This window comes from Shewanella marisflavi (genome assembly GCF_023283925.1).
Lineage (GTDB): Bacteria > Pseudomonadota > Gammaproteobacteria > Enterobacterales > Shewanellaceae > Shewanella > Shewanella marisflavi.
Genome location: NZ_JAKIKX010000010.1, coordinates 57672 through 115342, shown reverse-complemented (window position 1 = coordinate 115342; position 57671 = coordinate 57672). Strand labels below are relative to the sequence as shown.

53 protein-coding genes and 1 other RNA gene (2 of these 54 cut by a window edge) are annotated in these 57671 nt (G+C 51.2%); 31 read left to right on the top strand and 23 right to left on the bottom strand.

Translation table 11 applies throughout. From position 1 onward, the window contains the following. Both ppc and argE read right to left on the bottom strand, forming a co-directional pair. Window positions 1-43 carry the 5' portion of a phosphoenolpyruvate carboxylase gene (gene ppc / locus L2712_RS16955; protein WP_033540433.1) on the bottom strand. 2594 nt of this gene lie to the left of the window's left edge, so only the first 43 of its 2637 coding nucleotides appear in the window; its start codon is at window positions 41-43; its stop codon lies off the left edge, out of view. A gap of 128 nt (window positions 44-171) precedes the next feature. After that, window positions 172-1329: an acetylornithine deacetylase gene (gene argE / locus L2712_RS16950; protein WP_248978470.1), complete on the bottom strand. Its 1158-nt coding sequence runs from the start codon at window positions 1327-1329 to the stop codon at window positions 172-174. Between the two features lie 276 nt (window positions 1330-1605). On the opposite strand from argE, the gene argC reads away from it, so the two are divergent. The 5 genes from argC to argH all read left to right on the top strand — a co-directional run bounded on the left by argC (window position 1606) and on the right by argH (window position 7074). Then, window positions 1606-2586 (top strand): N-acetyl-gamma-glutamyl-phosphate reductase, encoded by a 981-nt coding sequence (gene argC / locus L2712_RS16945; protein ID WP_248978469.1) that lies wholly within the window; start codon window positions 1606-1608, stop codon window positions 2584-2586. A gap of 30 nt (window positions 2587-2616) precedes the next feature. Beyond that, a complete protein-coding gene (argB, locus tag L2712_RS16940) occupies window positions 2617-3402 on the top strand; it encodes an acetylglutamate kinase (protein WP_248978468.1) in 786 nt (261 codons plus the stop codon). Window positions 3403-3445: 43 nt separating this feature from the next. Continuing rightward, window positions 3446-4351 (top strand): ornithine carbamoyltransferase, encoded by a 906-nt coding sequence (locus L2712_RS16935; RefSeq protein ID WP_033540430.1) that lies wholly within the window; start codon window positions 3446-3448, stop codon window positions 4349-4351. Between the two features lie 55 nt (window positions 4352-4406). Then, window positions 4407-5630, top strand: a complete 1224-nt coding sequence (locus L2712_RS16930) for an argininosuccinate synthase (protein ID WP_248978467.1) — start codon at window positions 4407-4409, stop codon at window positions 5628-5630. 82 nt (window positions 5631-5712) lie between these two features. After that, a complete protein-coding gene (argH, locus tag L2712_RS16925; protein ID WP_248978466.1) occupies window positions 5713-7074 on the top strand; it encodes an argininosuccinate lyase in 1362 nt (453 codons plus the stop codon). 171 nt (window positions 7075-7245) lie between these two features. Here argH and L2712_RS16920 read toward each other — a convergent pair whose 3' ends face one another. After that, the gene (locus tag L2712_RS16920; protein ID WP_248978465.1) at window positions 7246-9795 is read right to left on the bottom strand and encodes a penicillin-binding protein 1A; all 2550 of its coding nucleotides are present in this window, start codon (window positions 9793-9795) and stop codon (window positions 7246-7248) included. A 184-nt stretch (window positions 9796-9979) separates the two neighbouring features. Here L2712_RS16920 and L2712_RS16915 point away from each other — a divergent pair, with 184 nt between their 5' ends. The 9 genes from L2712_RS16915 (at window position 9980) to L2712_RS16875 (ending at window position 19006) form a co-directional block, all read left to right on the top strand. After that, window positions 9980-11059, top strand: a complete 1080-nt coding sequence (locus tag L2712_RS16915; protein ID WP_033540426.1) for a pilus assembly protein PilM — start codon at window positions 9980-9982, stop codon at window positions 11057-11059. Then, window positions 11047-11634: a PilN domain-containing protein gene (locus L2712_RS16910; RefSeq protein WP_033540425.1), complete on the top strand. Its 588-nt coding sequence runs from the start codon at window positions 11047-11049 to the stop codon at window positions 11632-11634. The genes L2712_RS16915 and L2712_RS16910 overlap by 13 nt, the downstream gene beginning before the upstream one ends. Next, on the top strand, window positions 11631-12254 hold the full coding sequence (locus tag L2712_RS16905; RefSeq protein WP_033540424.1) for a type IV pilus inner membrane component PilO: 624 nt from the start codon (window positions 11631-11633) through the stop codon (window positions 12252-12254). The genes L2712_RS16910 and L2712_RS16905 overlap by 4 nt, the downstream gene beginning before the upstream one ends. Continuing rightward, a complete protein-coding gene (locus tag L2712_RS16900) occupies window positions 12251-12766 on the top strand; it encodes a pilus assembly protein PilP (protein WP_033540423.1) in 516 nt (171 codons plus the stop codon). The genes L2712_RS16905 and L2712_RS16900 overlap by 4 nt, the downstream gene beginning before the upstream one ends. Window positions 12767-12788: 22 nt before the next feature. Then, window positions 12789-14840 carry a type IV pilus secretin PilQ gene (locus L2712_RS16895; protein WP_088903554.1) on the top strand — a complete coding sequence of 684 codons (2052 nt, stop codon included), beginning with the start codon at window positions 12789-12791 and terminating at the stop codon, window positions 14838-14840. 216 nt (window positions 14841-15056) lie between these two features. Beyond that, entirely contained in the window at window positions 15057-15572 is a 516-nt protein-coding gene (gene aroK, locus L2712_RS16890; RefSeq protein WP_033540421.1) for a shikimate kinase AroK, read from the top strand. 15 nt (window positions 15573-15587) lie between these two features. Beyond that, window positions 15588-16664, top strand: coding sequence for a 3-dehydroquinate synthase (gene aroB / locus L2712_RS16885; RefSeq protein ID WP_248978464.1), 1077 nt, complete (start codon window positions 15588-15590; stop codon window positions 16662-16664). A 16-nt stretch (window positions 16665-16680) separates the two neighbouring features. Continuing rightward, the gene (locus L2712_RS16880; RefSeq protein ID WP_248978463.1) at window positions 16681-18114 is read left to right on the top strand and encodes an AAA family ATPase; all 1434 of its coding nucleotides are present in this window, start codon (window positions 16681-16683) and stop codon (window positions 18112-18114) included. A gap of 52 nt (window positions 18115-18166) precedes the next feature. Beyond that, a complete protein-coding gene (locus tag L2712_RS16875) occupies window positions 18167-19006 on the top strand; it encodes a Dam family site-specific DNA-(adenine-N6)-methyltransferase (protein ID WP_033540418.1) in 840 nt (279 codons plus the stop codon). An 81-nt stretch (window positions 19007-19087) separates the two neighbouring features. On the opposite strand, the gene L2712_RS16870 is transcribed toward L2712_RS16875, so the two are convergent. Beyond that, on the bottom strand, window positions 19088-19261 hold the full coding sequence (locus L2712_RS16870) for a DUF2970 domain-containing protein (protein ID WP_033540417.1): 174 nt from the start codon (window positions 19259-19261) through the stop codon (window positions 19088-19090). 8 nt (window positions 19262-19269) lie between these two features. Further along, window positions 19270-19614 carry a hypothetical protein gene (locus L2712_RS16865; RefSeq protein WP_088903557.1) on the bottom strand — a complete coding sequence of 115 codons (345 nt, stop codon included), beginning with the start codon at window positions 19612-19614 and terminating at the stop codon, window positions 19270-19272. Window positions 19615-19825: 211 nt separating this feature from the next. On the opposite strand from L2712_RS16865, the gene rpe reads away from it, so the two are divergent. The 3 genes from rpe to trpS are packed head-to-tail and all read left to right on the top strand — an operon-like array spanning window position 19826 to window position 22203. After that, window positions 19826-20500: a ribulose-phosphate 3-epimerase gene (gene rpe, locus L2712_RS16860; RefSeq protein ID WP_248978462.1), complete on the top strand. Its 675-nt coding sequence runs from the start codon at window positions 19826-19828 to the stop codon at window positions 20498-20500. 2 nt (window positions 20501-20502) lie between these two features. Next, window positions 20503-21198: a phosphoglycolate phosphatase gene (locus L2712_RS16855; protein ID WP_248978461.1), complete on the top strand. Its 696-nt coding sequence runs from the start codon at window positions 20503-20505 to the stop codon at window positions 21196-21198. A gap of 6 nt (window positions 21199-21204) precedes the next feature. Then, window positions 21205-22203 (top strand): tryptophan--tRNA ligase, encoded by a 999-nt coding sequence (gene trpS, locus L2712_RS16850; RefSeq protein ID WP_248978460.1) that lies wholly within the window; start codon window positions 21205-21207, stop codon window positions 22201-22203. A gap of 68 nt (window positions 22204-22271) precedes the next feature. Here trpS and L2712_RS16845 read toward each other — a convergent pair whose 3' ends face one another. Continuing rightward, entirely contained in the window at window positions 22272-23150 is an 879-nt protein-coding gene (locus L2712_RS16845; protein WP_248978459.1) for a LysR substrate-binding domain-containing protein, read from the bottom strand. A 125-nt stretch (window positions 23151-23275) separates the two neighbouring features. Here L2712_RS16845 and L2712_RS16840 point away from each other — a divergent pair, with 125 nt between their 5' ends. Further along, entirely contained in the window at window positions 23276-24157 is an 882-nt protein-coding gene (locus L2712_RS16840; protein WP_248978458.1) for a DMT family transporter, read from the top strand. A 4-nt stretch (window positions 24158-24161) separates the two neighbouring features. Here L2712_RS16840 and L2712_RS16835 read toward each other — a convergent pair whose 3' ends face one another. The 4 genes from L2712_RS16835 to L2712_RS16820 all read right to left on the bottom strand — a co-directional run bounded on the left by L2712_RS16835 (window position 24162) and on the right by L2712_RS16820 (window position 27594). Further along, a complete protein-coding gene (locus L2712_RS16835; RefSeq protein ID WP_033540411.1) occupies window positions 24162-24731 on the bottom strand; it encodes a BON domain-containing protein in 570 nt (189 codons plus the stop codon). Then, window positions 24728-25321, bottom strand: a complete 594-nt coding sequence (locus L2712_RS16830; protein ID WP_033540410.1) for a phosphoheptose isomerase — start codon at window positions 25319-25321, stop codon at window positions 24728-24730. The genes L2712_RS16835 and L2712_RS16830 overlap by 4 nt, the downstream gene beginning before the upstream one ends. A 66-nt stretch (window positions 25322-25387) precedes the next feature. Continuing rightward, complete coding sequence (locus L2712_RS16825; RefSeq protein WP_088903561.1) at window positions 25388-25732, bottom strand: YraN family protein; 345 nt, start codon at window positions 25730-25732, stop codon at window positions 25388-25390. Continuing rightward, window positions 25729-27594, bottom strand: a complete 1866-nt coding sequence (locus L2712_RS16820; protein WP_248978457.1) for a penicillin-binding protein activator — start codon at window positions 27592-27594, stop codon at window positions 25729-25731. The genes L2712_RS16825 and L2712_RS16820 overlap by 4 nt, the downstream gene beginning before the upstream one ends. A gap of 88 nt (window positions 27595-27682) precedes the next feature. Here L2712_RS16820 and rsmI point away from each other — a divergent pair, with 88 nt between their 5' ends. Next, a complete protein-coding gene (gene rsmI / locus L2712_RS16815) occupies window positions 27683-28525 on the top strand; it encodes a 16S rRNA (cytidine(1402)-2'-O)-methyltransferase (protein ID WP_088903563.1) in 843 nt (280 codons plus the stop codon). A 79-nt stretch (window positions 28526-28604) separates the two neighbouring features. Next, an RNA gene (gene rnpB, locus L2712_RS16810) (RNase P RNA component class A) lies at window positions 28605-28950 on the top strand. 69 nt (window positions 28951-29019) lie between these two features. On the opposite strand, the gene L2712_RS16805 is transcribed toward rnpB, so the two are convergent. From L2712_RS16805 to L2712_RS16795, 3 genes are all read right to left on the bottom strand, one after another. Then, entirely contained in the window at window positions 29020-29808 is a 789-nt protein-coding gene (locus L2712_RS16805) for a substrate-binding periplasmic protein (protein ID WP_248978456.1), read from the bottom strand. 92 nt (window positions 29809-29900) lie between these two features. Beyond that, window positions 29901-31562, bottom strand: coding sequence for a ShlB/FhaC/HecB family hemolysin secretion/activation protein (locus tag L2712_RS16800; RefSeq protein ID WP_428848627.1), 1662 nt, complete (start codon window positions 31560-31562; stop codon window positions 29901-29903). A 183-nt stretch (window positions 31563-31745) separates the two neighbouring features. Then, window positions 31746-32966 carry a threonine/serine exporter family protein gene (locus L2712_RS16795; protein ID WP_248978455.1) on the bottom strand — a complete coding sequence of 407 codons (1221 nt, stop codon included), beginning with the start codon at window positions 32964-32966 and terminating at the stop codon, window positions 31746-31748. Between the two features lie 260 nt (window positions 32967-33226). Here L2712_RS16795 and L2712_RS16790 point away from each other — a divergent pair, with 260 nt between their 5' ends. The 3 genes from L2712_RS16790 to L2712_RS16780 all read left to right on the top strand — a co-directional run bounded on the left by L2712_RS16790 (window position 33227) and on the right by L2712_RS16780 (window position 36479). Then, window positions 33227-33622 carry an MAPEG family protein gene (locus tag L2712_RS16790; protein WP_248978454.1) on the top strand — a complete coding sequence of 132 codons (396 nt, stop codon included), beginning with the start codon at window positions 33227-33229 and terminating at the stop codon, window positions 33620-33622. 141 nt (window positions 33623-33763) lie between these two features. Continuing rightward, window positions 33764-36058: a YgiQ family radical SAM protein gene (locus tag L2712_RS16785; protein WP_248978453.1), complete on the top strand. Its 2295-nt coding sequence runs from the start codon at window positions 33764-33766 to the stop codon at window positions 36056-36058. 73 nt (window positions 36059-36131) lie between these two features. Continuing rightward, window positions 36132-36479 (top strand): YkvA family protein, encoded by a 348-nt coding sequence (locus L2712_RS16780; protein WP_088903574.1) that lies wholly within the window; start codon window positions 36132-36134, stop codon window positions 36477-36479. Window positions 36480-36725: 246 nt separating this feature from the next. Here the strand turns inward: L2712_RS16780 and L2712_RS16775 are convergent, their stop codons facing one another. The 6 genes from L2712_RS16775 to L2712_RS16750 form a co-directional block, all read right to left on the bottom strand. Further along, window positions 36726-37814, bottom strand: coding sequence for a porin (locus L2712_RS16775; protein ID WP_248978452.1), 1089 nt, complete (start codon window positions 37812-37814; stop codon window positions 36726-36728). A gap of 138 nt (window positions 37815-37952) precedes the next feature. Next, on the bottom strand, window positions 37953-38933 hold the full coding sequence (locus L2712_RS16770; protein ID WP_248978451.1) for a formate dehydrogenase subunit gamma: 981 nt from the start codon (window positions 38931-38933) through the stop codon (window positions 37953-37955). A 64-nt stretch (window positions 38934-38997) separates the two neighbouring features. Next, window positions 38998-39612: a TorD/DmsD family molecular chaperone gene (locus L2712_RS16765; RefSeq protein ID WP_248978450.1), complete on the bottom strand. Its 615-nt coding sequence runs from the start codon at window positions 39610-39612 to the stop codon at window positions 38998-39000. After that, window positions 39612-40157 carry a 4Fe-4S dicluster domain-containing protein gene (locus tag L2712_RS16760; RefSeq protein WP_239853125.1) on the bottom strand — a complete coding sequence of 182 codons (546 nt, stop codon included), beginning with the start codon at window positions 40155-40157 and terminating at the stop codon, window positions 39612-39614. The genes L2712_RS16765 and L2712_RS16760 overlap by 1 nt, the downstream gene beginning before the upstream one ends. A gap of 10 nt (window positions 40158-40167) precedes the next feature. After that, window positions 40168-42381 (bottom strand): molybdopterin-dependent oxidoreductase, encoded by a 2214-nt coding sequence (locus L2712_RS16755; RefSeq protein WP_248978449.1) that lies wholly within the window; start codon window positions 42379-42381, stop codon window positions 40168-40170. A 189-nt stretch (window positions 42382-42570) separates the two neighbouring features. Continuing rightward, the gene (locus tag L2712_RS16750) at window positions 42571-43536 is read right to left on the bottom strand and encodes a LysR family transcriptional regulator (protein ID WP_248978448.1); all 966 of its coding nucleotides are present in this window, start codon (window positions 43534-43536) and stop codon (window positions 42571-42573) included. 549 nt (window positions 43537-44085) lie between these two features. On the opposite strand from L2712_RS16750, the gene L2712_RS16745 reads away from it, so the two are divergent. From L2712_RS16745 to L2712_RS16735, 3 genes are all read left to right on the top strand, one after another. Then, on the top strand, window positions 44086-44781 hold the full coding sequence (locus L2712_RS16745; RefSeq protein WP_248978447.1) for a 4Fe-4S dicluster domain-containing protein: 696 nt from the start codon (window positions 44086-44088) through the stop codon (window positions 44779-44781). A gap of 9 nt (window positions 44782-44790) precedes the next feature. Then, window positions 44791-47829 carry a molybdopterin dinucleotide binding domain-containing protein gene (locus L2712_RS16740; RefSeq protein ID WP_248978446.1) on the top strand — a complete coding sequence of 1013 codons (3039 nt, stop codon included), beginning with the start codon at window positions 44791-44793 and terminating at the stop codon, window positions 47827-47829. Window positions 47830-48051: 222 nt separating this feature from the next. Beyond that, the gene (locus L2712_RS16735; RefSeq protein WP_248978445.1) at window positions 48052-48591 is read left to right on the top strand and encodes a hypothetical protein; all 540 of its coding nucleotides are present in this window, start codon (window positions 48052-48054) and stop codon (window positions 48589-48591) included. A gap of 510 nt (window positions 48592-49101) precedes the next feature. On the opposite strand, the gene L2712_RS16730 is transcribed toward L2712_RS16735, so the two are convergent. The 4 genes from L2712_RS16730 to L2712_RS16715 form a co-directional block, all read right to left on the bottom strand. Continuing rightward, entirely contained in the window at window positions 49102-49680 is a 579-nt protein-coding gene (locus tag L2712_RS16730; protein WP_088903580.1) for a lipid-binding SYLF domain-containing protein, read from the bottom strand. A gap of 122 nt (window positions 49681-49802) precedes the next feature. Next, on the bottom strand, window positions 49803-51881 hold the full coding sequence (locus L2712_RS16725; protein WP_248978444.1) for a S9 family peptidase: 2079 nt from the start codon (window positions 51879-51881) through the stop codon (window positions 49803-49805). Between the two features lie 101 nt (window positions 51882-51982). Next, a complete protein-coding gene (locus tag L2712_RS16720; protein WP_428848626.1) occupies window positions 51983-52870 on the bottom strand; it encodes a hypothetical protein in 888 nt (295 codons plus the stop codon). Between the two features lie 124 nt (window positions 52871-52994). Further along, window positions 52995-53396, bottom strand: coding sequence for a nitrous oxide-stimulated promoter family protein (locus L2712_RS16715; protein WP_033540394.1), 402 nt, complete (start codon window positions 53394-53396; stop codon window positions 52995-52997). Between the two features lie 321 nt (window positions 53397-53717). Between L2712_RS16715 and L2712_RS16710 the strand changes: the two genes are divergently transcribed. From L2712_RS16710 to L2712_RS16690, 5 genes are all read left to right on the top strand, one after another. Further along, on the top strand, window positions 53718-54506 hold the full coding sequence (locus tag L2712_RS16710) for a hypothetical protein (RefSeq protein WP_248978442.1): 789 nt from the start codon (window positions 53718-53720) through the stop codon (window positions 54504-54506). Between the two features lie 301 nt (window positions 54507-54807). Next, on the top strand, window positions 54808-55119 hold the full coding sequence (locus L2712_RS16705) for a hypothetical protein (protein WP_248978441.1): 312 nt from the start codon (window positions 54808-54810) through the stop codon (window positions 55117-55119). Between the two features lie 17 nt (window positions 55120-55136). Then, the gene (locus L2712_RS16700) at window positions 55137-56591 is read left to right on the top strand and encodes a protein adenylyltransferase SelO (protein ID WP_248978440.1); all 1455 of its coding nucleotides are present in this window, start codon (window positions 55137-55139) and stop codon (window positions 56589-56591) included. A gap of 51 nt (window positions 56592-56642) precedes the next feature. Continuing rightward, a complete protein-coding gene (locus L2712_RS16695; RefSeq protein WP_248978439.1) occupies window positions 56643-56948 on the top strand; it encodes a DUF3630 family protein in 306 nt (101 codons plus the stop codon). Further along, window positions 56945-57671, top strand: the 5' portion of a protein-coding gene (locus tag L2712_RS16690; RefSeq protein ID WP_088903587.1) for a serine/threonine protein kinase. 275 nt of this gene lie beyond the right edge of the window; only the first 727 of its 1002 coding nucleotides appear in the window; its start codon is at window positions 56945-56947; its stop codon lies beyond the right edge, outside the window. Before L2712_RS16695 ends, L2712_RS16690 begins: the two co-directional genes overlap by 4 nt.

Here is a 57671-nt window from a genome sequence, read left to right as displayed (position 1 = left end):
AGGTGCCTACATTAGATCGCAGCGACGCGTACATATCTGTCATAAATGCTCCATACCCACTAGTTAATCAATCACCATACCTAGGCTATCAGGTTTAGGTCAATACAGCATATCTTCATATCGTATGCTTATGTGTTCTATATCACCTTGCGTGAATTTTTTATGGTGATCTTAAGACGGCTTTATACAAGCTTGGTAAATCAACTGCTTAAGTAAGTCTACGGTTTTGTTGATGTAGGCGGTGTCCAGATACTCGTCTGGTTGATGGGCCTGCTCTATGCTGCCCGGTCCCCACACCAGGGTTTGACAGCCTAGCTGTTGAATATAGGGGGCCTCGGTGGCGTAGTTAACGACTTCTGGCGCCGTATTAGATAGCTGAGCAACTAGCTGTGACCATTGATTATCGGCTTGTCCGGCAAAGGGCTGAGAGCCGGGATAAAGCTGACTAATGTTGATAGCCCCTGGGTAACGCTGGCTAAGTTCGGCAAGGTATTGGATCAGTAGTTGCTCCAAAACTTCTAGCGGCAGACCGGGAAGGGGGCGGATATCCAGATGGAGATCGCAGCAGCCGCAGATGCGATTGGCGGCGTCGCCTCCATGAATATGGCCGAAGTTCATCGTGGGATAGGGCACGCTGAAGGCTTCTTCGCGATAGTTGTCGGCTAAATGTTGTTTTAGCTTGAGCAGCTGGCCAATGATCTGGTGCATGATCTCAATGGCGTTTAGCCCTTTGTCGGGATCGGAGGAGTGACCGCTGCGCCCCGTGATGCGAATGCCTTGGGCCAGATGTCCCTTATGCATATATACGGGTTTTAATCCGGTGGGCTCGCCTATGAGTGCATATTCAGGGGCAATGGCTTTGGATTGGGCGAAGGCCTTGGCGCCGTTCATCGTGGTCTCTTCATCGGCACTGGCGAGTATATAGAGTGGCCGAACGAAATCCTGTGTCGGCATCTGGCGTACAGCCTCAATAACCAAGGCAAAAAAACCTTTCATGTCGCAGGTGCCGAGCCCGTACCAACGGTTATCTTTCTCCGTCAGGGTAAAGGGATCTTGGCTCCAACGGCCTTGGTCGAAGGGGACTGTATCGGTATGGCCTGCCAGTAGCAGACCGCCACGTCCCTGACCTATCTTGGCAAGTAGATTGTTTTTGCCGCGGGTATCGGCAACCGCTTGTATTTGGCATTCGAAGCCGAGATCACTGAGCCATTGACTGAGCAGCGTCACCACTCCCTGATTACTCATATCCAGCTCTGCTTCTAGGGCGCTGATAGAGGGGGTTGCGATGAGTTCACAGAAGGACTGTTTGATATCAGGAAAATTTTTCATCATTTAATTCAATTCACCAATTTTATTTAAAAATATCTATTCAATATTATTGCATAATTAGTTTGTTGTGGTAGTCTATCAAACAGCTGAAACAAGCGCCATTATTTAAGGCTTAACTTCGAGACAAAAAATGAACAATTCATTCTTACATTCTGCATATAAGGTTAGCAGTATTCACTTCCTGCGACGATAATCTTGTCATATTGGTATCTATACCAGGGCTTAAGTAGTGCCCCTCTCTTTTTTAGCGTTAACTTAATATAGAAGTCACAAAGTATGAAAAGCATAGCGATAATTGGCGCCAGTGGTTACACAGGTGCACAAATTACTTCACTGATCCAAGCGGATGATCAGCTAGAGATTCAAGGTCTTTATGTTTCGGAACATAGCCTGGATAAGGGCAAAACATTGGCCAGCCTGTATCCGGTTTATAGCCATATTGATCTTTGTTTGGCGCCACTGACTGAGCAGGCCAAGCAAGCAATAGTCGATGAGGCCGATGCCGTGGTGTTGGCGACCGATCACGGTGTGAGCCTGCATCTGGCTGCTTGGTTCTATCAGGCGGGTCTGGCGGTATTCGACCTTAGCGGTGCTTACCGTTTCGCTGATATCGAGCAATATCCTAAATGGTATGGTTTTGAACATCTCTATCCAGAGGTGTTGGCTCAGGCTGTCTATGGTCTGGCAGAGTGGAATGCCGAAGGGATTGCTAGTAGCAAGATGATTGCCGTGCCTGGCTGTTACCCAACGGCCTCGCTAACGGCACTGAAACCTCTTAAAGATCTCATGACAGACAGCCTACCCGTGATCAATGCCGTCAGCGGCGTGACGGGTGCTGGCAGAAAGGCCCAGCTACATACCAGCTTCTGTGAGGTGAGCTTGACTCCTTACGGCGTACTAGGTCACAGACATCAACCTGAGATCGCGACTCAGTTGGGGCAGCAGGTGATCTTTACCCCTCATCTAGGCAACTTTAAACGTGGCATTCTGGCCACTATCACGGTGCAGATGAAGCCAGGCGTGACTGAGAGTGATATTGCCAAGGCCTATCAAGTGTATGACTCTGCACCTCTGGTAAATGTGTACCATAATCAATTTCCTAAGGTGGACGATGTGGTGCACACCCCAAACTGCCTACTGGGATGGAAGTTTGATCCTCTCAATGGTTACCTGGTGGTGGCGAGCGCCATCGATAACCTGATGAAAGGTGCGGCCAGTCAGGCGCATCAATGCATAAAGATTCATTTTAATTATTAATTTTGTCACCTGGATAAGAGAGAAGTAGCTATGTCGGCAAGTAAGAAAACCTTAGTGCTTAAAGTGGGTGGCGCCTTGATGCAATGTGAAATGGGGCTGACACGCTTGATGACTAGTGCCGCCAACATTATTAAGTCGGGGCAATCTGTCGTCTTGGTTCACGGTGGCGGTTGCCTGGTAGACGAGCAGTTAAAAGCCAATGGTATGGAGACAGTTAAACTGGACGGTTTGCGTGTCACTCCCGAAGAGCAGGTACCTATTGTCGTCGGTGCGCTAGCCGGTACCTCCAATAAAATTTTACAGGCCAGTGCGGTCAAAGCCGGCATTACCTGTGTCGGTATGAGCCTGTGTGATGGCGGCATTGTGAATGCAGCCATCAAAGATGAGCAACTCGGCTTTGTGGGTGAAGTCTCCCCTAACAATCCTGCTTATCTCAACTTCTTGTTAGCGCAAGGCTGGATGCCGATTGTTAGCTCAATAGCCGTAGATGACGCGGGCAATCTGCTTAACGTCAATGCCGATCAGGCGGCGACTGTGATCGCCAAGCTAGTGGAAGGTCAATTGGTATTGTTGTCAGATGTCAGCGGCGTGCTAGACGGCAAAGGGCAGTTAATTAAGACCTTGGATAAGGCTCATGCCGATGAGTTGACCAAGTTGGGCGTTATCGAGAAAGGTATGAAGGTTAAAGTTGAGGCGGCATTAGAGGTTGCACAGTGGATGGGGCAACCTGTGCAGGTGGCTTCCTGGCGCGACGCCGAACAGTTAATCGCGCTGGAGAAGGGCGAGTCTATTGGCACTCAGGTATTGCCACATTAATTAAACGGAACAATGAGAAGAGTATTCATCTAGGAGTAGAGCTATGAATCACCTATTATCGATAAAAGAGCTAAACCAGCAGCAACTGATCGACCTACTCGCTCTGGCGAAAACGATCAAGGCCAATCCAGAAGACTATCGCAAAGCACTCGATGGTAAGAGTGTCGTGATGTTATTCGAAAAGCCATCGCTGCGTACTCGCGTGAGCTTTGACATCGGTATTAATAAGTTAGGTGGTCATTGTCTTTACCTGGATCAGCAAAATGGTGCCCTGGGCAAGCGTGAACCAGTATCTGATTTCGCCGCTAACATCTCTTGTTGGGCCGATGCCATTGTGGCGAGAACTTTTGCTCACTCGACCATTGAACAGCTTGCAGAGCATGGCAGTGTGCCGGTGATCAACGCGTTGTCGGACATGTACCATCCCTGTCAGGGGTTGGCTGACTTTTTGACTCTGTCAGAACAGTTCGACGATGTCAGCAAGGTTAAGCTGGCCTATGTCGGTGATGGCAATAATGTAACCCACTCGCTCATGTATGGTGCGGCGTTACTCGGTGCCAAGATGACGGTGATCTGTCCCCAAGGTCATTTTCCTGATGGTAAGGTGGTTTTGGAGGCGCAGGCGATAGCCGAGGCCCATGGCGGTGAGCTGGTATTGAGCTCAGATGTCGAAGCGATCGCTGGCCATGATGCCATCTATACTGATACCTGGATCTCCATGGGAGATAGCGCCAGTCTAGATGAGATCAAAGCTAAATTTGCCCCATATCATGTCGACACCGATTTGATGAACAAGGCCGGGGCCAAGTTCTTCATGCACTGTCTGCCAGCCTACCGTGGGGTGGAAGTGGCCGCCGAGGTGGTCGACGGGGCTGGCTCATTGATCTTGCAGCAGGCAGAAAACCGCATGCATGCACAAAATGCCGTATTAGTGACCCTACTGAGTTAATGAACAATCCCAATGGGTGAATTGGGCCAACGAATTGAGTATTTAGGAAAACGAAATGTCTATCGAAAACAACAACACATCAGTGAAGAAAGTGGTACTGGCCTACTCAGGTGGACTGGATACATCGGCGATCATTCCTTGGCTAAAAGAGAACTATGACAATTGTGAAATTGTCGCTTTCTGTGCCGACGTCGGCCAGGGTGAGGCTGAGCTCGAAGGTCTGCATGAGAAGGCTATCGCCTCTGGTGCGTCCGAGTGCTATATCGTTGATCTAAAAGAGGAGCTGGTGGCCGATTACATCTATCCGACTATCGCGACCGGTGCCATCTATGAGGGGACTTATCTGCTGGGTACCTCTATGGCCAGACCTATTATCGCCAAGGCCCAGGTGGAAGTGGCGCGTAAAGTCGGTGCTGATGCCGTTTGTCATGGTTGTACCGGTAAGGGTAACGATCAGGTGCGTTTTGAAGGCTGTTTTGCCGCCTTGGCACCGGATCTTAAGGTGATTGCCCCATGGCGTGAGTGGAGTATGGTCAGCCGTGAAGACCTGCTAGATTACTTGGCGGAGCGTAACATCAAGACCACTGCCTCGGCGACTAAGATCTATAGCCGTGACGCTAACGCCTGGCATATCTCTCACGAAGGTGGTGAACTGGAAGATCCATGGAACGAGCCTAGCAAAGAAGTATGGACCATGACAGTTGCACCAGAAGATGCCCCCGATGAGCCTGAGTATGTCTCGGTTGAGATGGAAGCTGGTCGCATCACTAAGGTTAATGGTCAGTCATACACTCCCTATGGTGCCCTGATGGCGCTCAATGAGATTGCCGGTGCTCATGGCGTAGGACGTATCGATATCACCGAAAACCGTTTGGTGGGCATGAAATCTCGTGGTTGTTACGAAACCCCGGGCGGCACGGTAATGTTCGCCGCGCTAAGAGCGATTGAAGAACTGGTGCTAGATAAGACCAGCCGTGAATGGCGTGAGCAAGTTGGCGCTAAGATGGCCCATCTTGTATATGACGGTCGTTGGTTTACCCCATTATGTGAGTCACTGCTGGGGGCTTCGCAGCCACTGGCAAATCTGCTCAATGGTGAAGTGGTGCTTAAGCTCTACAAGGGTCAGGCTCAGGCGGTGAAGAAGCGTTCGCCAAACAGCCTCTATTCCGAAGAATTTGCCACCTTTGGTGAAGATGAAGTCTATAACCAGAAAGATGCCGAAGGATTCATTCGTCTTTATTCATTGGCGAGCCGTATCCGGGCGCTGAACGTTAAGTAGAGTCGACGAGTTAATAAAGGGGCGGCGAACGCCCCTTTATGTTAAGAGCAGATTTAAAGAGCTTATTTAAGAGGATAGTAAGATGGCGTTATGGGGCGGCAGATTTAGCCAAGAAAGCAGCACATTGTTTAAACTTTTCAATGACTCATTGCCGGTCGACTATCGTCTGGTAGAAGAAGATATTATCGGCTCTATTGCCTGGGCCGATGCCATCACAGGGGTAGGGATTCTCACCCAAGAAGAATGCCAGTCACTTAAGCAGGCGTTACAAGATTTACTCGATGAAGTAAAAGATCAGCCTGAGACGATTTTAGCCTCGGGTGCCGAAGACATTCATAGCTTTGTCGAACAAGCCTTGATTGCCAAAGTAGGGGATCTGGGTAAGAAGTTACATACAGGCCGCTCGCGTAACGATCAGGTGGCGACCGATCTTAAGCTCTGGTGCAAGAAGGAAGGCCAAGCCTTGCTTGAACTGCTGGCACAGTTAAAGGCAGCCTTGCTGTCGCTTGCTGAGCGTGAGCTGGATGCAGTGATGCCTGGCTATACCCATCTGCAGCGGGCGCAGCCTGTGGCCTTCGGTCACTGGTGTCTGGCCTATGTGGAGATGTTTGAGCGTGATATTAGCCGTCTGCAAGATTGTTTACAGCGTCTCGATACCTGTCCGCTGGGCACAGGTGCGCTGGCCGGTACCGCTTATCCGATGGACAGACATGCGCTGGCCAAGTCGCTGGGATTTGCCTCGCCAACCCTTAACAGCCTGGATACAGTGTCAGATAGAGATCACGTGATTGAGCTATGTTCAGACGCCGCGATTAGCATGATGCACCTTAGCCGTATGGCCGAAGATCTTATCTTCTTCAACAGTGGCGAGGCGGGCTTTATCGAGCTGGACGATCAGGTTACCTCGGGCTCATCGCTGATGCCGCAGAAGAAAAACCCAGATGCACTTGAGCTGATCCGGGGTAAGACGGGCCGGGTATATGGCAGCCTGATGGGTATTCTGACGACCATGAAGGCGTTGCCACTGGCCTATAACAAGGATATGCAGGAAGACAAAGAGGGCTTGTTTGACGTGATGGACAGCTGGTCTATCTGTCTGGAGATGGCGGCTCTGGTGCTATCAGGCCTTAAGGTGAACAGAGAGAATACCCTGTTGGCCGCCCAACAGGGATATGCCAATGCCACAGAACTGGCCGATTACCTAGTCGCTAAAGGCATGCCATTTAGAGAGGCGCATCATGTAGTGGGTGAGGTGGTGGTCGAAGCGATTGCACAGAAAAAGCCTATCGAAGACTTCGAGTTATCTAGCCTGCAGGCGTTCGCTGGTGTCATCCAAGAAGATGTTTATCAATGCCTGACGATAGACTCTTGTTTAGCGAAACGTGAGGCCTTGGGCGGGACGTCACTCACTCAGGTGAAGGCTGCGCTCGCATCGAAAAGCTAAATTAGATAATTCCAGCCATATCAATCGATTAAAAAACCTGCAGTCGCAGGTTTTTTTACGTCTAAAGTTTTATAAGCTCCAAAAAATTGGCGCTATAAATTCACTGAAAAATGGCTTGAAGCTAGTGAAATGTACTGGGCTGGTGGCGAGTGACACCAGCCCATCTGACGGTTATTGGAACAGATCTTCCACCGAATCATCGATAAAGATATCTTCTTGAGTCTGTGCCTCGGTAGCAAACTCTTTGGGTTCGGTTCCCTGAATGAAGTACTCGAACTTACTCGTGTGATCTGTTTTGCGGCTCAGTTTACCAGTGGCCAGATCGATACGAGCCGATACTATGCCTTCCGGTGGTGGAGACGGCAGTTCAGGCGTGCCTTCGAGGGCATGTTTCATAAATTCGTTCCAACCAGGACCGGCCGTCTTGGCACCAGCTTCGGCGCCCGAGATCTGATCTTTCGCGCCATTGGTATTCCAAGCGGTGCGGCCTAGCTCAATACTATGATCATCGAATCCGACCCAGACTGTGGTTGCGAGTGTCGGTGTGTAGCCGCTGAACCAGGTGTCCTTCGATTCATTGGTGGTACCTGTCTTACCGGCGATATCGCGGCGGTTAACGACACGCGCAGCGCGCCAGGCCGTCCCGTTCCAGCCAGTACCTTTACTCCAGTCGCCGCCACCCCAGATAACACTCTTAAGGGCTTCGGTGATCAAGAAAGCGGTCTGTTCGCTGATGATCTGCGGTGCATGGCGTGCCGTGCTAGGACAGTTAGGATCCTCTGCCGCGGTAACGTCCTGGCTAGACAGTTCTTGGGCCATAGCGGCGAAAGGATCGTCTGGTTGAGCCTCCTGCGGCTCTGGCAATTCCGGTGTGCAGGCTAATGTTGGGTTGGCCTGCTCTACAGTTTGCTCGTAGGCATTATCGATATGATCAATAAAATAAGGTTCTACCCGGTAGCCACCGTTAGCGAATACCGAGAAGGCGGTCACTACCTGTAGTGGAGTCACAGAAGGTGAGCCCAGTGCCAGTGATTCGTTTTGCGGCAAGTCTTCACGATCGAAACCGAATTTGACTAAGGTATCGATGGCACTCTCCAGTCCGGTATAACGCATGGCACGTACCGACATCACGTTGATCGATTGCGCTAGGCCAACTCGCAGGCGTGTCGGCCCCGTGTATTTGTCGGGCGAGTTTTTAGGTCGCCATGCAGTCCCCTGACGTATGTCAGCATTGTTGATAGGCGCGTTATTGATCAGTGTGGCTAGGGTATAGCCTTTTTCGAGTGCACCCGTATAGATGAAAGGTTTAATGTTAGAGCCCAATTGGCGCTTAGCTTGGGTGACACGGTTGTATTGACTGGTGTGGAAGCTGTAGCCGCCTACGAGTGTCCTGATGGCGCCGTTATGAGGATCTAAGGAGACGATTGCGCTAGCCACCTCTGGTATCTGTGAAAGCTGCCAGATGTTACCGTTGTTTCTGATCCAGATCTGTTCGCCAACCTTTAGGATTTCGTCGGCTGTCTTAGGGGCCTTGCCTTGACGCTTATTGGTGATGAACTTGCGTGCCCATTTGATCCCTTCCCATTCAAGGGTAATGGTTTCGCCTTTATCATTGATGACCTTAACACTCTGTTCTGCGATCTCCATCACCGCAGCTGGCTCTAGCCCCTGGAAGCTTTTGGTCTGTTTAAGCTGTTCGATGATCTGGGCTTGAACGGGTTGGCTCTTATCGCCAGTCTCGCTCTCCCACAACACCTTAGTCGGCCCGCGGTAGCCGTGGCGCTCGTCATAGGCATAGACATTATTACGTAAGGCTTCTTGGGCCAGCAGCTGCAGGCGAGAATCGATGGTGGTATAGACGTTATACCCGCCGGTATAAGCTTCCTCTTCGCCGAGCGTTTCAACCAGATAGTCACGAGCCATCTCGGAAATATAAGGAGCGTATAGCTCAACCTCGGCTCCATGGTATTTGGCCGTGATCGGTGCTTGAATGGCGGCTTGATACTCTTCCTGAGTGATATTTTCCTTTTCTAGCATACGGCTGAGTACCCAGTTACGACGATTCATCGCACGGGCTGGATTACGAATAGGGTTCGCCGCAGATGGGGCCTGTGGAAGACCGGCAATCATGGCCATTTCGGGCAGGGTAAGCTCTTCGAGCTCCTTACCATAATAGACCTGTGCAGCAGCACCTACACCGTAGGCGCGATTACCTAAAAATGAGCGGTTGAGATAGAGGGTTAAGATCTCTTTCTTGCTCAGGGCCTTTTCTATCTTAAGCGCTAAAAAGATCTCTTTGATCTTACGTATGTAGGTTTTTTCTCTAGATAGGAAGAAGCCGCGAGCAACCTGCTGGGTGATGGTACTCGCCCCCTGGCTCTTCTTACCTGTAGTGGCCAAAATAAAGGCTGCACGTATGATCCCTATAGGATCGATACCTTTATGTTCGAAGAAGCGGGCATCTTCTGTGTCGAGTACCGCATTAATTAACTGTTGCGGTACCTGTTCATATTCGACGGGAATGCGGCGTTTTTCTCCAAATTGTGAGATTAGTTTGCCATCAGCGCTGTAAATTCGTAATGGAGTCTGTAACTTTACGGTTTTAAGGGTGGTAACATCGGGAAGATCCGGTAGTACATAAAAATAGGCCGCAGCAATTGCACCTATTCCCAAAAGGGCTAGGCTAAATAGAGCGATGGTAATTCGTTTAAACCACTTCACCAGATTATTCCAATAAATTTAGCAGGCACAATAGTATATAAGGCGAGCAGCTATTGGTGAAGCAAAAATGGTTGTCAAAAAAATGGCAATTGTAAAAGTTACAAACATTTTGTACAAATATCTATAACGAGTTGATTTTGTGCTAATCTAATTCCAGAAACTATAACAAAAGTGATGATGGACTATGCTTTCAAATTTATGGAAGCGTCAGGCTCCGCAGATGGTGGGCATCGATATCGGTTCCCACGAGATAAAAGCAATACTGCTGAGTAAGACTGCTGATGGTTTTAAAATTTTGAGTCACGCAGCGGCACCGGTGAAGAAAGGTGCCGTTAACGATCATGAAATAAGAGATACTGATGCAGTTTTGGAGTCATTAAGGCTCATCAAACGCTCTTTGCCTAAGAGTGTAAAATACGCGGCGGCGGCAGTATCAGGATCGGCGGTGATGACCAAGGTGATCTACATGGATGCTTCGCTAAGCGAAGAGGAGATGGAAACTCAAATCGAGATTGAGGCCGACAACCTTATCCCCTATTCACTCGATGAAGTCAGCATAGATTTTGAAACGCTCAGTGTTAACAGTGCCGACCCTTCCAAGGTTGATGTGCTGCTGAGTGCATGCCGAACTGAAAACATCGATGCCAGAGTCGACAGCTTAGATGACATTAATCTCGAAGCGAAAGTGATTGATGTTGAAGGCTATGCACTGGGACGTTCTTTTGAGTTGGTCGCGGCGCAATTACCCGATGGTGCCGAAAATAAGGTTGTTGCCCTGGTGGATATCGGTGCCAACATGACCACCTTTGCCGTAGTGGAGAAAGGTGAAACCACCTTTATTCGAGAACAGGCCTTTGGCGGCGAACAGTTTACCCAGTCGATCTTATCTTTCTACGGAATGTCCCATGAGCAAGCTGAGAAGGCCAAGCTCGAAGGGGACCTTCCTCGCAACTATATGTTTGAGGTGCTTTCACCTTTCCAAACGCAACTGCTTCAGCAGATCAAGCGAACCTTGCAGATTTACTGCACTTCGAGTGGTAAAGATAAGGTGGATCATATCGTCTTGTGTGGCGGCACCTCTAAGTTGGAGGGGATGGCGAACCTTCTGACTAATGAACTGGGGGTGCACACCATCATTGCCGATCCTTTCTTAGGCTGCCTGCATGCTGATGAAGACGTGAAGACGCAATTACAGCCCAATATTAATAAATACATGGTCGCGTGTGGATTGGCGCTGAGGAGTTACTCTCAATGGCGAACATAAACCTATTACCCTGGCGTGAAGAAGCGAGAGAAAAACAAAAGCGTGACTATCTGGGGATATTGGCCGCAGTTTTTATCGGTGCTTCATTAGTCGTTTATTTAGCCTTAATGGTTATTGATATGATGACCGAAGAGCAAAGAGGCAGAAATGCTTATTTGCAGGGTGAAATTCAACTACTAGAAAAACAAATTGCCGAAATTAAAAAGATCCGCGAGCGCAAGAAAGATATCGAACGCCGCACAGAAATCATATTAAACCTACAGCAGGCACGAAATTTACCGACTCATGTATTAGATGAGTTGGTGCGTATTGTGCCACCAGGAATATATCTTTCTAGCATAGAAAAGAAGGGTAGCCTGCTGTGGATCCAAGGGCGCAGCGAATCCAATAACAATGTCGCTAACATGATGCGTAAAGTAGAGGCCTCCATGTGGCTGCATGATCCTAGTATGCAGTCGATTGTTGCTCAAAACGATGAGATGCGTCAGCTTCAGCGCTTCAGTTTAAGGGTGTCTATCGGTGAAGAAAATGCAGACGATGCTGATGCTAAAGCAACACAAGGAGCGAGCAAATGAAACTCGATCTGAGTGACTTTAATGATATCGATTTTGAGAATATTGGTGGTTGGCCAACTAAGGTTAAGGTCGTCTTTGCTTCCTTCCTGGCCATTATTATTTTCATCGCGGGTTATTTTCTTTTTGTCTCGGACTCCATAGATACGCTGAAGCGAGAACAAGCTCAAGAAGTGACCTTGAGGGATGATTTTAAAGCTAAATATCAATTAGCAGCTAACCTTAAGCTATACAGGGAGCAGTTGGCTGTAATGGAAGTTCAGTTTGCCGAGCTGTTAAAGATGCTGCCTTCGCAGAATGAGATGCCGGGCTTATTGGATGATGTGACCTTTGTTGCCACTGATTCGGGGCTGGGGATTCAGAGTCTGGAGTGGCAAGAAGAGATACAGCGTGACTTCTATATTGAATTTCCGATCAGTATGTCGGTGACAGGTGAGTACCATGAGATGGGGCATCTGGTGAGTGGCGTGGCGAAACTTCCTCGTATCGTGAGTCTGCATGACTTTGTGATTAAGCGTAGTGATAGTGGTGAGTTGGCTATGGAGATTCTGGCTAAGACCTATCGCTTCAAAGAGGGCGCCCAGGTACCACAAGATAACGCGGCTAAGGGGGCGAAAAAATGAAGAAGCTTCCTCTGTTGCTCATTGGTTTGATGATGACAGGTTGTATGGGGGACCGCAGCGATCTCGAGGCATTTGTGACGACGACAAAGGCTCAGCATGTTGCACATGTTCCACCATTGAAAGAACCGCCTAAATTTGAGCATTTTGCTTATCAAGCCGAGTTGATGCGTAGTCCTTTCGTGCCGCCTTCAAGAGAATTGACCGAAGAGGTCATTGATACGACGAAAGATTGTCTTCAGCCTGACTTGAAACGACGCAAGGGTCGCTTGGAAACTTATGCGTTGGATAACTTAAAGATGCGTGGCACTTTAAGTGAAGATAAAAATGTTTGGGCATTGATTGAGACCAATGATGGCAGCGTATATCGTTTGGGTGTAGGTGAGTACGTAGGTTTGTATCACGGGCGAATTGCTAAAGTTACACAGCAAATGGTCGAAATAATTGAATTAATTCCAGATGGAACAGGTTGCTGGGCTGAAAGATTAAGCAACATGGAACTAACTGGTGAATAACAAAGCGAAGGATGAGGGAATAATGGAATCTTCTGCCGCGAAAAGCGTTTTATTAAAAAAGTCGCCTCTATTTAAAGTGGCCTTCGGCTTAGCTTTATTACTGGGTGTGGCGCCGTATTCTTCTGCTGCGAACCGTTTGATAGACGTCAAATACCATTCGATAGTCGATCATCAGTTAGAGTTACAATTGGTGTTTGAAGAGGCGGTGACGGAGCCAGAGATCAATCTCAATGCCTCTCCGGCACAGATCGTCCTTGGATTTGACGACAGCTTATCTGGATTGGAAAAAGATATCTTGCCGATCAATAACGTGGGCGTGAAGTCTCTGTCCACTTTGCAGGAAAGCGAGCAACTTAAGGTGCTGGTGGACTTGGCAAAGGTGAAGGCTTATCAAGGTAAGGTGCAGGGTAATACTTATCGCCTGACCATTAATGATGAGGTTGCCAGTCGCAGCGATACAGCATCAAATCCTTTCGTCAACGGCATTAAAAATATCGATTTTCACCGCACAGCAGATGGTGGTGGTGAGTTGTTGGTTAAGTTGAATAATTCATCTGTTGCGGCAAATGTGCAGCAAGTGGGTGCGAAACTCGAGCTTAAGCTATACAACACGGATATTGGTTCAGATCTTCTTTATGTCATGGACGTTCAAGACTTCGCGACACCAGTGAAGAGCTTCGAGACCTTTAAGGATGACCTGACTGCTCGCTTATTGATGGATATCTCAGGTCAGTATGATTACAACTACAAGCAGGAAGGCAACCTGTTCAGACTGAATGTTCGCAAGGCTGAGCGCGCTACTGTCGTCAAGGAAGAGAAGAAATATGAGGGACGTTCGCTTTCGTTGAATTTCCAAAGTATTTCCGTGCGCACCGTGCTGCAGATCATCGCAGACTATAACGATTTCAACCTAGTGACCAGTGATACGGTTGAAGGGGACATCACCCTGAGATTGGACGATGTACCTTGGGATCAAGCGCTTGATCTGATCTTACAAACCAAAGGCCTGGATAAGCGCATTGAAGGCAATATTCTGATGGTAGCACCGGCCGAAGAGATTGCTATCCGTGAGAGCCAAGAGCTTAAAAACCAACAAGAAGTGAAGGAGCTTGCGCCGCTCTATTCTGAGTACCTGCAGATCAACTATGCCAAGGCGACCGATATTGCCGAGTTGTTGAAAGGTGATGACGCCAGTTTGCTGTCGGCCCGAGGCACAGTTGCCGTCGACGACAGAACCAATACCCTGTTGGTGAAAGATACAGAAGAGAGCTTGGAAAATATTCACCGTTTGGTGGAAGTATTGGATATTCCAATTCGTCAGGTACTGATTGAATCTCGCATGGTGACGGTGAAAGACGACGTCTCAGAAGATTTAGGTATTAAATGGGGTGTCACCGATCAGCAAGGTAGCAAGGGGACTTCAGGTAGTCTGGAAGGGGCTAACGATATCGCGAACGGCATAGTGCCGGATATTGGCGATCGCCTGAATGTTAATTTACCTGCGGCCGTAGCTAATCCAACCAGCATTGCTTTCCATGTGGCCAAGTTAGCCGATGGTACTTTGCTGGATCTTGAGCTGAGCGCATTGGAGCAAGAAAGTAAGGGTGAGATTATCGCGAGTCCACGCATTACGACTTCTAACCAGAAGGCTGCTTATATCGAGCAAGGTGTGGAGATCCCTTATGTAGAGTCGGCATCGAGTGGTGCGGCAACGGTTCAGTTCAAAAAGGCGGTGCTGTCGCTACGAGTCACGCCTCAGATCACTCCGGACAATCGTGTAATTCTGGATCTAGAGATCACACAGGATTCTCAAGGTAAGACGGTTGATACACCACTTGGTCAGGCGGTATCTATCGATACCCAACGCATTGGTACGCAAGTACTTGTTGATCATGGCGAGACTATTGTGCTCGGTGGTATCTACCAGCAGCAGTTAATCAACCGTGTAAGTAAGGTACCTGTGCTGGGTGATATTCCATTCCTGGGTTATCTGTTTAGAAACACCACAGATAAGAATGAGCGCCAAGAGCTGTTGATCTTCGTGACACCTAAGATTATCTCTGAAGATATCTAATTCGTAATTCAACCTAGTGTAAAAGCCAGCAATTAAACGCTGGCTTTTTTGTGCCTGGGTCTAATTTCACAGAATTTACTCACCCTACTTGCCTTTAAGGTGAGTTAGCTGAGATAATCCGTGGTCAAGTCTCATTAGAGCAAGGTAACATTTAAGGTCGGCCTGATTTTTTGGCTGGCATAGGCAAACTTCCATATAAGATTCAGACGTAAAACAATGGCTGAAAAACGTAATATTTTCCTAGTAGGTCCTATGGGGGCTGGTAAAAGCACTATAGGCCGTCATCTGGCGCAGATGCTTCATTTAGAGTTCCACGATTCAGATCAAGAGATTGAAAACCGTACTGGTGCTGATATCGCGTGGGTATTTGATGTTGAGGGCGAAGAAGGTTTTCGTCGTCGCGAAACACAAGTTGTCGCCGACTTAACTGAAAAACAAGGTATTGTTTTAGCAACTGGCGGTGGTTCAATTCAGAGTAAAGATATTCGAAATAACTTATCTGCTCGTGGCATCGTGGTCTATCTGGAAACCACTATCGACAAGCAAGTTGCGCGTACACAGCGTGATAAGCGTCGTCCACTACTTCAGGTTGATGATCCTAGGGAAGTGCTAGAGAAGCTTGCCGAGATCCGTAATCCTCTTTACGAAGAGATTGCCGATGTGATCGTTAAAACTGACGAGCAAAGCGCAAAAGTTGTAGCAAATCAGATTATTGAACAATTAGGCTTCTAAACATTAGGCGGTAGAATGGAACGGATTCAGGTTGAACTTGGTGTACGCAGTTACCCTATCTTAATTGGCCAGAATCTCCTCGAAAATAGCGAACATTTTGCTAGCTATCTTCAAGGCAAAAAAATTCTTATCGTAACTAATGACACAATAGCGCCTCTATACCTAAACAAGGTACAGGCGCTATTAGCTTCCTTCCAATGTGCTGATCCTGTCATCCTGCCCGATGGCGAACAATACAAGACACTGTCGCAGATGGATGCGATTTTTACCTCACTGCTAGCGCAGAACATGGGGCGTGACTCTGTATTGATAGCTTTAGGTGGTGGCGTAATTGGTGATATGACTGGTTTCGCGGCCGCCTGTTATCAGCGGGGGGTCGATTTTATCCAGATCCCTACTACCTTGTTGTCACAGGTGGACTCTTCAGTCGGTGGCAAGACGGCCGTCAATCATCCTATGGGCAAGAACATGATAGGCGCCTTTTATCAGCCCAAGATGGTTGCTATAGATACCGCCTGTCTCCATACCCTACCCGCTAGAGAATTTGCCGCCGGTATGGCCGAGGTGATTAAGTACGGCATTATCTGGGACGGTGAGTTTTTTACTTGGTTAGAACAGAATGTGCAGGCGCTAAAAGCACTAAACGAGCAGGCTCTGACCTACGCGATTGCTCAATGCTGTCAAATCAAAGCCGATGTCGTCGCTCAGGATGAAACTGAGCTGGGGGTGCGCGCCTTGTTGAATCTGGGGCACACCTTTGGCCACGCTATCGAAGCTGAGATGGGATACGGTGTCTGGTTACATGGAGAAGCCGTAGCCGCTGGCACAGTACTTGCTGCACAAACTGCATCTAAGATGGGGTTGGTGGATGAGTCAATTGTTTGTCGAATTACGCAGATATTCGAGGCATTTGATCTTCCTACTCAAGCTCCAGAGACGATGAACTTTGATCAGTTCATGAAGCATATGCGGCGTGACAAAAAAGTACTGCAGGGCAAACTCAGACTCGTACTGCCAAAGGCGATAGGCCAGGCAGAAGTGTATAGCGATGTTTCCGAGTCCCTTCTACAAGAGGTCATTAGCCGCGCCTAGTTTGTGTGGTGATTAAGTGACTTTTCAAACAGCTATCCTTTTACCTAGTCAGGAATCCTTGCTGCATCGATTGCAGCATGTGGTTTTGTATGGGCAACAGCTGACGGTGTTAACCGGTGATGCTGGCTCGGGCAAGACGACGCTGACAACTGCACTGGTGGATGCGCTGGACGAAGTGAGTTCGGCGTTAGTGGTCTGTCCGCAACATGTGGATAGCGCCGAAATCCGCCGTAAGATCTTAGTGCAGTTACTCACAGAGCCTCTGTTTGACGATGAGGTGCCGCTTCCTGAAACCTTATTACGTCTGGTTGACGCCTTACCATCGCACAGTCATATCGTGCTCGACGATGCCCATTACCTTCCGCTGGAGCTATGGGCCGAGTGCATAGTGCTGAGCCAATTAACCTTACCCGGCAAACAGCTTTCATTAACGCTCACCACCCCGGTGGAATATTTTAATCAGATCTTGGCGCAGCTACCTGACTCGCAGCGACCTTTGCTACTCCCTATGGCTATAGCACCGCTGACTGAGGCTGAGCGCGAAGGCCTCTATTACAGCTTGTTGCATCGTAGTGAAGAAACGCCTTTCACCCCTAGAGAGATAGTGAAAGAGCAATTATTGAAGCAACAAGGTATGCCAGCAGAGGTCGTTAGCCTGCTTTACTTGGCATTACATGGCGATCCCCATGAAACTTCTCAGCGCTCCTGGCAACGAAATGTCTTTATCTGTGTTTGTTTCACACTGTTGTTGCTGGGGAGTTATTGGATGTTCGCCGAATCTGATGAGGCCAGCATTATCCCCTCGCAACAGACTGTATCGGCGGTGCGCGCCAGCGAGTTTAACCAGGCTTATGGCAAGCATCTACTGAGTGGTTATTTCGCCGCTAAGAGTCGGGTTGCATCGGTTGAAGCGACTGAGCCGATAGAAACTGATACCGCTTTGCAGCAGGAGTCCAAGACGGTAAGCGAGATCCCTGAGCGGCCCTCGGAGGAGGTTATCGCTGCTGAAGAGTTAGTGGATCAAGTGGTGGAGCCAGCTACGGAGCAAGCCGTGGCGTTTAACGAACAGAGTGAGAGCCGGGTCAATGAGCGTGTCGAAACATTTGCCGTTACGCCGCCGGCTGAGCCCCAAGAAGCGTTAAAGTCAGCCCTGTCATCGCCAGAGGCCGAGCATCCTCAGGGGTTTACCTTGCAGTTAGCCACGGTGAAAAATATTGCCTCTCTTAAACAGACTATCGCTAAGTTGCCCGATGCCAATCAGGTGCAGATTGCGCGCTATAAGGCATATTGGGTTTTGCTCTATGGACAATATGCGGATAGGGAGCAGGGAACGCAGGCGGCGCAGAACCTTTCCCAGCAAGCGCAATTGCCTTCACCTTGGGTGAGAGCCTGGGCAGATTTATCTGGTTATCAGTTGCAACAAGGGTCTGCGAGCAGTGAAATTCATTAATAAACAGAGTACAATCGGCAACTTGTTTTCATTGTGCATTCAATCGATTTAGATGATTAAAAAACAGAGAGCCTTCTTAAAATGGGCTGGCGGAAAATTTAAACTGGTTGATGCGCTCACCCAGCACCTTCCTGAAGGCGACAGATTGGTTGAACCCTTTGTTGGCGCCGGTTCGGTATTTCTCAATACGCAGTATAAGCGTTATCTGTTGTGCGACATTAATCAGGATTTGATCAACCTCTATCAGATAGTGCAGACCACGCCTGAGAAATATATCCGAGCGGCGAAGGCGATGTTTATCGACGCTAAAAACGATAAAGAAGCCTATTACCTGGTGCGCAGTGAATTCAATCAGACTAGCGATCCCTTCCTACGCTCAGTTTACTTTCTCTATATGAATCGTCATGGATTCAATGGCCTATGTCGCTACAACTCCAAGGGCGGCTTCAATGTGCCTTTTGGATCTTACAAGAAGCCCTATTTTCCTGAAGAGGAGATTAAGGCGTTTGCCGAGAAAGCCCAGGCCGCTGAATTTAGATGTATCGGCTATGAGCAGGCCTTTGATATGACAGAGGCGGGCGATGTGGTCTATTGCGATCCGCCATATGCGCCACTGTCTACCACTGCCAGTTTTACCACCTATGTAGGGGCTGGCTTTAGTCTGGATGATCAAGCGCTGCTGGCACGTAAGGCGCGTCACACGGCGATCGACAGAGGGATCCCTGTGCTCATCAGCAATCATGATATTCCCTTGACCCGCGAGCTTTATCACGGGGCACGTTTCGATAAAATTCAGGTGCAGCGCAACATCAGCCAGAATGGCAATGGCCGTAAGAAGGTTGATGAGTTGATGGCCCTGTACGATGACAGATACCACAGCGAAAACGACTAAGCCTTTAGCTAAGCGGTTAACTAAGCCTTTAGCTAAGTGATTATTTAAGTCTTTAGCGACCCAGTTAACTGAGTTTTTGTACTAGGCCAGTACCAGTTTTACGACAAAAATCAGTGAAGCGACCAAGGCGATAGCCAAGAGTATTCCCATGATAATAAAGGGAACCGGTGAGCGAGACTGAAAGTCGCGGGCGCGATTTTGCTCGGTTTGCACACCAAAAAAGGCGGCTAGGGTGCTCAGAAAGAGTTGCAGCAAAAGCCTGCCTAGAGGTGTTGATTGCTGGTGGGAGTGACATCATCCATAGGGCTATCTTGGTGCCCATGGAGAAGTTCTAGCAGATCGACAAAGTGAAGCTGACTAGAGCGGCTCTTACCTGTTAGCCAATTTCCCCAACTGACATTTTCAGCCTGCTGGGCACAGCGGTTGTTAGGATGGCTTGCGGGAAGAGAGGTGTTATAGCTGGCGCTTCCATCACATACACAGGCGGTTGCAGACGAGTTATTTGTGAGACTTTGCACTCCAATTGCAGTAAAGCCGACTACGGCGGCAGTCACCGTAAACACGGTTGCCGATTTCATCTTGGCTGAAGGTTTGGCCTTATCTCTCATCTCTACATCCTGTGAACATGAAAACCCCTAATCAGCGCATTATAGCAAAGGCGTTTATATTTTGAACATAATTTTTAGGTGCCCATTCAGCAAGGCAGTGAAAATTACCCAATTCTGAGCCAGAACACGTTTAATCCAGTATCGGCTATAGAGGCAGGGTCAGGCTATAAGGTAGAATAGCGTAATTCTTATTCAGCTTAGCGAGTTTATCATGCGCCCATTTCTTATTGCTCCATCTATCTTATCTGCAGATTTCGCCCGTCTTGGGGAAGATGTTGAAGCCGTGCTTAACGCCGGTGCCGATGTGGTTCACTTCGATGTGATGGATAATCATTATGTGCCTAACCTGACCATAGGTCCTATGGTGTGTAAGGCGCTGCGAGACTATGGCGTTACCGCCGAGATCGACGTGCATTTGATGGTGAAGCCTGTTGATCGCATCATTCCTGATTTTGTTGAAGCCGGTGCGTCGATTATTACCTTTCACCCAGAAGCGTCAGAGCATATCGACCGTACCCTACAGCTAATCAAAGAAGCAGGTTGTAAGGCGGGCTTGGTGTTTAATCCTGCAACGCCACTGCACTATCTGGATCATGTGATGGATAAGCTGGACGTGATTCTGTTGATGTCAGTTAACCCAGGATTTGGTGGCCAATCCTTTATTCCATCGACCCTGGATAAGTTACGTCAGGTGCGCGAGCGTATCGATGCCAGTGGTTTCGATATCCGCCTAGAAGTCGACGGTGGTGTTAAGGTTGATAACATTGCCGAAATCGCGGCGGCGGGTGCCGACATGTTCGTAGCCGGATCAGCGATTTTCAATAAGCCGGATTATAAAGCGGTGATCGATGAGATGCGCAGTGAACTGGCTAAGGTTGATGCCTAAGTATGAAAGCGCAATCTATTAAGGCAATCGCCTTCGATCTTGATGGCACGCTAATCGACAGCGTCCCCGATCTGGCGGCCGCCACTCAAGACATGTTGGCCGAATTAAACTTGCCCCTGTGCAATGAACAACAGGTGCGCAGTTGGGTCGGTAACGGCGCAGCCAAGTTGGTTGAACGTGCACTGACCTTCGCCCGCGGCGAGTCAGTGACTCAGGCAGATATCGACGATGCAATGCCATTGTTTAGCAAGCATTACGAAGCCAACTTACAACAGCACAGTCGTCTCTATGATGGCGTGAAGCTGGTTTTAGAGCAGTTGGCTGAGCAGGGATACCAACTGGCGGTTGTGACCAACAAACCGTATCGTTTCACCGTACCTCTGTTAGCGGCATTTGGTATAGACCACCTGTTTCATGAGGTATTGGGCGGCGACTCGTTAGCCAAGATGAAGCCAGATCCACTCCCCCTTAATCATCTTAAGCAGCAATGGCAGCTCAACGATGAGCAGCTTTTAATGGTGGGCGACTCTAGAAACGATATTTTAGCGGCGAAAGCGGCGGGTATTTCCTCGATCGGCTTGACCTATGGGTACAACTACGGTGAAGATATTGGGCTCAGCGGCCCAACCGCCGTATGTGACACATTTAAAGAAGTATTGGCGCAGATAACAGACAGCCAAATTGTATTGGAGCAATAAAACATTATGACTAAACCTATTGTGCTTAGCGGTGCCCAACCGTCAGGTGAATTGACCATTGGTAATTACATGGGTGCACTACGTCAGTGGGTTGCGATGCAAGATAGTCATGATTGCCTATATTGTGTGGTCGATCTGCATGCCATTACTGTACGTCAAGATCCACAGAAACTACGTGATGCCTGTTTGGATACCCTGGCCCTATACCTGGCCTGTGGTGTCGATCCTAAGAAGAGCACTGTGTTTATCCAGTCTCAGGTGCCTCAGCACACTCAGCTGGGCTGGGCGCTGAACTGCTATACCCAGATGGGTGAGCTAAGCCGCATGACCCAGTTTAAGGATAAGTCTCAAAAACATGCTAACAATATCAACGTCGGCTTGTTTGGCTATCCGGTATTGATGGCGGCGGATATCCTGCTGTACCAGGCTAATGAGATCCCTGTGGGTCAAGATCAGAAGCAACACCTTGAACTGACGCGTGATATTGCGACTCGCTTCAATAATGCATATGGCGAAACCTTTACCATTCCTGAGCCATTTATTCCTGAGCTGGGTGCCAAGGTAATGTCGCTGCAGGATCCGTTGAAGAAGATGTCTAAGTCAGACGACAACCGTAACAATGTGATTGGCCTGCTGGAAGATCCAAAGGCGGTGATGAAGAAGCTGAAGAAGGCGATGACAGATAGCGACGAGCCGCCTGTGGTGCGTTTTGATGTCGAGAACAAGCCAGGGGTTTCTAACCTGCTGAGCCTGATGTCGGGCGTCACTGGCCAGAGCATTGCAAGCTTGGAGGCTGAGTTCGAAGGTAAGATGTACGGTCATCTAAAGGTCGCTGCCGGTGACGCTGTAGTGGGTATGCTTGAGCCGCTGCAAGAGCGTTTCAAGGAATACAGAGCCGATCAGAGCTTCCTTAATCAGGTGATGCATGAAGGCGCAGAAAAGGCTCAGGCCCGCGCCGAAGTCACCCTGAAGAAGGTCTACGAAAAGATAGGTCTCCTGCTCTAATCTAACAGATCGAAAAGCCGGCATTAGCCGGCTTTTTTTATGCTTACCTGATATCCGTGGTGAAGTATTTACTCGTGCTGCTGGGTTAGCCAGTTCACAAAGGCTGCGATGGCGGGTTCCTGTAGACGCCGCTGTTTACAGAGAAAATTGAACTCAAAGCCGGTATCTATGCTGGCAAAGGGCAGGGCTACCAGGCGCTGTTTAGCGATATCATCCAGTACCATGAAGTCAGATGCCAGTGCCACCCCTTGACCAGCGATAGCCGCCTCAATTGCCATTAGCACATGACTAAAGAGTTGTTGTTGGCTCTCATCAGGATCTGCGAGTTGGTTATGTTCAAACCAACGCTGCCAATCCAAGCCAAGTGGCCCCTCGTCGACAGTCAGCAACTGCTGTTTCATTAACCAGTCGAGATCCAGCTTGTCACCGCTGCCGATCAATTCAGGACTGCAGACAGGGATCAAGCGCTCGGCGTGCAGTAGTTGCTGCCAGTAGCCCTTCTGATCTTGCTGGCCCGTGATAAACATATCGGCACTGCTGTGGGACAAGACAGGGTCTTCGGTGATCATATCCAGGCGCACCTGAATGCCCGGATATAGGCGGCGAAACTCACTGAGTCTGGGGATCAACCACTTCACCGCAAAAGAGCTGTAGACCGCCAGCCGCAGCGCCTCGGGTTTCTCACCCAGCAGGGTTTGATTCAGCTCTGCCAATTCGTTAAAAATTCGCGCGGTTTCCTGGTAGAGCTGCTCACCCTTGTCGGTGAGTCGTAAACTACGCCCCTCGCGTTTAAACAGAGACAATGAAAAGTGTTCTTCCAACAGACGAACTTGATGAGACACCGCGCTCTGGGTAATACACAGCTCCTGCGCGGCACGGGAAAAGTGCTGTAGGCGCGCCGCGGCCTCGAACACCTGCAGCGCTCTCAGTGGTGGGATCTTTCTCATTTCAGGTCTCTATTGGTTCTCTCTAAGTATGAATTTAATTCATCTAAGATAAGAAATCATCATTTCAGCTACAGTATTTTGCTCGTTATCATGCTGCCAGATAAGTCTTGATGATGGAGCCTGCAATGCAGCGCAATTTGATGTTGGGCCTAGGGCTCTTGTTGCTAGGTAATGTATTCACTGCTCTTTATGATGTGTCGATCAAGTGGCTGCCAGCCCAGAGTGATGCGGCGATGTTTCTCTTGCTGCGTCAAGTGACGGCAATCTTGATGATGCTGCCGCTATGGTTTTATGCCGGGCGGCCGAGAACGGCTTTTTTGAAACTGCATATGATCCGGGCCAATAGCGGCGCCGTTGGTGGACTGCTGTTGATCCTCGGGCTGCTCTCTTTGCCGCTGGCGACCGTTAGCTCGCTGTTTTATTCGGCGCCCTTAATGATCATCGTCATGGGCATGTTGTTCCTGAAAGAGCGGCTCAGTGGTCATCAGATCTTGGCCACTGTGTTGGGCTTCATCGGTATTCTGGTTATCTTGCGCCCGAGCGAGATGAATCTGGCGGCGCTGGCCGTTTTGGTGTCTGCCATTGTCTTTGCCGCTAACCAGTTAATGCTAAGGTGGCTGCCCAGCAGCGAAGCAGCCAGCGTCACAGTGATCTGCTATAACCTCTTGAGTTTGCCTTTGGTGCTCTTGTTTGTTGCTTGGCAGGGATTTGTGGGGTTTAGTTGGCCAGTGTTAGGAATAGCTCTGCTAAGCAACAGTTTTTTATTGGCTTACCAACTCTTTAGCGTATTGGCCTATCGTAAGGCTCAGGCGGGTGAGATCGCGGTTGCCGAATACAGTGGTCTGCTGTTCTGTGTCTTGTTTGGTTGGCTATGGTTTGATGAGTGGCTAGATCCCATGGGCTGGCTAGGTGCCGGCCTGATCGTACTGCCTACCTTAATATTGCCGAGTCTGAGTAGAAGGTGGCGAAAATTCAGAGGGCTTGAAGTGGTGCGTGAGCAGACCTAGCAGGTTAACTGCTAGGTGTATCAAAGACCTTAATCACTTTTCGCACCCCGGCCGTGTTGCGGGCGATATCTACCGCCAGAGCGGCCTGATCTCGGCTAACGACTCCCAAGAGGAAGACCTCGCCGTTTTCGGTGATCACCTTAATGCGAGTAACATCTAACTCTTTGTCGTTGAGCATCCGTGTCTTCACCTTGGTAGTGATCCAAGTGTCGTTGCTTCGAGTGGTGAAGGAGGTTGGATTGCCGATGCGGATCTGATTGTGGATCTTGCCGCCCAGATTCAGTTTTTGAACAGTGTTGACCGCCTTGTCCCGCAGCATGGAGCTGGGGGCCTGGCCTATCATGAGCACATTGCCATTCATCGCGACCCCGGTGATATTAGTTTGATTTTTAATATCTTCGTGGGCCGCCAAGGCACTGGCGATTTTAAAGTCGGCGTTGGTGTCGTCCAGCTGAGTCGAGAAGCTGCGTTCATCATTGACCATCATGGCCCCGCCCACTGCGCCGACCATAATGGCCCCGGCGCAGCCTTGTAACATCAAGAGAACAGCTAGGGTTGGGAGCAGAGCTCTCATGCCTGATCGTCCTGTGGGAATAGAGTACGGTCGATGTTGTCGCATAGGCAGTGGATCACTAAGAGATGCACTTCCTGAATACGCGCTGTAACGTTTGAAGGCACGCGTACCTCGACATCGTTCACGCCCATCAAACCGGCCATGGCGCCACCGTCTTTACCCGTGAGGGCAACTATGGTCATATCACGGCTCAGCGCCGCTTCCATCGCTTTGATAACGTTACCAGAGTTACCACTGGTGGATATCGCCAGCAGAATATCGCCAGGTTGTCCCAGGGCTAAAATCTGCTTAGAGAAGATCTCGTCGTAGCTATAGTCGTTACCAATAGCGGTGATGGTCGAAGTGTCCGTTGTTAGTGCGATAGCCGGCAGTGGCGGGCGCTCTATCTCATAACGGTTAAGCAGCTCGGCCGAAAAGTGTTGTGCATCGCCAGCACTACCACCATTACCACAGGCCAAGATCTTGTTGCCGCCCAGTAGGCATTGCACCATCATCTCGGCTGCTTTTTCGATTGATTCAGGCAGGGCTTCTGCTGCATCGATCTTGGTTTGGATAGAATGGGTAAAGCTATCTTTAATACGTTCTAACATGGAGTTATCCTTCAAAAATAAATCTGTTTAACAAGCCTTTACTTGCGTTGTGGCGGCTATCGATCACTAAAATGCATTGGTGATCCACTGAATGTCATTGCCATCTATGGCCACGAGATCGAAGCGGCACTGGGCATCTATCTGTTTGAGTTGCATATAATGGCTCGCCGCACGGTTAAGCCTGGCTATCTTGCCTCGGCTGACTGCCTGTATTGCTCCGCCAAATTGTTTCGATTGGCGGTATTTTACCTCAATAAAAATCCATTTTTGACCTTCGCGCATTATGAGGTCTATTTCACCAAATGGGTAGCGTACGTTACGTTCGACCAGCGTGAGCCCCTGTTGTTCCAAATAGGCCAGGGCGTTGTCTTCTGCCTGCTGGCCTCTGGTGAGGTGCTCTGCATCCGTCATAGGGGCTTCAAATTGCCTCTTTGGTAACGGCCCCAACTTAGCTGACGGTTGATCGTACCATCGGGCAGGACAGAAAGCAGGCCGCTGCGCCCAGAATATTGGTAACCCGGTAGGGCACGCATCTGCGCCAGCTTACTTACCAGTTGCAGGGCATCGAATCCCATCACATAGAGACGCTTCTGGCTATTGCCCCAGCTTGGCCATAGACGAGCGACCTCGGCAGTTTCGGCGTTAGTCTCGATAAGCCAGGGAATATCACTGATGGTTAGGTTGTTCAGCTCCTGAGCGGCGGCGCGCGATTGGCTCTCTAAACGGCTGCGGCTGGTGGTGTACAGTGGCACTGGCTCGGCAAATACACTGAAGTTCACGTCGATAAAAGGCTTGAGTAGCTGCAAATCCTGGCTGCTGGCGATCATATAGATGGCATCGATATCACGGCGAGATCTAAAGTCGGCCTCTATCTTATTGCCCAGCAGAGCCTTGATACGGGCGATCCGCTCTTTACTGTCGATAACGCCCAGCGACTTCTGCACCGTCACCTTCATCTGATCGCCGCGATCGTAATAGTGAATCTCGGCCTCTTCCTGAGTGAGTGCCTGCCACTTAGTGTTGAAGGCCTCGGCCATACGACGACCAACGCTGTCGTTACTGGCGAGCAGCAGTGGCTTTTCGACACCGTCATTATAGAGTTTCTGCGCGGCATCTAGGGCTTCATCTGTAGGAGATAGTGCAAAGAAGAACTGGTCATCGGTGGCGACAACATCGTCTACATGATTGAGAAACAGCTGTGGCACCTTAACCTGTTGCAGCGTTGGCTGCGCGGCCCCATCGGTCGACTGGCTCGCGGCTGCCTCAGCTTTTAATAGCGTTTCGACCTCAGATTGCAGTAAGGGACCTATGATGAAGTCGGCGCCGGCGGCTATCGCTTGCTGTTGAGCGATTTCTGCGCCCTGGGCTGAGTCGAAAAAGTTGACCGATACTGTATCGTCTGGATTGGTCAGATAGCTGGAGATGATCCCCTGCTTGACCGTATCGGCAATGGCTGCCCTTGGCCCGGTAAGTGGCAGCAGCACAGCAATATTCTTAGGTTTGTATGGCTTGGTATTTAACGCGCGCTCCAGATCCGTCGGTAGCTTCTTGGCACCAGGGTGACTAGGGTTATCCTGTTGCCAGTTACCCAATTGCTGCACTAATAGCTGGGGGTCTATGGCATAATGTTTAGCGATATAGGCCAGCTGCAACCACCCGGTAAACACTGGGTTGCTGTTATCTTGGCTGAAGGCCAGTAGTGTCTGTTCATGCAGGGGCTGCAAAATGCGCCAAATGTCATCGTTGACCTGATTCGCCTCGGCACTCGGCAGATAAGCGCTCAGCAGGCTGAGCTCTTTCGCTTGCTCTATCGGTTGCTTGGTATATTGATAGAGGCGCGCTTTTAGTTGATGGTAAGAGACCATCTGCCAGTTGGCGAGTCGCCACTGGCTCGGGTAATCGAGTTGTGCCAGGGCATCATCATAGGTGGAGGTTAACTCCAGCACTCTGGCGGTTAAGTATTTGTGTTCGGCTAATATCTCGGGCTTGCTACCCAGATTCGGCTTAATGGCGGTCAGGGTTTTGCTTGCATTGCTTGTATCACCCTGATTAATAAAGGCGTGAGCCGCCAGCAGCATCAAACGGTTTTTCTGTTCAGGTGTCGAGGCCTGGCTGGCGTCGCTCAGGTATTGCGCCGGGCTTAGGGTGACATTCACCAAAGAGACTTGGGTGCTGGGTGCTTTTTCGGGCGCTGGTGATGTGGCACAACCGAATAATACAGTGGCCAACACAGCGGCGGAGATAAATTTAGTTGTATTCAGTCTTTTTAACACAGGACTTCACTCTGGTAAGATGCTGGCTGTAGTTTAACCTTCTCTTACGCCTGACGAAAGTCTTGTGACAATCATTACAGAGGTAGATATGGACCTGTCGGTCGCACTTTACATAGTTCCTACTCCAATTGGTAATCTTGGAGACATCAGCAGCCGCGCCTTAGAGGTTTTAAAACAGGTTTCCCTTATCGCCTGCGAGGACACACGTCATAGCGGTAAGTTATTGAGCCATTTCGGGATCGAGACTCGTAAAACGGCGCTGCATGATCATAACGAGCGCGATAGGGCTCAGGGGATCATTCAAAAGCTGGCTAATGGCGAATCGGTCGCCTTGATCTCAGATGCGGGTACGCCGCTGATCTCCGACCCAGGTTATCATCTGGTGTCTCAGGTACGAGAGGCCGGCTTTAACGTCGTTCCCTTGCCGGGTCCCTGCGCGGCTATCACTGCGCTGAGCGCCTCGGGTCTGCCCTCAGACCGTTTCTCTTTTGAAGGCTTTCTGCCCGCTAAAGAGAAGGGACGCATCGATAAATTGACCGAGCTAAAAGAAGATCCCCGCACGTTGATTTTCTACGAGTCGCCGCATCGCATCGTCCACAGCTTGACCTCTATCGTCGCGACGCTGGGTGAAGATCGTCAGGTGGTGATGGCCCGAGAAGTCACCAAGACTTTCGAGACCTTCCTCTCTGGCCCCGCAGCCGAAGTGCTGGCGACAGTGATTGCCGATGCTAATCAGCAAAAAGGCGAAATTGTACTCATGTGTCATGGCTACCGAACCGATGAGGATGCTGGCGTGCCCGCCCAAGCTCTTGAGACACTTAAGCTCTTGAGTCAGGAGCTGCCGCTTAAGAAGGCATCGGCACTTGCGGCGCAGATCCATGGATTAAAGAAGAATGCTCTGTATAAGTTGGGTCTTGAGCTGGATCTCTAATCCTTAGCTATCTTGGTCGCCGCTTGGCTTGCGGCAATATAAGGTGGTGCGCCGCGCGGCATTAGGCTATAATCCGCGCCGAGTTGGCCAGACAGTTGCTGCGTTCGCAAGAACGGGGAGGAAAGTCCGGGCTTCAAAGAGCAGGGTACCAGGTAACGCCTGGGCGGTGTGAACCGACGACAAGTGCAGCAGAGAGAAGACCGCCAATCTTAGGATTGGTAAGGGTGAAAGGGTGCGGTAAGAGCGCACCGTGCGGCTGGTAACAGTCCGTAGCAAGGTAAACTCTACCCGAAGCAAGACCAAATAGGGTTCCGTATGGCGTGGCTCGCGTTGGAACCGGGTAGGTCGCTTGAGCCTGTGAGCGATTGCAGGCCTAGATGAATAACTGTCCACGACAGGACCCGGCTTATCGGCCAACTCAATTATTTACGAAAGCCCGCTAGCCTTTTTGGCTGGCGGGCTTTTCTGTTTATGGCCTATCGTGTCGTCATGTCTCAATAGGGTATGCTCTTGGCGGCTAAGTCCTCTTCTGGCAGCCGTATCGGTTGCATCTCATATTTCTGGTAGATCTTATCTAAGCGACCCTGCTGCAAGAGTTTAACAAACAGATGATTAAACTGGCGTACCGTTTCGCTGTTGGTGACGGCCTTGTTGAAGGCGACGCAGTATAATATTTCCCTGTCGGCGCTGAGATAATGCAATTCGCTTAAGCCTATCTGCCTGGCGTAGAAACGGCCCACATCCTTGTTGACATAGTAGGCGTCAAATCGACGTTTTTGCAGCATGCGCATCGGCAGGTCGTCTCCTTGGGGATAGATGTCGGTGAGTAGGGGCGGCAGCGACAGGCGTTTGATCTTGTCTTGTTGCAGCATGAGTGAGCTATAAGTGTTGGAGGGACCATAGACGCCGATTATCTTGCCAGCCAGCTGACTCAGTTGGGTGAGCGGGAAGTCCTTTAATGTGTAGAAGCCATATTCAGTTTGCACCAGAGGCAGGGAGAACCACATGGTCTCGGCACGCTCCCGATTCCAGCCGAGGAAGATCCCTTTAGCCTCGCCGCTGGCAAACAGGTGAATCGCCCGGCGATAGGGGCGAATTGCGATATCACATTGCCCCGGCCATTGCTGACAGACCGCCTGGGTAAGCTCGACTAATATTCCTTGTGCCTGACCTTGATTGTCTTGATAGCTAAAGGGGGCAAAGTCATGGTAGACGATATTTAGATTGCTGCTGTTACTCCATGAGTGAAAAGGTAGCTGCAACAGCATGATCACAAATAGCATTTTTATTTCCGGCGGGATCATGGTGAGAGGTCTACCTTTGTTGTCACGCTAGTTATCAGTTTAGTCTCATGGCCGAGATATGCTCGTTAGGCTTAGAAATGGCTTCTGACCTGTAAACGCCACTCCCATCTGTTGACCTCGGCGCCGCTGGTAAAAGGTAGAGTGAGATCTATGTGGGCGACGCTGCCATAACTGGAACGTGAGGAGTAGATACGGGCGCCGATGCCAACGCTGCCGATAGGACCCGATACTTCATTGTCATGATCCGGGCCGCCACTTGCCTGACCCACATCGGTAAACAGGGCCCAGCCTAGTTCGGCCAGTTGGTAAAGATTGATGTTGGGATAGTTCCTAATCTCTGCGCTCAGTAACCATTGATTATCGCCATATTGGTAGTCGTTGGGATAGCCTCGTACGCCAGTGTTATCCCCTAAGGCGAACGGCGCGTCTAGATAGTTATTGTTAGATGTACTTAACCGCATTTTCGAGTAAGCGGTCCACTTGGGGTTGAACTTGTAAAAATATTCGGCTGTGGCGCTGACCTTAAAATAGTCGGGCTGACTGGTCGCTAACACTCCTTCGCCGTCCATGCGCAGCAGGACTAACTGCTCATCGCTTTTATACCCCCAAGAGGAGTACCAGTTGAAATGATAACCCGGTGACGAATGGCTATCCGTATCTTGAGTCTCTATGCCGAATTTTAGATAGTGTTGCCAGCCTAAGTTTATGTCTTCGTTGTAGTTAATCAGGTAGATATTGTTCAGCACCCTATAGTCATCTTCAATAAATTGATAGGCAACCCAGGGGTATAGGAAGTCTCTGTCTTGTGGCAGCTCACTGTTGGGGTACAAGGGGATATTGTCGAAGCTGTGTTTATCTTGGGTCACTCCCACTATGATGCGTGAGCGCCAATTATCTTTCTTATTTAGTCGCCAGCCATATTGGGCGTTGAGGTATTCGACCTGATGTTCAAATTCATTAATGTCGAAGCCGTTCTGTCTTATGGTATCTGTGCGTAGATCGTTGATAAAGTGCGCCGAATACATATTTTTGCTATCAAGGCGGTAGAAGGGCTTAGTGAAATTTAAAATAGTAGCCTGGCCATCACTGTTGTCATAAAAGTTGGCACTGAAGGTGGAGTGTTTCACCAACCAGTCGCTAGGGACGCGAAAGGCGAGTTGATAGCCGGTGCGATCGATATCGGAAGTGTATTTCAGGCGCGTACGCACCCCTAGACCCAGCAGGTTGTCTTCTTTGATCCCGACGGAAAACTTATTTTCGCCGCCACTGTGGCTGGCACTAAAGGTGGGAAGCAGTGACCAATTGTCCCAGGTCTCAACCAATACGGTTTCACCTTCGCCGATCTCTTCTTGTGTGGCATCTGGGTCGCGCTGGGCGAAACTAATTTTGGCGTCGCGAATGTAGGACTCATAACGCAGAATACGTTGCGCTTCATCCAGATCCTTTTGGGAAACCTTTTCTGTATCATCAAAGCTGAGTTTGTTGAGTATTGTCGATTCTAGGGTATTAATGTGCAGATAATTAGCCCAGCGATGAATAAAGAAGGCATCGGGATCTGATTCATCGAAGATGGCGTTACTCACGACTACGATTTTTTTGATTGGGCGCTTTTGCTCGGATGATGCTGTTTCATCCAGTGTTGGGGCTTGCGTCATTTCCTGATTGTCGGCCGCCATCAGACCGCTGGCCCATAGGCAGCAGAGCAGAGGAAGGAGGCGCGCACCAGTTCGCATTATGATCATCCTTATCTTGGCTTGTTATCTTTAAGAAGGACGCAGAGATTAAATTCTAGACACAATTTAATAACACACCTGTAATGACAAATAGTCAAGGTGCGGGCAAGAATAAGGTGATGATTTTACTTGAGCAATTTCTGATGCAGCCCTATTGGCCGCATCAGAACTCGGGGTGATGTTTTAGAGGGTGCGTCGCGGCGGCACCGCCACGTTGGCAAAGATTAGCCCTGCGATCAATGACATGAAGATCAGAAAGATCTGGCTGCCAATATGGGATTGATTCAACATGGTCTCACCTAAGATCAGGGTATTCAGGCCAATATAAGTCTTACTGCCGGGCACCAAGATCACTATCCCCTGGAGCAAGGCTATCGACGCCGGTGACTTCATCCAACGGGCGTAGAGGTTTGAGTAAATCCCCACTGCCAAGGCGCCGAAGAAGATGCCGATAGATTCGCCAAGATAAATTCCCGCGAGCATGGCCGAGAAGAAGGCGACGATGCCGGCAAAGATCCCCCAAGGGGAATCCTTTAGCCTGGCTTTAAAGATGATCACCAGCGCGGTTGAGAGTATGGGCACGGCCGACCAGATGGCCCAGCGAGGCAGGGGCTCTGGTTCAAAGTAGATCGCCTCACCAAAGATAGCGTTGCCGATCACCATGCCGAATATGGCTCCAAAATAGAGCTTAAACAGCAACATGGAAGCGTCCATGATACGGGCGGTGCCCGAGATCAGATCCCGTGCAGCCAGCTCTGCCAGCCCTAAGGTGAGTGCCAGTCCAGGAATAAAGACGATAATGCCCGAGAGGATCACCACTGGGATATTAATATAAGGATCGAAATAGGCGATGCCGCAGGCTGCTATAGCACATAGGATAGCCGCGAGTGGCTCTAGGGTTTCCGCCATACGCTTTGAGCGTTCGGCGCGGTACACCAGCCCATAGACCATGAAGCCGAGAATCGCCGACCAGAAGACATCGTTCCAGCTGGTGCCCATTAGCATGGCGAAGGCGCCAGCCGAACTGCCAAAGGCCAGCAGGGTCAGCAGCGGGCCATAGGGATTAGGTTTATTGGCGATCTCTTCGAGGCGATCAAGCGCCTCGGTCAGGGTGCGCTTGCCCGAGAGCACCTCTTCCACGAGTTCATCTGTTCGTGCCAGTGAGCCCAGATCCAGTTCGCCCGGTCTGACACGGGCCATATGGTTGTATTCCTGATCCGTATCATGCTGCAACACAAAGGTCATGGAAGTGGGGGAGATCAGAAAGTAGCCCTCGATACCTAAGACTTTAGATATCGATTGCAGATGAGCCTCTAAGCGGTAGGCAGGGGTACCAAACTTGTGCAGTGCTTTACCTAATTTTATGATAAATCTGCGTTTTTCAAGAAACTCTGCGTTGTCCAATTGTACAGTCCATGATGATGAAAACTGGGGGTGATGCTTAAGCGAGCGCATCTTAACCTATCTTGTACCAAAAAGGTTAATGGCTTGGGAAATTTTTTAACGGTACAAATTGTGTCAAGGCCAAGATTCTGCGGTGTTTTTCATCGTTCTCCTCATGGCTTTTTGATTGGTCAGCGGTGAAAGCTTTGTGCTAGGTTAAGTGAGTTTTGCGTGGGAAGTTGCCATGCGGGTTGTATGGTCAAATATTTAAGGATAATCATATGTCGGTAAGCGTTTCGGGATTTTATATTGCTCTCACTGCTATCTTGGCGGTGTTTTTCACCTATCGGGTGGTGCGCCTAAGGCGCGGACTCAAGATAGGCCTGGGCTCAGGTGGCAGTGATGAACTGCGCTTAGCCAACCGAGTACACGCCAACCTTATCGAGAATGCCCCAATGGCGCTCTTGTTACTGCTGGTGGCTGAACTTAACGGTCTGGCAGCCGTCTATCTGCACGGGGCGGGCACAATATGGCTGGTGGCGCGTATCCTACATGCTATCGGCCTGACACAGGGGCGCGGCGGCTATCACTTTGGTCGTTTCTGGGGCGTACTCTTGAGTTGGATAGTGATCCTTGCTCTGGCGTTGGTGAATCTGTTTTATTTTATGTTCGCCTAGAAAATCGCCGTTATTGCTGCTTTTTTGTTCACACTTAAGTAGGTTTCACTGTTATACTCCGCCTCCTTTTTAGTGGTCGTTACGCCGAGCCGCATGGCGACTACACTTACTCTTTGGTTTGAAAGTTAGGCAGTATCATACATGCAGGTTGAATCCACACTCTTTACCTATCCTAAGTATCTGGGCCGCAATGAAAAACCGGCTCCCTTCTTGCCCATGTCTCGTAAGGAGATGGCCAAGCTAGGCTGGGATAGCTGTGACATCATTATCGTCACGGGTGACGCCTATGTAGATCATCCCAGCTTCGGCATGGCGGTGATCGGCCGTATGCTGGAGGCGCAGGGCTTTAGAGTCGGCATCATCTCTCAGCCTGACTGGTCGAGTAAAGAGGATTTCATGAAGTTGGGCAAGCCCAACCTCTACTTCGGCGTGACCGCGGGTAACATGGACTCGATGATCAACCGCTATACCGCCGAGCGCCGTCTGCGTCATGACGATGCTTACACGGCAGGTAATGTGGGCGGTAAGCGCCCTGACCGCGCGGTAACTGTCTATACCCAGCGCTGTAAAGAAGCTTATAAACAGGTGCCTGTGGTGATTGGCGGCATAGAGGCTAGCCTGCGCCGCATCGCCCACTATGACTACTGGTCTGATAAAGTGCGCCGCTCGGTGATCTTAGACGCTAAGGCCGATATTTTGGTTTACGGCAACGCCGAGCGTCCGCTGGTGGAACTGTCTCATCGCCTCGCTGCCGGTGAACCCATAAGCGAGATACACGATGTACGCGGCACCACAGTGATCCGCAAAGAACCCCTCTACGGCTGGAAGGGGATGGACTCGCGCAAGTTAGATCAGCTGCACAAGATAGACCCTATTCCCAACCCTTATGGCGCCGATGATGTAGGTTGTCAAAATCTCTCTGGGCCTAGCGACGTTAAGGTGTTTGATAACGAAGCGCCGAAAGCCATTTCGGTGCAGCCGCCGCGTCCCAAGCCTTGGGAGAAGACCTATGTCTTGCTGCCAAGCTATGAGAAGGTTGCCGCCGACAAGTATCTCTATGCCCATGCTTCGCGCATTTTACATCAGGAGCAGAATCCGGGCTGTGCCCGCGCCCTGTTTCAGCCCCATGCCGAACGTGCCATCTGGGTCAATCCTCCGGCCTGGCCGCTCAATACCGACGAGATGGACGGCGTGTTCGATCTGGCCTACAGGCGTGTACCGCATCCCGTCTATGGCAAGGAGAAGATCCCCGCCTATGACATGATCAAGACTTCGATCAACATCATGCGCGGCTGTTTCGGTGGATGTTCTTTCTGTTCTATTACCGAGCATGAGGGCCGCATCATTCAGAGCCGCTCGCAAGATTCGATCATCAAAGAGATCAAAGATATTCAAGACAAGGTGCCAGGTTTCACCGGGGTGATCTCGGATCTTGGCGGCCCGACGGCCAACATGTACCGACTGGGTTGTACTTCGGTGAAGGCCGAGAGTACCTGTCGCCGACTCTCCTGTGTGTTCCCCTCAATCTGTGGTCACTTAGATACCGACCATCAGGCGACAATCGATCTCTACCGCGCCGCTCGCGACGTGCCGGGCATTAAGAAGGTGCTAATCGCCTCAGGTGTTCGTTACGATTTAGCGACGGAAGATCCCCGTTATGTGAAGGAGTTGGCCAGTCATCATGTGGGTGGTTATTTGAAGATCGCCCCCGAGCATACCGAAGAGGGCCCGCTGAACAAGATGATGAAGCCGGGCATGGGGACCTACGACAAGTTCAAGGAACTGTTTGACAAGTATTCCGCCGAGGCGGGCAAGAAGCAGTATCTGATCCCTTACTTCATCTCGGCTCACCCTGGCACCACGGATGAGGATATGGTCAACCTGGCGCTTTGGCTTAAGGGAGAGAAGTTTAAGTTGGATCAGGTGCAGAACTTCTATCCGTCACCCATGGCGAACGCCACGACGATTTATCACACCGAGCTGAACTCGTTGAAAAACGTTAAGCACACCAGTGAAACGGTCGAAGTACCCAAAGGCGGCCGTCAGCGTAAGCTGCACAAGGCGCTACTGCGTTATCACGACCCCGCAGGTTGGCCAATGATCCGCGAAGCGCTCATCAAGATGGGTAAAGAGCATCTTATCGGCGGTGGGGTGAATTGTTTGGTGCCAGCCGAGACGCGCCAGGAACGTCAGGGCTATCGAGCCAAGACAGCTAAGACACCAGCGGGCAAAAAGGCTGTGACTCGCTTCAGCGCTAACCAGTTCGATGAGCGTAAGGGCAATGGCCAAGGTAAGACCAAGTCTAATGCTAAGCCTCAGGGTAAGTCGACGGGAGCAGCAGCAGGTAAAGGCGGAGCCGGCAAAGCCAGCACTGGTAAGCCAGGCAAGCGTCCTGTGAAGAATGCTTGGGGCACCACGCCCAAACATCAGCGCTAAAGCACCGCTGGTCAAAACGATGAAAAAAGGGGAGTATCTAATGACTCCCTTTTTTATTGTACAGGAGCTTCTTATGAGCGACTCAAATGACGCGGCCAAGGTCGATGGTTACAGCGATGAGGGTTTTTGGCGTAAGGTCAAACAGTTTGCCAAGCAGGCCGGACGTGAGGTGATAGACAACGCCCTGTGCCTCTACTATGCGGCGCAGAGGCCCGATACTCCCAAGTGGGCCAAGTCGGTTATCTTTGGCGCCCTGGCCTATTTTATTATGCCGCTGGATGCGATACCCGATCTTACGCCTGTGGTGGGCTTTTCAGATGATTTAGGCGCGCTTGCTGCTGCGCTAGCCATGGTCAGCATGTATGTGAATGATGAAGTGAAGCGCCAGGCGGCGGAGAAGACCTCCGCCTGGTTCGATTGACGTTTCGACTCGCGCTTCGATTTTCAGCTGGATTAACCGCTCGAATTGCCGCTTGAATGAATGAGCCCACCTTCCACTCCTGTATCAGCCAGTTGTCCAGGTTGATTGCCTTAATGACGCTGCGATACTGACAAGCTTGGTGGTGGAGAGGTTAAAAGAGGCCTTCAGGCTGACGGCCCCAGGGAGTGGTTGAGACTTGAGACTCAATCGCGATTGAACAGTCCTATTATCTGTTTCAGCTAAAGGTTAGCCTTTCCTGTTTAAGTTGAAGTCATAGCGGAAGCCGACGGTAACAGCGCGATCATCGTTTAAGTTGTCGTAGTTCTTGTTCAGATATTCCAGGTGTACGCGCACATTGGTCTGTGGATTCCATTCCAGGGTGGTGTTGAAGCCGTCATAGTCCATAGAGCTGATATCCTCGATTCCATCTTTAAACTGGAAGTAGCCCAGCTTGATCTTGTACTCGTTGCTCAGTGGATAGGCCAGGGCGGTATCTAAGGTGCTGCCGCTGCGATCGCCATGTTGCACCTGATTGTCGAAGTTGTATTCCTTGTCCTGGTAGCTCGCCGCCAGGTAGAGGCCGTTATCGAAGGTATAGGCCACCACACCGCCCAGGGTCTGGTTGTCGCCGTTCACCTGGTCGTTCTCCAAACTGTCTTGGGTAACATAGCCCAGGCCAAGATGCAGGGCACCGACATCGTAACCTACGCCTATGTTGACGAAATCCGCGCCTGTGTCGCCCTTATTGCCGTCAAACTGGGCGCCGGCCATCCAAGTGAAGCCGCCAGTGACCAGCTTGTAGGTCACGAAGTTGTCGACGAAGAAGGGACTTTCATGGTCGTAGGCATAGGGGCTATTGCCGTGATTGAAAATATCCACGTATTCGGCGATCAGGCTGTATTGGGCCGGACGCTGTTTACCTATGCCCACCTGGCCGTAGGGGGATGAGATGGCGACATAGGCCTGTCTCGCCTTGCCGAAGTTGCCTGAGTTGGCTATATCGACGCTCCATTCACCCTGGGCAATGGCGTGCCAGCCGTCGGCAAACTCAGTGCTGGCCTTGATGCCGACGCGAGAGAGGGCGTCTCTCACATCCCAGGTTTCATCCGTGCTGTCGTCGAGGTAGCTGAGTGTCGGACGGATAGAGCCGTAGAGGCTGACTTGGCTGTTCTTAAACTGAGACGGTGCGGCCTGGGCCTCTAGTTGGGCGATGCGCTGGTTGAGTGCTTCGACCTGTTCATTCAGGGGCTGCTCGGTGGCATAACCCTGAGTAGAAGCGAGTGCCGTTGCGGCGGCGATCATTGAGGTGCGAAAAATAATCTCATGGTTTTTCATGGCTTTCTGCCTTCAATTGGTTTTCTTAGGCATGCGAGTCTCCCTCCTGCCATTTTGTCGATGGAGGATAGGGGCGCCGCAGGCGTTTAAAAAAGGGAGTTAATAGGCCCATGACATCTGCCATGGGCCGGGTTTTGGTTAAACCTTGCCTGCCTTCTTCAGGTCGGCGAACCAGAGGTTGTGATGTTGCTTGGCCCAGTTTTCGTCACAGTAGCCAGAGGTCATGTTTGACATGCCGCCTTCGGACATCACGGTCGCCATGAAGATATGCACCACAGAGAAGGCGCTGATGATGACGGTTGAGGCAATATGCAATACCAGCATCAGGTTGGCCGTGTTCTTGGTGACGCCATAGGTCTCGGGGAACATCATCGCTAGGCCTGAGACCACCATGACACCGCCGAACAGGGCGAAGACCCAGAACCACAGCTTTTCCCCCGCGTTGGCAAAGCCCGCATCGGGATGCTGCTTCTTGCCTAAGTTGATGTAGCCGCCCAGTACGGCAAACCATTTTAGGTCATAGCTTGCGGGGAACTGCTTAGGCGCCCACATCAGTACCATCAGCACATAGCCGAGGATGAAGGGGAAGGCCATCAACTCATGTAGGCTGCTGGATAGACCCACCAAGGCCGACCAGGAACCGGCATTCATGCCTGGCTCGAAGTAGAAGCGACCGCCGCCGAGCACCAGGCCGGTGAGGATCAGCAGGATGCAAGGGATGGCACCCAGCCAGTGCACACTGACGCTAAGGCCAGACCAACGCTTGATTAGCTTACCCGAGAAGCCATGGTCCAGCTTAGAGACGCCGTTCACCACCACGAACAGGATGAAGAGCGCGGTTACGCCAAACAGGCTGGCAAACAGGGCGAAGGCGATGGTGTCGGTCGCGCCTAGGTAGCCTAGCAGCGACTCGTCGGCCTGCTCAGGAATGGACGCCGGCATCAGCAGCTCAGGCTGAGTCGGCATGCCGCGGATCTCAGGAATATCGCCTGGAATGGCATGCTCCTGAATGGTTTGCCACTGCTGAGGTTGCAGGGTGGCGGTTTCTTCGGCCAGAGCATAGCTGGATGCAAACAGACCGAGCACAATAAGGCTTAACCATCTTATTGCTTTACTCATTGAAAACTCCTTGCGACATCGCTTGTCGCGTTGGAATCTGCCTGGTGTGAGGCAGATTCATCGATCATTCGGCGCCTTCTAGGCGGGGCGCCGCTTGAATTTGTTGGTTAATAAACTGCAGTAGCTCCTGAGCAAACAGCGGCCAGAAAGGTTGTTTCGCATGTTTGGCAATGCCCTCGCAGAAGGGGGTTATCCAGCGCCCGAGATGGGCGTCGAGAAACTCCGCTGCGAGTTCGTTGAGGGCCTCAACATGCTCGCTGTTTTCTAGCACTTGTTGCTCGGCGGCCATGGCGTGCAGGCAATAGAGGAACTCGAGTTCGTTACCAATAAAGTCGGCCGGCTCGTTAAAGCTATCGTCGATGACCAGACCTATCTGTTGGTAAAACTCGGCCACACGAACGGTTTCTTCGGTGAAGATTTGATGATTGCCACTGAGGTAAACCGATTCATAGGGGGCAACTAACAGCTTGTATGGCCCAATACACATGCGATTAAAATCAAACTCCAATTCGGATGCGTCGTCATTGAACTTGCGTGCCTCTATGAGTAGCGGACTGTCTGGCGACTCCTGCTCCAGGTAGGCGATTAAGCCTGAAAGAGCCTGAGTATCCGAGGGCGCGAACATCATAGATTTGAAGGCATGGTAAGCCATTGCCGTTGGGCCATATTCTGCTGTCATTATGCGCGTTCCTTAATGATCACTAGGTTAGGTTTGGTGATGCAATCGCCGTAGCCTATGCCTTGTTTGCTTGCCGAAGGACGTTTGAGTACCTCTTGCAGATTGCCGACATCCAGGCACTCTACCGGGCAACCACTCACACACGCGGGTTTCATACCGCGGTCCAGCAGTTCCACACACATGTTGCACTTGTCGGCCTTGCCATCATCTTCGCGAATACTCACCGCCGCGTAAGGACAGGCGCTGGCACACAGGCCACAACCCGTACACTTCTCACGGTCAAGCACCACGATACCGTCATCGCGCACATGGTAGGCTTTAGCCGGACAGACCATCAGGCAGGCGGGGTTTTCACAGTGCATGCAGGCGTGAGATAGCCAGACATCGATTGCGCCATCGTCACGCTGTACTTCATAGCGATCGACTTTGCGGAATCTATGATTCTCGGGCAGTTCATTATGGATCTGGCAGGCAACGGTACAGGCACCGCAACCGACACAGTTCTCTTGTCTGAACACAAAGCCCACTTTCTTATTTAACGACATCGTTTACTCCTTAGGCTTTGGCAATCGCGACGCGAGTGGAATGATACGCAGAGCATCCACCCATATCGGTCAAGGTGTCGGTGGTGAGGTTGTTGGTACAGCTGTTTTTGCCCTGTGGGTCCATGCGACGCCAGTTGTTCTTTGGCGCCATAACTGTTCCTCTGGCCACCTGGGTAGAAACTTGCGCAATAAAGTGGGCCTCACCACGTTGGTTGCTGAGCCTGACGCGATCGTTGTTCTGAATACCCAGCTCTTTAGCATCTTCGGCGTTGATCTTGGCGAAGTAGGCCGGGAAGTTACGAATATACTTCACGTTGTAGAAAGAGCTGTTGGCACGCTGCGGAATGGCAGGAGACAGCAGACGGAACGGCAGTGTCTTCTCTTCCTGTACCATCTCATCTTCCGGCAGGCCGAAGTCGATTACTGGGTGGTAGCCGGCTTCTTTCATCATCTCTGAGTAGAATTCGATCTTGCCACTTGGCGTCTTATATTTACCGTCGCCGAAGTAAGGGCGTTGGTCATAGACGGTGACAAACTTGTCGCGAATGATTTGCTCATAGGTGATGTTGTTATGTCTGAAGGCGGGCTCTTCCGTGTCTAGGAAGTCACGCAGAATCTGCTCATAGTCCACACGCATCTCAGGGAAGCGGTCCAGACCCATGCGGGCGCCCAGCTCCTTGAAGAAGATCCAGTTGTCTTTAGACTCGCCCAGGGGCTCGATCACCTTCTCAGAGGTCTGCATGTGATAGCAGTTGTAGTCGGTACCCATGTCTGGGAACTCGAACTGAGTCGCTGCCGGTACGATAATATCGGCCAGCTCTGCGGTATCTGTCATCAGGAAGTCGTGAACCACCAGGAAGAGGTCATCACGCATCGCGCCGCGGCGACAGGCATTCGAGTCGGGTGCAACCGAGACGAAGTTACCGTTGTAGTTGATCACCGCCTTAATCGGTTTGATCGGCTTGCCATAGGCCGTTGGGTTCTCTGGGTCGAGCGCCTTGGCGATCTCCGTCATGTTGACGTGGCCAACCGTGTCTGGGTTCGGGTGGATATGATCCGCACGGCCCTTGCTGTAGTTCAGGCTGTCATCGGCCTGGGTGTTGTCATAGATAAAGCCGTTACCTATCTTGCCGTACTGGCCGGCAACCGCGTGCATCATGGCGATGGCGCGAGACATACGGGCGCCGTTGAAGTTACGCTGCATACCGTAACCCAGGCGCAGTACAGAAAGCTCTGACTCGCCATAGACGCGGGCGAATTCGAACATCTTGGCCTTAGGTACGCCGGTGACACGCTCGATCTCTTCGTAGCTCATGGTGTTCAGGCGCTCGAGCAGCTGGTCGTAGCCAAGGGTGTTGGCCTTGATGAACTCGAGATCCGCTAGGTCATGCTCTATCAGGTACTTCATGATACCTGTCGCCAGGTGGGTGTCGGTACTCGGCTTTGGCTGCAACCAGATATCAGCCTGAGAGGCGATAGGGGTGCGCACTGGGTTAACCACCAATAGCTTGGCACCTCGGTCACGGGCCTGGTTGATGAACTTGATGCCGTGTACGTTGGTGGCCGTCTCGTTCTGCCCCCAAGAGATGTAGCAGTTGGTATAGATGTTGTCGTATGGGTCCGGACCCTGGTAGGTACCAGTAACCGACTTTAAGCCTTCATAGGCGGCGAACACACATACCTTACGGTCGAGCTTGCGGGCACCGACGGCGTTGAAGAAGCGGCTAGGTCCGCCGTATTTACCGATAACCCCTTCGTGGCCCGAGTAGCTGTAAGGCAGGATAGAGTCGGCGCCATGATCTTTGATGATCTGCTGCAGACGGCTGGCGATCTTGTCGTAGGCTTCATCCCAGGAGATGCGGCGCCATTTGCCTTCGCCCTTCTTGCCTGCGCGCTCCATTGGGTGCAGGATGCGGTCGGCGGCATAGGTGTATTGCACGTAGGCATGTCCCTTCACGCAGGGAGATGTGCCCATCTTCTTCAGCTCTGAAGCGCCTTCCACGTAGGTCATGCGTCCGTTTTGTACTGTGAACTTCAACAGACAGCGGTCGGCGCAGTTACGTTGGCAGGTGTGGTATTTAATTTCTCCTTGGCGTTTCAAGAGTTTGTCGGGTGCGCCACCTTTTTCGCCTGCACTGGCTATGCCGGGCATAAGACCGGATAGCGAGCCGACGACGGAGCTGGCTCCGACACCTTGCAAGAAGGTGCGTCTGTTCATTTTCATAAGTGTTCCCCATCTTGATGCGTCTTAAGACGCTTTTTACAGACATTGCTCAAATGTTTGTGAGTCAAAGACTCGCTGCATACCTGTTTTGTTATCGTTTTTCGATTTAAAAAGATGGCAAGATCAGCTGCGAAAGGGGTATGCAAGAGTGCCTCAAGTAGCCTATCGATCTCGCCATCAAATGCTTTGTTAGCGCTCCGCCGCCCTGCGCCAGGCGCTTTCCAGGCCGCAGATGAGCTTGGACTTCACCCAGTTGAAGGCTGCCGACTGATTAACGTTGCCATATAAGAGGTAGTTGCCTATCTCGCGATTTTCCCGGCGACGTATGCGGCATCGCTTGGCCAGCTCTTCGGGCAGCTTTACCCACTTCACTGCGGGTAACATGTCGACGAATTGTCGGGTAAATTCGTTGCAAATTAGGGTGATGGCGTCAGATTCGCTCAGCAGGCGCATGGCGGTGGCCACGCTATCGGTATAACCGTCGACCTCCATGCAAAGCTCCTCTTCGCGGCAGAGGTTCACCAGCAGTGGGCAGTTCAGGTCGTCATAGTTGTCTATCTCTAAGCAAGGATATTGGGTGATGTTGTCTAGGGTGAGTTTCTGTTTGAGAATCGGATGATCGGTGCGTGCCAGGATGTAAAGATTGTCCGTGGCGGAAAACATCTCGGCATTGAGGTTTTTACCGTTGAAACCTTCATAGACCACTACGAAGTCGACATCGCCATTGGCGAGATCGCTGCTGCAGTCATGGGTCAGTACCCTGACATCGAACTTCATGTTGGGCGCCTCGGTGAGGATCTCGTTGCGGATCACCTGTTGTACTGGGTAGATGAACTCATCGTAGGCGTGAATAACATATTGGCCGCCCGATTCTGCCGGGGTAAATACCGAGTGCTGCATCTCGAGTTTTTGATAATGGGCCACCAACTCTCTGGCCATAGGGATCAGCTGGTGGGTCTTCTCCGTCGCGACGAAACCGGAGCAGCGACGAATAAAGAGCGAGTCTTTAAATATGTCTCTTAAGATCTTAAGGGTGCGGCTGACACCTGAAGGCGTAATACCCAGTTCATTGGCAGCCTGATGACTCTGCCCATGTTCATAGACGGCGATGAACACTTTTAATTGATTGTAATTAAGTTGGTCAATCTTATTCATGGTTGTGAACTGGGTAAATATATTGAGTTATTATCATCTATATATATCTACACACGTTCAGTGTTGAAAGTCACACTTTTAATATGGCTATTATTTAAAGTTTGCATTACTTCTCATGTTTTAATATCTGCATTTTGCAAAATGCGATATTTAAAATTTGCAGACTTTATATATCTTTCAGGTTAACTGGTACGAACGAACAACTTGTAGACGGACTATAGTCTAGGCCTTGCTATCTCTAGGGTATATCTAAGTGCCTGTTTAGGTAGGTTAACTGTTCGATTTGTGAACTTCCGATTTTTATTTCATCAAATTTAAATTTATTTTTAATATGAGATGTTCATCTTTTTAGCTCTACTATTACACCCGCTCTCTATAAATAATTTCATCGAATTTATATTTTTATTTGAATCGTGATCTATATTTAGTTTTAAATTTATAGCTTTATTGTCTGTTGCAAGTTTTATTATTGCGTGTGTATTTTAAATAATAAGAAACCTTCCAGAAGTCATGTTTTTATTTCAGGAAAACATAGTTAAGGATCTCGTTATGTTAGATCGGCGCTCGATTTTAAAAATGGCGGCAGGTGGAGCTCTGCTCTCATTGGTGCCCGCCAGCACGCTACAAGCGAAAACCCTTGGAAAACGCTATGCCATGGTGTTTGACGTTAGACGTTGTACCGGATGTCTCTCTTGTACCGTTTCATGTTCCGTTGAAAATCAAACTGATGCGGGTCGATGCCGTACCCGCGTCAATCAAGCTAGCCTGAGCTTAGGTGAGCGCATCGCCACCCTTGCGGTGCCGAACCAATGTAACCAGTGTGATAATCCTGTCTGCACTCAGGTCTGTCCTGTGGAGGCGACCTACAAGCGTAAGGAAGATGGCATAGTGGTGATCGACTACGAAGAGTGCATTCACTGTCAGCTGTGTGTCGATGCCTGTCCTTATGGCGCGCGCCGCAAAGATGAGAGCCTGGATAACCCGCCCGAGAAGTGTAATTTCTGTATTCACCGCGTCACCCAAGGGTTGTTGCCGGCCTGTGTCGAGACCTGTATCGGCGGAGCCCGTACCTTTGGCGATCTTAATGATCCCGACAGTCAGGTGTCTAAGCTGGTGCGGGACAACAAGGTCTACGCCATGCTGTCCAAGGCTGGCACCTCGCCCAACATCTTCTACATTGGCTTGCCGACATCGACCGATGATCAAGCCATTTTGAATCTCAATTACCTCGATTGGCAGCGCTAGGAGTCAAAGATGGATAGACGTAAGTTTTTAACTCAGGCCGGTCTGGTGTCTGCCGCGACCATTACAGGTGCCGCCTGCAGTCGAGTCGATGCCGAGTCTGAGCCTAAGAAGGCCCAGGACATTTCACGCTTTGGTCATCCCGTGGCGGCCGAAGGAGGCTTCGATGGCGAAGGTAAATGGCAAAAGACAGCAGGAGTACGCACCGCCTATTCCCGCTGCTTTAGCTGTTACAACATCTGCGGCCTCAGAGTGCGTGTGGATGAGAAGACGGACAGAGTCTTGAAGGTAGGGGGCAACCCCTATTGTGAGAACAACTCTGGCTCGCCGCTGCCGCTAAGTACCGAAGTGAAACAGAGCTTTATCGCCCTGGCGGGTGAGGCGGGGCTGAAGAATCGCGCCACCACCTGTGCCAAGGGGGCGAGCTGCGTCGATTCGGTGGACGATGAGCGCCGGGTGACTCAGGTGCTGAAACGCGCGGGCAAGCGCGGCAGTGGCGAGTGGGTCACCATCAGCTATGAACAGGCCCTTGCCGAGATCATCGAGGGGGGCGATCTCTTCGGCGAAGGCCATGTCGATGGCCTACGCGCCATCCGCCAGCTTGATCAAGAGGTGAAGCCGGGCCATAGCGAATTTGGCAGTAAAGCGAATCAGCTGTTTGCCACCTTCTGCGCAGAAGATTACTTGCGCGGAAGCTTCTATTCTCGCTTCATGATGCAGTCATGGGGAACAGTCAATTTAGGTACCAAACACGCCTACTGCGGTGCCGCCCAGGCAACGGGTTATAGCCTGGGGATGGCGGCCGGATTCGAAGAGTGGCTCAATGATGTCGACTGGGAAAACGTCGAGTACGGCCTGTTTATGGGCACCAGCCCAGGTTCCTCGGGTGTCAGCCTGAACCGCGTCGGTCGAGGTCTTGCCAACAGCCGTGTGGATCGTGGCTTTAAATATGTGTGTGTCGACCCCCTGCTGCGTACCACGGTCGCCGCCGATACCAATGCCACCTGGCTGCCGGTCAAACCCGGTCAGGATGCGGCATTCTCCTTTGGGGTGATCCGCACCATGCTCGAGGAGCAGTGGTTTAACAAGGTGCACTTGGAAAATCCAAGCCAGAAGGCGGCCGAGGCCGCGGGTGAGCTTAACTACACCAACGCAGGTCACCTGGTGGTGATGGATCCTAAGCATCCAGAGTATCGCAAGTTTGCCAAGGCAAAAGATTTCGGTTTGGGTGGCGAAGAGGCACTGATCATCAAGGCGGGCACTCAGACCTTAGCGTCGGCGGAGTCAGGCGACAAGGCCGAGCTGTTTGTCAGTAAACGCCTCACCGACAGCCGTGGCCGTAAGGTGACCCTGATGTCGTCTCTCTATCTGCTGCGGGCCGAGGCGCAAAGTACCAGCATGGAGGAGTATGCCGAGCGCAGCGGCATTGCGATCAAAGAGATGCGTCAGGTGGCGAAAGACCTGGCGCACTATGGCCGCAAGGCCTGTGTGGCAGGCAACGGCGGCACCAACTCATCTGACGGTTTCGTGATGGGCTGGATCTGGGCGACACTTAATACCCTGGCGGGTTCCCACGATGCTAAGGGCGGCGCCATCTATGGCAATGGCCCTATCGGCGGGATGGAAGGCTTGTACGATCTGGCCAACATCGAAGGTGGCGTGTCGCTGGACGGTATCGTCAATGCCTGTCGCGATGGCGCCTACGAGGCCTCGACCGAATATCGTCTCAAGGTGGAGCAGGGTAAGAACCCTTATCCCGCCAGCACCCCTTGGCATGAGGTGCTGCCCGCCATGAATGCGGCCGAACAGTGGACCAGCCATGCCAACGGCGACCCCTACAGCGCCAAGGTGCTGTTCAACTGGCGCAACAACTTCCTCTATAGCGCGGCATCTATCAGTCAGGAGGTGGTGGCAAGCATCGCCGATCCTAAGCGCTTACCGCTGGTAGTGGGGATCGACTGTCACATGAACGAGACCAACCGCTACGCCGATTACCTGATCCCGGATCGTTCCATGCTCGAAGAGTATGCGGCGGATCGCATGTGGGGCGCCCATAAACTGGGGGTAGTGGCGGCATCGCCTGTGGTGACTCCGCGAACCGAGAAAAATGAGGCGGGTGAGCATATCTGCATGGAGCAGTTGCTGATCGATATCGCCCTCAAGCTCGACTTGCCTGGCTTCGGTAAGGGCGCCCTGGCGACCAGCGATGGCCGTAAGGTCGACCTGTTAACCTTCGAGGATTGGCACGCCAGATACCTGGCCAACGTGGCGGCGCAGTGTGAGCAGCTGCCTAAGGTGACCGAGGAAGATCGTCTGTGGGCCGGGTTGGATTACGCCATGAAGCCACTCAAGCCAAGACTTACCGCCGACGAGGCCGCCAAGGTCGAGGCCCTGCTGTCACGCGGTGGCTACTACCAGGAGGATGATCGTTATGAGGGCGACTTCATCAAGGGCGCCGGGCCTAAGTGCCTGCAGATCTATCATCAGGAGGTAGCGCAGCTGCGTCATGCCTACTCGGGTGAATTCTACCCTGGTACGCCGACCTTGCAGGAGCATAAGTTCTGGAATGGTGACACTTGGGAGAGTCATTGGCCCCAGAGCGAGTATCCACTGTTGTTCTCCAGCTACAAGGCGACGGTACGCTCTAACTATGCGGTGGCCTTCAAGCGGATTGGTGAGATAAGTCCCACCAACTTCGTCTATATGCACAGCGATACCGCCAAGGCCCAGGGACTGAAGGATGGCGATAGCGTGCGCATAGTGACCGCCAACGGCAAGCCCTGCGTCGGCACCCTGCAGACGGATATGGGGGTCGCCAAGGGGGCAATCTGCGTCTCTCACGGCTTTGGTCATAGCGAGGGCTTCGGCGGTGACGATCGTATCATCAATGGCGAGAAATTAGCGGGGATCGCCAGTCGCGCCGGCGGCACGGCGGTTAACCAGATGATCCCGGCGGATCCGACTCGCAACGGCGCCGCCAGTATGCTCAACGATTACTGGACCGGGGCCAACTGCCGCCACGGTATTCCGGTGCGGGTGGAGAAAGCCTGATCCTTGAACCGAATCATTAACCAAGCATAGTTTTAACCATAGTTTTTCTAAACATAGTTATCCTGTAAACCTTTCCCCCGTCGCCTCGGCTTCGGGGGCTTTTTTTATTCAGCTTTAATTTATCTCTTCATGCTAGTGTGGATACTCAATCCAAAGGAGCATAAAAATAAAATGGCTAAATCCATATCAATATTCCTATCCTTAGGTGCCGGCGTTTCCCTAATGTTAGCCGCACCCGCAATGGCCACTAGTACCGAGCAGACTCAGTTTTTCGATGCGATAGCCGCCCATTGTGGTCAGGCCTTTGAGGGCAAGGTGACGGCGGGCAACAGCGCCGACTCGGCTTTCTCGGGCAAGCGCTTAGTGATGCATGTACGCGAGTGCAGCGACAGCGAGCTTAAGGTACCGTTTCATGTGGGTGAGGATCGCTCTCGCACCTGGGTGATCACTAAGACGGACACAGGGCTGCGCCTTAAGCACGATCACAGACATCAAGATGGCAGCGAAGACAAGGTCACTATGTATGGTGGCGATACCCTTGATGCCGGCAGCGCAGAGCTGCAATCTTTCCCTGTCGATGCCTATTCTATCGACAACTTCAAACAGAATGGTCTCTCCCAATCGATCACTAATGTGTGGCACGTGGGGCTCACCGACACCCAGTTTATCTACCGCCTCACTCGGGAGAACCGTGACTTTAAGGTGACGTTTGATTTGACTCAGCCGGTTGAGTTACCGCCAGCGCCATGGGGGCACGAGTAGCCTTGCAATGAAGGCTGGGCATTTTGTTTGGTGCCTGGCCTAGTTGGTATTTGATAGGGCTTCGAAGGTCTAACCTTCACAGTGAACTATCGCCTGCCTGGCGAGGGACTTTGTTTGTACTTTCGCTGTTGTAATGTCTGGCGCTGTCGTCATTGGTATATGAGTTGAAGGTCGTACCTTCATCGCTATCTAAAGCCTGCGGCAGGCAATTAATACATGATTAAGCCATGGTTCAAAGCTAACCTTCCAAATACCAAAGTCAGTTTGATGCTCAGTTAACAAGACCTTTGTTGAAAAGGCCAGTTAGGCCCCCTTGTGCTGCATAAGCTGCAGGCAATTGATACACCATGAAGCTATGGCTTCAAATCCCCTTTATAAACCCCTAAGCAGGTTGAAGCTTCACTCCGAAAAGCGCAGAACAATCTTCGTTATAAAGTCGATTATCGAAAATCACCCTGAGATGGGAAAGAAGAGAGGAGGGAGCCATCTGACTCCCTCTCAGATAGCCCCTTATTTGGGGTCAAAGGTAAAGGATTGCCCGGCCAGTGCGGCCTCATACATCAGGCCACCTTTGGCGGCGGTGAAGATCGCCATACCGTTGATGTAGGCGGCACTGGCGGTCTTGTTACTGCCTGATTTGCCGGCGGCTGCCGAGTTACCCGTGGTGCCCACTTGGGCATTGGCGCCGACATTGATGGCGACAGCCGAGGCGCTGGCACCAAACTCGAAACTGCCACTGGTGAACTCTTGATAAGCTTTGGCATCTTTGAAGAAGATGATCTCGCTATAGGCCTGGCCACCTAGCTGAAAACCGATGGAAAGTTGTGAAAGGCTGGAGTCGCCAGTGTGAACGCCCCCCTTATAGACCCGGCCCTTACCGTAGGCTGCACCTATACCTATACCGCCCTTACCGACGGTGGGAAAGATGGCGTAACCATAGGCTGTGTTAAAGAAACTCTGAGTGTCGGGAGCTTTTTTGAAGTTGGCGATCGCCTCAGCGTAGCTGTCGGCGGCGAGTGTCATGGGGGATGTCAGTAATCCCAAAGCAACACAACAACTTAAAATTAAGGTAGACAGATACTTTTGCATGATGACCTCCATTGATCTCGATGGCTTTAGCATAGTCTGCCTTAAGGAGGATTGAAAATGGAAGTTGATGAAAAAAGCGCCAAAATTGGCGCTTTCTTGTTTTGTGTCAGCTCTGGTTAAGTTTACTTCGTCTCGTTGAGGCTTTTACCCAGAACATAGTGATCAAACCATTGCTTGTCCCAGTCCATCTTGGCCTGTCTGTGCTGGTATTTGCTCAGCCCATGGCCTTCGCCCGGATACACCACGAGTTCGACCGGTACATCCAGGTAGTGCTTCAGGGCGCGATAGAGGCCTTGAGCATGTCCAACAGGCACACGCTGATCGTTCTCGCCTATGTGGATCAGGGTCGGTGTCTTGATCTTGTCGGCGTGGGTCAGTGACGAGCCGTGGGTATAGGCCTCAGGTTTCTCCCAGGGCAGTCCCTGCATAAAGTTGATCACATGGCCTGGGGTGTCCTCAAGCATCCACTGCAAACGCTGGTCGAACACGCCGGCGCCGGAGCTGGCGGCCTTAAAGCGGTTGGTGGTGCTGATAAGGGCGTTGGTGAGGTAGCCGCCGTTGCTCCAGCCCATTACCGCCATCTTGTCGCCATCGGCAATGCCTTGCTTGATCAGGTGATCGACACCGGCCATGATGTCGGCCACTTCAATCTCATGCTCCTGGCCAACGAGATCCGTGAGGAACTTGTCACCATAGCCAGTGGAGCCACGATAGTTGGGTGACAGGAGTGCCCAGCCGTTGGCGGTAAAAGTGCTGCGGCCATAAGATCTGTGTTGCAGCGCGTACGGCGTGGCAGAGGTAGGGCCGCCGTGGATCTGTATGATCAGCGGCAGTGGGCCGTCACTCTTCTTGTAGCCTGCGGGAAGATCCAGTATTCCCTCTACCTGACTGCCATCTGGCGCCGTCCATTTCACCACGGAGATCTCTGGCAAAATCCAGCTGTCGACCTGAGGGTTGATATTGGTCAGGCGCTTGTATTTGGCCTTCTTGCTGGCGGCGTCGGCGATGAAAAGATCGCTGAAATGATCCAGACCATTGTGGCTGAAGGCCAGTTTCGTACCGTCTTGGCTGAAACTATAGCTGCCCATCACCAGGTCTCCGGCAAGCACGGTACGAGTGTCGCCCTGTGATTGACCATCTATCTCGCTACAGAAGAGTTTTACCCTGGCGTGGTCGTAACCGCGGTAACAGAGCTCGTCGCTGTTAGGTCGCCAATGGATATCGCTGGAGTTAAAGGTAGTGTCACCCTTGGTTTTAAGCTCGATAGGCTTGGCTTTGTCATTTTGTGGTTCAGCTACAAACAGCTTGCCTGGATGGCCATCAAAGTCGATACGAAATGCCAGACGTTGGTTGTCTTGGTGCCATGCTAGGCCTAGTAGCCAGCCGTAAGGTGAAGGCGCCTTTTCACGCCAGGCGGTGTCTTCTAATACCTTATTTTGCTTTGACTGGGTGTTGTACACCTCAATGTTCGACCAGCCCTCGAGGTTGACCAGTTCGTTGTCTTGGGTGGTGATACGGGCTATCTGACTCGCATCAGGGGTGACGCTAAAGTCCCATACTACCTTGTTATCGTCCAGAACCAGGCTCTGCTGGTAGTGGTCGAGATCTAACTTGTAGAGGGGGTTAGTCGTAACCTTGCCATGACCATATTTAGGTGCACCATGTTTGGCACGCATATCGGCCCAGATATCTTTGTCTGTGGTGCTCTTGTTGGCGAGGAAGTAGAGGCTCTTACCATCTTGACTGAGCTGGAACTGTTTTACCCCTTCGGCCTCTTTGGTGATGGGCACGGCTTCTGAGGCGTTAACGGCGATTCTAAATACTTGAGCCTTGCCGTTATAGGGGGCTTTGTTCTCTTCGCGGGTTTGCTTGACCAGGTAGTAGACGTAGCTGCCGTCAGGACTCCACTGAGGGCTGGACTCGCTCTCGTTGGTAAAGGTCAGGCGACGGGTCTTACGTGACTTGGTATCGATGAGCCAGAGGTCTTTTTGTGCCTTGTCGAGCTCTTTATCCCAGCGGGACTCCAGCCAGATGGCATGTTTGCCGTCAGGGCTGAGCTTAACGTTGCCCATGTTGCCTATAGTAAAAAAGTCGTCCGTGGTGATCTGGTGAGTACGTTCACCGGCATAAACGCTGCTTCCTAGCCCCATGGCGCCCGCACAGATCACCGCTAGTGTGGTGAGTTTATATCCCCTTCCCATCTTGATCCCTTCTGTCGTGATTGCTTGAGTATTTCTTGTTTATTGAGGTGTTTAAGCCCGGATACATTAACGCAAAACCGCTTTGGTATAAATTGCGTTAATTATTTTTTGTCGGATCGCAGCAGTTGTTGCAGATAGTTGAGCTCTTCGGCGTCGAGCAGTTGACGACTGCTGCTAGGGCCATTCTGGGACTTGAGTTCGGGAGAGAGGCGACCCCTAAGGTAGGCCGATATGGTGATCTGCTTCAGGCCATAGAGGGCCAGTAGATAGAGACTGAGCAGCAGAAACAGGCGGGTACTTGCCTGCGCTGCCAGGCTCACCTTATCACCCAGCAGGTAGGGCAGTATGACTAAGCCCATGCGCATTAACCAGTTGGTCAACAAAGCTAGGGTAAGGGCCAGTAGCCACCTGAATTTAATGTCTTTGAGACTGTCTTGATGGAGCCTGTGTGCCCGGCCTCTAAATTGTCGCAATAATCTTACGATGGCAAAGAAGTAGAAGCAGGTTTGTAAGATAAGCAGCACGGGCAGTAGCGACCCGAGTAAGGTGACATGGTTGAGCAGTATGAGATCTTGCATCAAGAGGATGTGGCGCATCTGGTCACTAAACAGCATGCTCAGGCCTATTAAGACGACCAGGGCGAAGGCGGGTAGGAAGTGTTGCGACATACCGATAGGCCGTTTGACATCATGCAGGCTGCGATAGCAATAAAGATAGAGCATGGGCATCAACAGAAAATAGGCCGGGATGATCAAGACAAACAGTAGCTCTAATGGCACTGGTGAGTTTTCTCTATTGAGTAGGCCGGTCAGAAAATAGAGGGCGAGTAAGCTAAAGATGGCGCCGAGCAGCTTATGGTTGTCATTCCGGTCGTGATACAGATAACGCAGATACAGGGCAAGACCGATACAATGCAGGCCGCCCAATAGGGAGAGCCACCAGTATCCTTCAAATAACAAGCCGTGCGAGAGTGTGTTCATGCTGCTCATTGTCGACGTAAAACAGCTTAATAGGCAAGCCTATCGCCCAGGTTTAACGCGAAAAAATGCCTGGGGTTAAGCCGCTGATGCCGGCTTGGAAATAACGGGTTAACCTTGGGTTATCACTCCTACCTTAAGAGACCGATTTTTGTTCTTTGGCCAGACGCTGATGACGATTCGATGCGGCCGCGGGTGGCTTGCCCGGTACTGGGCCGCGCTCTGCCCAGAGATGGCGAATGGCCATAATAGGGTGGGGCAACAGCATGCGTGGACCTGAATAGATCATGATCTCACGTGCCTTAGCCTTGGGCTCTGGCTTATAGCAATGCACAGGACATTTGTTGCAGGTGGGTTTGTCTTGGCCGTAAGGGCAGCGGTCTAACCGGGTGTGAGCATAATCGAGAAATTCACTGCATGCTGGGCAGTTGGCGACATCGCCCTTTGCCTCGCAATGATCCTTGCAATAGATATGTACCATGGCGGCGATCGTTTTAAACTCTCGCAGTAACTTACCACTTAGAATCTCTTGGCTCATACAATATCCGACTTCTTTACTGGGTTATAGCTAGCCTAGCCCGAGGCGTTATGGAACACAAAAGCTGTGCTCGAAATTATGAAGATGCGCACAAAATAGTGCTTTTATCTGGCGTAATTGCCCCGGAAGGATGAGGGATGAACCGCTATTTTTACCCCCTAAGCATGATTTTGGGCGCTCTTTTTGATACCCGAGGGAAAAAGAGGTATAAATATTTGATTTATAGCAAGAGAATCGACTAATAATATCGGTTACTATCTAGACAAATTTACGATATGAAAATGCCTGATACTGGGCACGAATAATCAACGGTGGATGATAATGAAATATATAGCCATTATTTTGCTGGTAGCAGTGGGTGTGTTTTTGTACAAACGAGCACAGCGATTGGCACAAGAAGAGCAACAAGCAACCCAGAAGCCGGTTGAGAAGATAGTATCGGGCGAAGCGGTAGATGTGCCGAGTCAGGCAGCGGAGAAAGTCGTTTCGACCCCAGCTGATGAGGGGATCACCTTCGAGTCTGCCGAAAAGGCAGAAGTTGCCCAGGCCGTCGAAGAAACAGTTGAAGAGGCCGTCAAAGAGGTGAAGCCAGCCGATGCGCCGCTTGAGGTAGAAAAAGTCCCCGAGCAGGCTGCTGCAGAGCCAGAGCCAGAGCCAGAGCCAGAGCCAGAGCCAGAGCCAGAGCCAGAGCCAGAGCCAGAGCCAGCCTTCAAGATGCTGGCGGTGACTGATGAGTCTTGGGCCAACGATAAGCTGACGGCTTCACTGGCCCAATATCGCGCCGAACCTGAGGCTGAAGGCAAGCATGTGGCGCTGCTACAGGCGATCGCCGAATGCTATAAACAGCGTAAGCAAGAGGAATACCGTGAATATGGTGCAGCCCTGTCACCCTACTATCAGTCACTGTTTGCGGCCTTGCCCGCTCCTGAGCAGGAGAAAGGCGTTGGCTTTATGCACCTAGCCACTCTGCTAAACGACTGTGGTGACTTTGATGGCGCCATCAAAGTCTGCCTGGCCGCCATCAGTTATGGATTGACCGACGGCACTGTGACTGGCTTCGAAGGGCGTATCACCCGTATCGAGAAGGCTAAGGCCAAGGCGCAGTCCTGATTTAATGCGCAGCAGTAATCTACTGCATCTCGGCCAATAGCCGTGTAAACTAGTCAAGATAAACTTAAAGAGGCGAACTGAGTGTCGCCTTTTTTATGTCCGGAACATTTATGCCCTATCCGCAGGATGACTGATAAGAGTCCCATGGATGGAAAGGAAATGGCGTTATGTCCGGAACATTTATGCCATTTGCCCATGGAAGGAAAGAGAATGGCGTTATGTCTGGAACATTTATCTCTTTATGAGGTGGGCGTCGATGACGCTCCATAGCTCGGTAATCTGTGGTGAACAGGAGATCAAAATGCGCAGCTTTATAGTGAGTGTGGCGTTACTATTAACGGTAACGGCGTGTACTGAAGTGCCACAGTGGACACTGTTTTACTATCCGGATGCGAAGAGCGATGGCCAGCAGATGGTTTCGCAGAACGCAGGTAGCTTGGATAAGCATATCGCCGGTTACTATCAGCAACTCGACCAGTGTCTGGCAAAGGGGGCGGGTATGGTTAAATTGAGTCAAACTGGCAACGGACGTTATCAATGTGGTTACCTCTGCGAGGTAAAAGATGACGGTCAGCTTAGCTGTCAGCGCATGGAAACTTTGGTAAGCCAGTGAAATCTAGGGGCAAGCCAATGAAGTTTAAACAAGATTATGTCGACCAGCTCCATGGTTTCTATTCTCGGGTGACGCCCCAGGGCTTACCGCGACCTCAGTGGTTGGCCTGGAGCCAAGATGCTGCCAAGCTCATCGGTCTCGACCAGCCCGATGAGCAGCTACTGCAAGGGCTCGCCGGAAACCAAGCCATTGACGGGGCGAGTTATTACGCCCAAGTCTACAGCGGACATCAGTTTGGTGGGTATTCGCCGCAACTGGGCGATGGCCGCTCTATTATTCTCGGCGAAGCCGAGGGTCCGCAGGGTTATTGGGATGTGGCCCTAAAAGGGGCCGGTATGACGCCTTATTCTCGCCATGGTGATGGCCGCGCCGTGATGCGCAGTGCGGTGCGGGAATTTTTGGTGTCCGAGGCGCTGCACCATCTCAATATACCTACCACTCGTGCCTTGGCGGTCATAGGTTCAGATCTGCCGGTATGGCGAGAAACCCAGGAATCAGCGGCGATAACCGTGCGTCTGGCCAAGAGTCATATTCGTTTCGGCCATTTCGAATATTTTTGTCATAGTGAACAGGGCAGCAAAGAGAAGCTCAAGCAGTTGCTCGACTTTACCCTGACCCAACATTATCCCGATTTAAGCTGTGATCAGGCCGGTTATATAGCCTGGTTTAACCGGGTCGTCGCCGATACGGCTAAGTTGATTGCCCACTGGCAGGCCATAGGTTTTGCCCATGGGGTGATGAATACCGATAACATGTCGATACTCGGCGATAGCTTCGACTTTGGCCCCTTCGCCTTTCTCGATACCTTCGAGGAGGACTTCATCTGTAACCATTCAGATCCCGATGGTCGGTATGCCTTCGGCCAGCAGCCGGGTATCGGACTGTGGAACCTGCAGCGTCTGGCTCAGGCGGTCGTGCCTCTGATCGCCTCCGATGACTTAATTGCCGCCTTGAATACATACCAGCACCATCTGGTGCAGGCATATCTGGTCTTGATGCGCGGCAAATTGGGGATTGGCTCGGCAGAAGCGGCGAGCAGCGAGCAAGATGACGCAGATCTTAAGCTGATTGGCGCCTTTACTCAGTTGATGGAAGCCAATCGCCTGGATCACACCAATACTTGGCGCCGCTTTGCCCAGTTGGACCCGAGCAGTCAGTTTTCTTCGCTCAGGGATGACTTTGTCGAGCTGGCGGGTTTTGACGCCTGGTATCGCAACTATCAAGACCGCTTGGGCAAGGTGAGCGATGTAGCCAGCTGGCAAGCAGCGAGGGCACAAGTTAATCCTAAGTATGTGCTGCGGAATTATCTGGCTCAGGAGGCGATTATCGCCTGTGAAGAGGGTAATACTCAGCCGCTGGCAGAGCTGCACCAATTACTGACCCGCCCCTTCGATGAGCAGCCTAATAAAGAGGACTTTGCCAAGCGGCCACCCGAGTGGGGCCAGGGGCTGATCATGTCCTGCAGCAGTTAGCCTGATGAAATGAATAAGCGTTAAGAGAATGGGGTAACCCTAGGTAAAGTGATGAATCAAGAGATGAAGATCAGCACCATCAGCGTCGATCCGCAGGCGAAGAGTCTGTCGATTGTTGCCGAAATCGATTTTGACCGTTTTGAGCTGTTTGCTGAGGCGCTGGTCAAGGCGCTCGATTGCCGAGTGATAGAACGCCATTGGGGCGCCGACAGGCATCAATGGCTACTGGATTTCGAGGGCAGCCTATTGCAGCTTAACTATGAATTTTACGGCGATGTTTGCTGGTTGTCGGTCGAGCGCGACGATGATGTTGAGGTGCTGGTTTATCTGGCCACACTATTGGAGTCACAGCGATGAATGACACTCGGCAAGGCGCAGGCTTTCATTTTCAGGCGTTAACGCCTGATCTGATCATGGACGCTATCGAATCTGTGGGCATCTATCCTGAAACAGGCCTGCTGGCGCTCAACAGTTATGAGAATCGTGTTTACCAGTTTCGCTGCGATCTCGGTCGACGTTATGTGGTGAAGTTTTATCGCCCAGAGCGTTGGAGCAATGAACAGATCCAGGAGGAGCATGATTTTTGCGCCGAGTTACAGGCTCAGGAGATCCCTGTGGCGTCGCCCGTGCTTATCGAGGGGCGATCCCTGCATGATTATCAGGGATACAGGTTTGCGCTATTCCCCTCTATGGGCGGGCGGGCCTTTGAAGTCGATAACCTGACGCAGCTTGAGGAGGTGGGGCATTTCATCGGCCGTATACATCTTCTCGCCAAGCAGCGGCCATTTACCTATCGCGAAACCCTGTCTCCGACCTTGTTGGGGGATGAATCTCTTGCCTGGCTTAAGGCATCTCAACATGTGCCCGCCAGCCTGGAAACGGCTTATTTCACCATAGTGGAGCAGGTGCTGGCCAAGGCGAAATCCTTGTGGCATCAATATCCCACCGAAGCGATTCGTCTGCATGGGGATCTGCACCCCAGTAATATTTTGTGGACACCCGATGGCCCTGGATTTGTGGATCTCGACGATGCCAAGATGGGTCCTGCAGTGCAGGATATCTGGATGATGTTAGCAGGGG

Coding starts and splice junctions, on each gene's coding strand:
- L2712_RS16830 (WP_033540410.1), bottom strand. CDS start 25,321: ATGTTAGAACGTATTAAAGATAGCTTTACCCATTCTATCCAAACCAAG.
- rpe (WP_248978462.1), top strand. CDS start 19,826: ATGCGCCCATTTCTTATTGCTCCATCTATCTTATCTGCAGATTTCGCC.
- L2712_RS16740 (WP_248978446.1), top strand. CDS start 44,791: ATGGATAGACGTAAGTTTTTAACTCAGGCCGGTCTGGTGTCTGCCGCG.
- L2712_RS16730 (WP_088903580.1), bottom strand. CDS start 49,680: ATGCAAAAGTATCTGTCTACCTTAATTTTAAGTTGTTGTGTTGCTTTG.
- L2712_RS16935 (WP_033540430.1), top strand. CDS start 3,446: ATGAATCACCTATTATCGATAAAAGAGCTAAACCAGCAGCAACTGATC.
- L2712_RS16805 (WP_248978456.1), bottom strand. CDS start 29,808: ATGCTATTTGTGATCATGCTGTTGCAGCTACCTTTTCACTCATGGAGT.
- L2712_RS16785 (WP_248978453.1), top strand. CDS start 33,764: ATGCAGGTTGAATCCACACTCTTTACCTATCCTAAGTATCTGGGCCGC.
- rsmI (WP_088903563.1), top strand. CDS start 27,683: ATGGACCTGTCGGTCGCACTTTACATAGTTCCTACTCCAATTGGTAAT.
- L2712_RS16900 (WP_033540423.1), top strand. CDS start 12,251: ATGAAGAAGCTTCCTCTGTTGCTCATTGGTTTGATGATGACAGGTTGT.
- L2712_RS16930 (WP_248978467.1), top strand. CDS start 4,407: ATGTCTATCGAAAACAACAACACATCAGTGAAGAAAGTGGTACTGGCC.
- L2712_RS16735 (WP_248978445.1), top strand. CDS start 48,052: ATGTTAGCCGCACCCGCAATGGCCACTAGTACCGAGCAGACTCAGTTT.
- L2712_RS16780 (WP_088903574.1), top strand. CDS start 36,132: ATGAGCGACTCAAATGACGCGGCCAAGGTCGATGGTTACAGCGATGAG.
- L2712_RS16800 (WP_428848627.1), bottom strand. CDS start 31,562: ATGCGAACTGGTGCGCGCCTCCTTCCTCTGCTCTGCTGCCTATGGGCC.
- L2712_RS16895 (WP_088903554.1), top strand. CDS start 12,789: ATGGAATCTTCTGCCGCGAAAAGCGTTTTATTAAAAAAGTCGCCTCTA.
- L2712_RS16750 (WP_248978448.1), bottom strand. CDS start 43,536: ATGAATAAGATTGACCAACTTAATTACAATCAATTAAAAGTGTTCATC.
- L2712_RS16715 (WP_033540394.1), bottom strand. CDS start 53,396: ATGAGCCAAGAGATTCTAAGTGGTAAGTTACTGCGAGAGTTTAAAACG.
- L2712_RS16710 (WP_248978442.1), top strand. CDS start 53,718: ATGAAATATATAGCCATTATTTTGCTGGTAGCAGTGGGTGTGTTTTTG.
- L2712_RS16775 (WP_248978452.1), bottom strand. CDS start 37,814: ATGAAAAACCATGAGATTATTTTTCGCACCTCAATGATCGCCGCCGCA.
- L2712_RS16835 (WP_033540411.1), bottom strand. CDS start 24,731: ATGAGAGCTCTGCTCCCAACCCTAGCTGTTCTCTTGATGTTACAAGGC.
- L2712_RS16755 (WP_248978449.1), bottom strand. CDS start 42,381: ATGAAAATGAACAGACGCACCTTCTTGCAAGGTGTCGGAGCCAGCTCC.
- trpS (WP_248978460.1), top strand. CDS start 21,205: ATGACTAAACCTATTGTGCTTAGCGGTGCCCAACCGTCAGGTGAATTG.
- L2712_RS16905 (WP_033540424.1), top strand. CDS start 11,631: ATGAAACTCGATCTGAGTGACTTTAATGATATCGATTTTGAGAATATT.
- L2712_RS16875 (WP_033540418.1), top strand. CDS start 18,167: ATGATTAAAAAACAGAGAGCCTTCTTAAAATGGGCTGGCGGAAAATTT.
- L2712_RS16915 (WP_033540426.1), top strand. CDS start 9,980: ATGCTTTCAAATTTATGGAAGCGTCAGGCTCCGCAGATGGTGGGCATC.
- L2712_RS16840 (WP_248978458.1), top strand. CDS start 23,276: ATGCAGCGCAATTTGATGTTGGGCCTAGGGCTCTTGTTGCTAGGTAAT.
- argE (WP_248978470.1), bottom strand. CDS start 1,329: ATGAAAAATTTTCCTGATATCAAACAGTCCTTCTGTGAACTCATCGCA.
- L2712_RS16720 (WP_428848626.1), bottom strand. CDS start 52,870: ATGAGCAGCATGAACACACTCTCGCACGGCTTGTTATTTGAAGGATAC.
- L2712_RS16910 (WP_033540425.1), top strand. CDS start 11,047: ATGGCGAACATAAACCTATTACCCTGGCGTGAAGAAGCGAGAGAAAAA.
- L2712_RS16705 (WP_248978441.1), top strand. CDS start 54,808: ATGCGCAGCTTTATAGTGAGTGTGGCGTTACTATTAACGGTAACGGCG.
- L2712_RS16845 (WP_248978459.1), bottom strand. CDS start 23,150: ATGAGAAAGATCCCACCACTGAGAGCGCTGCAGGTGTTCGAGGCCGCG.
- argB (WP_248978468.1), top strand. CDS start 2,617: ATGTCGGCAAGTAAGAAAACCTTAGTGCTTAAAGTGGGTGGCGCCTTG.
- L2712_RS16865 (WP_088903557.1), bottom strand. CDS start 19,614: ATGAGAGATAAGGCCAAACCTTCAGCCAAGATGAAATCGGCAACCGTG.
- L2712_RS16745 (WP_248978447.1), top strand. CDS start 44,086: ATGTTAGATCGGCGCTCGATTTTAAAAATGGCGGCAGGTGGAGCTCTG.
- L2712_RS16825 (WP_088903561.1), bottom strand. CDS start 25,732: ATGACGGATGCAGAGCACCTCACCAGAGGCCAGCAGGCAGAAGACAAC.
- argH (WP_248978466.1), top strand. CDS start 5,713: ATGGCGTTATGGGGCGGCAGATTTAGCCAAGAAAGCAGCACATTGTTT.
- argC (WP_248978469.1), top strand. CDS start 1,606: ATGAAAAGCATAGCGATAATTGGCGCCAGTGGTTACACAGGTGCACAA.
- aroB (WP_248978464.1), top strand. CDS start 15,588: ATGGAACGGATTCAGGTTGAACTTGGTGTACGCAGTTACCCTATCTTA.
- L2712_RS16770 (WP_248978451.1), bottom strand. CDS start 38,933: ATGAGTAAAGCAATAAGATGGTTAAGCCTTATTGTGCTCGGTCTGTTT.
- L2712_RS16700 (WP_248978440.1), top strand. CDS start 55,137: ATGAAGTTTAAACAAGATTATGTCGACCAGCTCCATGGTTTCTATTCT.
- L2712_RS16765 (WP_248978450.1), bottom strand. CDS start 39,612: ATGACAGCAGAATATGGCCCAACGGCAATGGCTTACCATGCCTTCAAA.
- L2712_RS16695 (WP_248978439.1), top strand. CDS start 56,643: ATGAATCAAGAGATGAAGATCAGCACCATCAGCGTCGATCCGCAGGCG.
- L2712_RS16760 (WP_239853125.1), bottom strand. CDS start 40,157: ATGTCGTTAAATAAGAAAGTGGGCTTTGTGTTCAGACAAGAGAACTGT.
- L2712_RS16790 (WP_248978454.1), top strand. CDS start 33,227: ATGTCGGTAAGCGTTTCGGGATTTTATATTGCTCTCACTGCTATCTTG.
- L2712_RS16725 (WP_248978444.1), bottom strand. CDS start 51,881: ATGGGAAGGGGATATAAACTCACCACACTAGCGGTGATCTGTGCGGGC.
- L2712_RS16855 (WP_248978461.1), top strand. CDS start 20,503: ATGAAAGCGCAATCTATTAAGGCAATCGCCTTCGATCTTGATGGCACG.
- aroK (WP_033540421.1), top strand. CDS start 15,057: ATGGCTGAAAAACGTAATATTTTCCTAGTAGGTCCTATGGGGGCTGGT.